Genomic DNA, 57,671 nt, shown 5'->3' on the forward strand with positions numbered 1-57,671 from the left:
ACAGGTACTTCTATTTGTAATAGTTTTAGTTCTTTTTCACAGTTTTTTGCTACTTGTTGAAACATATATCGTAAAACATCCGTTTCTAGTTGCATCACTTCATAAAAATCATGAATAAATCCAAGTTCTACGTCTAACGATATATATTCATTCAAATGACGGGAAGAATTATGATGCTCCGCTCTGTAAACAGGTGCAACTTCAAAAACACGTTCTAACCCTCCAGCTACCATCATTTGTTTATAAAACTGAGGTGATTGTGCTAAATAAGCTTCTTTTTGAAAGTATGGAAGCTTAAAAACATTTGCTCCTCCTTCTGCCCCTTGTGAAACAATTTTCGGAGTAAATACACGTGTGAAATCGTTCTCTATAAGAAATTCACTAAAGCTCTGAACGAGCGTAGATTTTACTTTAAATATCGCGTCGGTTCGCTCATGTCTTAATGATAATACTCTCTCATTTAGAAGTTGATCTAAGCCAACTTGCAATTTCTTTTTATTTATTTCAAATGGAAGTGGTTCTGCGCCGTTTAATATTTTCACTTCATGAGCAAGCACTTCCACCCCTAATTCTGTTTTCGAAGTCTCTACTATTTGACCAACTACTTGCACAACACTTTCCACATCTACTTTAAATCCAGCTAACTCATTTTCTAGTACACATTGCATAACTCCTGATCGATCCCTTATTAATAAAAAACTAATATTACCTAGATGACGAATTTTTTTTACCCATCCTTGAAGTAATACAACCTTGCCGCCTTGCTCCGTACATTCTTTTGTGAGTGAACGCTTCATTACATTTCCCTCCAGTAATTTTATATTTATTTACGTTATTGTTGTTGTCATCGTCATCATCCACGGTCACTCACCTCCTTTCAAAGAATACAAAAATCCGCCCCTATAAATAGGGACGGATTTTTCCGCGGTACCACCCAAATTGTCATAATGACCATCTTAGCCCTGATAACGGTAGGTACCGTTTGCTTTTACTAATTATCACGTTCAAAGCAACACTCACAGGTGTCTTTCCATCATGCGGTATCGCAATCTTCTCAGCAACCGATTGCTCTCTGTAGACCTTTGCATTATGTACTTTTCCTGATCCTCACTTTTTATATTTACAGAGTATTCTATCTCTTTGTTTTATAAAACGCAAGCCTTTTTAAATATATTTTGATCTTTCATATCCAATTTTGTACAATCTCCTCTAAAGCCATTCCACGTGAGCCTTTCAATAATATGATATCCTTATTCGTAATAACTTTTAATACTTCCTCTGCTATCTTGGCTTTACTATTAAATGACTGTACTTTTCCTATATCATATTTCTTTCTCGCTTCTTCCGCTACAATTTCAGCTAACTCTCCAAAAGTGAATACATATTGAATGCTCTCTTGATTTAACATTTTACCAATTTCTCTATGATATGTTTCAGCATTCTTCCCTAACTCCAACATATCCCCAATTACTATCATTTTTTTCTTATAGGCATTTAATGTCTGTAACGTTTCAATTGCGGCCTTCATTGAAGAGGGACTGGCATTCCATGCATCGTTAATAATTGTAAAACCTGTTTTAGCAGTTAAAAATTGAAAGCGCATATGAGTAATATTTACTTGCCGTAGTGCTTCCTGTATTTTTTCTGTAGGGACATTATAATATTGACCTACGGCGATTCCGACAATCGCATTTAAAATATTATGTTTTCCATGCAAGGGAACATCGTACTGTATTTTTGAATCATTTAATTTAAAATGAACACCATATTCATCTAATTGCACGTTTGTTGGAAACAAATCATTTGTATACTTTTCACCAAATGCCTTACAATTTATACTCGATAAATTCTTATTTTTCAAAAGCAACGGTTCATCACCATTATACAAACATAATCCTTCATCTTTTAATCCATCAATAATTTCTAATTTAGCCTTCGCAATTTCTTCTTTTGATCCAAGCGTCTCTAAGTGAGAATGGCCAATCATTGTAATGATCACTACATCTGGCTGTGCTATTATTGATAAGTTTCGAATTTGTCCTTTTTCACTCATCCCCATTTCAAGAATTAAAAACTCTGTATCTCGTTTCATTTCTAAAATAGTTAATGGCAAACCGATTTGACTATTAAAGTTTCCCTTTGTTTTATGCACACGATGAGTTGTACTTAAAATCGTGCTTATTATATCTTTTACCGTTGTCTTGCCATTACTACCTGTAATTCCAATTACTTTTACATTTAGCTCTTTCCGATAAAATTGTGCCAATTGTTGCAAAGCAAACAAAGTGTCATCTACAAATATAATTGGCATCCCTTTTGGCGGAGTGCTGTAAGACTTTTTCCATAAGGAAGCGACAGCTCCATTATCGAATGCCTCTTTCACATAATCATGTCCATCTTTCACCCTAATGATTGGAACAAATACATTTCCTTCTTTAATGCTTTTGGAATCTATGCAGACACCATGTATCTCTATGTGATGAAACGATTCTTGTAACCCTTCACCGCCTACTACCTCTTCAAGTTTTTTCAAATTCATTTGAGTCAAAGTATCACCATTTCCATTTTATTACATAATTTCCGTTTTATTTACGCATATTGATAAAGTGAAACTTTAATCAGTGGGGATTTTGTTCCTCCCCACTGATTATCAGCCCTCACCAATCGGGCTTTTACGGTAAGCCCGCCCCCCACCTAACTTCTTTGCTTTCCCTGAATTTTGAGGTGGAGGGTCTTACTGCCCGGCAAATAGCGGGATAAAAATTTTATAGCGAGGTGTTTATATGAAAAAAGCGATTAGTTTCTTTCTTCTTTTGTTATGCCTAATTGCAGTGAATGAAACATACGCCTATTCACCAAAATCTTTACCAATCTCCCAAAACTCTGATCAATGGAAAGTGAATATTGATGAACCGAAGAACATAGGTAACAATATGCTTCAAGCTAAAGAAGATGAATTTAAAACATATCAATTTTCAGTAAAAAATGTTGGTAACAGTGAAGTATATAACGTACAAGTCGAAGTATTCCGCAACGAGCCAAAAACGAAAACGAAATATGAACTTTTCTCACGAAAGGAAAGTCGCTTAGCAAGTGGAAAAACTGGATTTGAACATGCTAATTTTCCAGTTGCTACAAAAGCAGATGAAGTTGATGTAATCATTACTTGGCAAGAACACCCTTTCCGCTCCATGAGAAACGGTCAAAAAGTTGAGTCTAGAAAATTTAAAGAGCATTTTGTTTTTAAAGACGAAAAAAACAACTAGAATGCGGATGAATTTACATTAGCATTCATATAGCTTACTTTACTAGTACCAGTTCTTAAGCAAATTAAAAAGTCGTGGCTTATAAACGCCACGACTTTTTATATTAATTCGTACTAATTCCTCTTGCTGCCCAAATACGATCGATATCAGCAGCATGTTGTCCGCCATATAAAAGAGCATCCGCTTGCTTAATCGCTTTTGCTCCATCACTGAATTTAGAGTTTGGTGTTAATGACCAGTGTGATTGTAAAATAATTTTCGTTGCTACATCACGTCCAAAAGCTTGTGCCATCTCATATTGACCTTGTGCCCAAATTTCCCCATCATCATGTACCTCATTTGTAACATCTTTCGGATACACTTTATTCGTATCTAATCGGCGCAAGCACGTCGGATCTGAACTAGAATAAGCAGTCGCATCCCATTCTCCAACACATGCTTTTCCGTAGCCTGTTGTCGATACTGCATCTTCATACGTAGCACCTAAGAAGTCACCAAATCCTTCTCCCATCGCTCCGCCTTCTGCAGAACTACCAAAGCCAGGCACTTGGTTATCTTGAATCGAATGCCCGTATTCATGTGCGATAATACCAGCATCTTCTGCATCATCTACTCCGCCAGTACCAAAAGTTAAAGCTTTCGTTGTCGGAGAATAAAATGAGTTATCCGCCGTCGTTCCATTCACATTCACTTTAATAGAGCGATTATTAATATTTTTAAATCCTAACCCTTGAATGTAACGCTGTAATGTATCGATATGATAATACGACATAACATCTTCAAAGCTATCATTTGCACGTGTATAGTTAAATTGTAAATTTGTAGATTTTGTTTTTGCTTTTGAAGAAATCGTTACATACTCTCCAATTAAAAATCCTGTCCCATCTAAACCTTTTAACGTAACAGTCTTCAATTGATCCGTTAACGCTGTTGAATCCGCATCGTTATTATCTTTTAAGCCTACTTTACTACCGCTAGATACGACTGGGTTAGGTAAAAATACTTTTCCTGTCCCTTCAGCTTTTCGGTTTATATCAACCTTTTTAATTAACTTCCCATTTTCCGCATCAATAAATGTTTCCCATGCGCCAAATGGATTATTAGAATGGACTACCACTTTATATACTGGACGAGCAATTCCCTCTTCCACAATATATCCGAATTCTTTCTCTGTAGGAGCCCATAAGTTTTGCTCACTTGCTTCTCCAACATACGCCATTGATTTTTGTATTGCATCTTTTTCACTAATTTTTGTCGTTACTTCCTTCACACCTTTGACGGATTGATAATCAGAAACAGCAAGTACGCCCTTTCCCTCTCCGTTAAGAGTAACTGTAATTTGTTTTGAAAATACAGGTGCACCATTAACAACTTGCTGGAACCTAACATATGAAGCTACTGACGTTTCTGTTGTAGAAATATATTGCAAGTCTGAAAGGTCTGTTTTTAATCCATACTGCGCAGCATTTTCTTTTAAATATTCAGTTGCTTTTTTCTGCGGCGAATAAGCTTCTAGCTTTACTTGCTGCTGTTTTTCCAATGCCGAAACCGTAGAAATCGTCCCCATTACTAACGGCACAGTCATTGCCATTGCCACCATTTTTTTATTAAACATAGAACCACTCCCCCTAATAAAGTAGCTCAACCTTATCCCATTACCACTAGGCAATCATTCCCCACAAAATGGGGGGATAAAAATTGAATCTACGAGTAATTCTCTACGAACAATTCTATTACCTCTCCATTTAGGGGGAGCGAAATTTTCTCAATATTTATGTGTAAAGTGAAAACAATACTTTAGAAATAAATTTTCTAGAGGTCCTATTGAATGGATTATGCGGAAAATAGACGGATAAATGTTCATCATACAAAAAGGAAGTTGGAATCATTCCAACTTCCTTTTTCTTTATTGAGCCGCGCTTAATTTGATTCGAACTTTCGCTTCACCTAAAGATAGTTCATCGTCTTCATTCGTTAAGTGATCAAATGTAAATTGCTTAACGAGTAAATTTTCTTCCAATAAATCTTTATGGTTCGTTAATGTTCGTTGTAGCTCTTCCTCTGTATCAAGAATAACATCTACTCGTAAATTAACCGGTAAATTTAACTGCTTACGATATTCTTGAACCGCTCGAATAAATTCACGCGCCACTCCTTCTTGTAACAACTCTTCTGTTACATTCGTATCTAACATAACTGTATATTGTCCGTTAGTCGTATTAGAGAACCCTGATTTCGCAACTTTCTCTACTACTACATCTTCAGCCGTTACAACTACTTCTTCTCCTGGTGCAGTTTCGTAAACTGCTCTTTCTGTAGATACAAAGTGTTGTACTTCTTCTTTTGATAATTGTTTTAACCATCCATTTATTGCATTCACATTTTTACCAAACTTCGGCCCAGCTGTTTTAAAGTTCAACTTTAATTGATAGGACGTGTATTTCGTTTCATCGAGTTCAACATGAAACGCTTTGACATTTAGCTCATCCATGACGATATCACGATAAGATTCCCAATCCATATCATTTTCATTATGCGCTAGTAATACAAGTTCCGCTAACGGCTGTTTTACTTTTAAAGAATGTTGATTACGGTTACTTCTTCCTAGTTCAACAACTTGTAAAACAGCATCCATTTCCGCTTCTAGTTTCGGCTGAAGTAGTGATTCATTTACAACTGGATAATCCTCTAAATGAACGCTACTTCCACTTAAATTTAAATGAATATCTTCAGCGACAAACGGTGTAAATGGTGCAATTAATTTACTAATTGTCACAAGCACTTCATGAAGTGTCTCATACGCAGCTGCTTTTTCAGCATTCATACCAGATTCCCAGAAACGATTACGTGATCGTCTTACATACCAGTTACTTACTTCATCTACAAGCGCCGCGATTTCACGAGCTGCATTCGTAAATTGATAATCATCAAGTGCTGTTCTCACTTTTTTCGTTGTGCTATGCAATCTTGATAATACCCATTCATCCAATTTCGTCCGCTTTGCGTCATACGTTTCTTTCGGATTATACTCATCTAAATTTGCATATAAAACGTAGAAGCTATACACATTGACTAATGTATCTACAAATTTAGACTTTGCTTCCAGTACTGTTCTTTCCGAGAAACGTTTCGCATTCCACGGAGCACTGTCAACGAGTAGCGCCCATCTTAATGCATCTGCACCAAACTGATTTACTAAATCAACTGGATCTAGTGCATTCCCTTTACTTTTAGACATTTTCTGTCCTTCTTCGTCTAATACATGCCCTAGTGATAACACTCGTTTATAAGGCACTTTTCCTGTATATAGTGCTGATACTGCTAATAAACTATAAAACCATCCACGTGTTTGATCAATGCCTTCTGCAATAACATCCGCTGGAAACTGTTCTTCAAATAACTCTTTATTTTCAAATGGATAATGATATTGCGCAAATGGCATGGAACCACTATCAAACCAAACATCAATTACTTCTGGTGTACGATTCATTGTACTTCCGCATTTTTCACAGCAAACTTGCACTTCATCTACATATGGCTTATGCAATTCCAAATCTTCCGGTGTTTCTTTTGTACTATGCTTTCTTAAATCAGCAATGCTTTTCGGTGCGAATTGATGATCGCAACTTTCACATTCCCATACGTTTAATGGTGTTCCCCAATATCTATTTCGGCTAATATTCCAGTCCACCATATTTTCTAAAAACTTACCAAAGCGTCCATGTTTCATATGATCTGGATACCAAGTAACAGAATCGTTATTTTGCAAAAATGTATCTTTAATTGCAGTTGTTCGGATTAACCAACTCTCTCCTGCATAATAAAGAAGTGGTGAATCACAACGCCAGCAATGTGGGTAGCTATGTTCATACTTTTCTTTATGATATAGTAAGCCTTCCTTCGCTAAATGACGAACAATATCCACGTCACAACCTTTTACAAATTTCCCTTTCAAAAATGGTACTGCTTCTGTATACTCACCTTTCTCATCTACAACATGCAAGAATGACAATCCTTCACTTTGAACGACTCTATAATCGTCCTCCCCATATGCTGGAGCGATATGAACGAGTCCTGTACCACTATCTGCCGTGACAAAATCTGCTGCGATAACGTGATAGCCATTTGTAACTTCTTTCATTGGAAATGGCGGCATATAAGATGTGTTTACTAATTCTTCACCTTTATGAACAGATAATACTTCATAGTCTTCTTTTAATACATCTTGTACACGTTCTTTCGCAACAATGTATACATGACCTTCTTGTTTCGCTTTCACGTATTCCATATTTGGATGTACAGCGAGCGCAACATTTGCTGGAAGTGTCCAAGGTGTTGTTGTCCACCCTAGGAAATATTCATTTTCACTATCTTTCACTTGAAACTTAACTGTTGCACTTAAGTCTTTTACTGTTTTATACCCTTGTGCAACCTCATGTGAACTTAGTGAAGTTTGACAACTTGGGCAGTATGGTGAGACTCTATGCCCTTTGTACAATAATCCTTTTTCATGAATCGTCCCTAAAATATGCCATACACTTTCGATATATGGATTCTCTAGCGTAACGTATGGATCATCCATATCTACCCAATAACCGATGCTTTCAGTGAATTCACGCCACTGCTTCTCATATGTGAATACACTCTCTTTACACTTCTGAATAAATGGCTCAATTCCATACTCTTCAATTTCATGTTTACCAGAAATACCGAGTTGCTTCTCAACACCTAATTCTACAGGTAAACCGTGTGTATCCCATCCCGCTTTTCGTAGCACTTTATAACCAGCCATCGTTTTATATCTCGCTACTACATCTTTAATTGTCCGTCCAAGTGCATGTCCGACGTGTGGTAAACCGTTCGCCGTTGGTGGTCCTTCATAAAATACGAAAGACTGTGCGCCTTCTCGATTCTGAATTGATTGCTCGAAAATACTTTGCTCGTTCCACTGCTTACGAATACGTGTTTCTCTCCCTACAGCTGACTCTTTTACATCTACTTTCTTCATCTACAATCACTCCTTTTGAATATTTTAAAGCACACAAAAAACCCGTCCCCATGAAGTAGGGACGGGTTTAACCGCGTTACCACCCTAATTCTATTAGCTCTTCGCTAATAGCACTTAGCAACGTACTATCATACGTGTTCTTTGTAACGGTAGACATCCGTCCGGGCTTACTTATTTCAGCCTCGGCTCCTCGGAGATGATTTTCAAATAACGTCTGCACACCGGCTTTCAGCTATACACCGGCTCTCTGGGGAACAATTCATTATTTTACTCGTTCTCGTCTTCAGATTTGTATACTTTATTAAAAGCTATTTTATGCCATTGGGCAATAAATTGTCAACTAATTCTAAATATATATTTAATTATACCCTTTTTTCACAATTCCTATACAATTATTTCTTAAATTCTTGTATTCCAGCTAAATCTTCATCTTCTTCAATAAGCTCAGCAAAGAATCCTGATTCATCCTCACGAAGAACAATTTCAAGCTCTTGCTTCGCCTCTTCAATTCTATTTAACTGTGCTAAATAACAAGCGCGATCGTATCTTGCTAACAAATCACTCGCATCTATTGTTAATACATCATTTGTTATTTTTTCTGCCTTTAGTGTTTGTCCGGCACCATGATACGAAGATGCTAAAGAAAGAAGAATTGCTGCTTCATTTGGATGATGTATAGAAGCATTTTCTAATACATGAATTGCCTCTTCAAACCTTTCTTGACTTTGATACATTTCTCCTAAAGCAAGAAACGCTCTACTTACAAACGGTGTTTGCTCCGTTAATTGTAAGGTAATCTTTTCTGCTTTTCTTTCTTCTCCTATTTTAAAGAATACTTGTGCTTGTAAAAGAAGCGTATCATAATCATCTGGTAACTCTCGAACCATTTGCTTCGTTAATTCTGAAGCATCCCGTAACATATCTTCATCCTCACACGCCATGAAAAGATTTACAAGTTGCTTCGCTATATCGTAATCCCATTTATTTTCTAACGATGTTTGCAATACATCTATCGCCTCTTTATACATCTCCACATTCTCGTAAAATAGTGAAAATCGCTGCGCTGCCATACTATTTTTTTGATTTAACTTTAACGAAATTTCATACAAATCAATGATTGTAGTAATAATCGAAATTTCTTTCGCACGGTTTTTCATACGATAAAAAGCTCTCGTAATTATGGATTTTTTCGGCTGTTCATTTTGTTGTCGTTCAATCCATCTTTCCGTCACCGCAGATGCAGCATACATAAATGCCATACTTCTTTCTGCCTTCTTCACCTTTAATGTATGAAGAAAATCTCGTATGTTAGACAATTTCTTATGTTGTTCTATCGCTTTTACATACACATCAAATATTCGTTCATTATTTGCATCTTTTTGTATAACTTTCATTGCAATTTCAATTGCTTTTGCGTTTCTTTTTTTCACTAACACTTTGGCATAATGATATAGAACTTCTATATGCTCACTATCTAATTGAAGTGCCTCTTCAATCTGTGCTTGTTCTTTATCTATTTCATCCATCGCTCCATACACATATGCAATCGCATCTAATCGCCATATTTCAGGTGCTTCGTCCGCTAATTGTTCTAGTTCTGTCAATAACTCTTCCTGAAGACTCATTTCTACTGAAAGCTGTGCCAAATATTCCATATTAATATGCATCGGCTCTTCTTTCATAGCCTGAACCATATGACTTTGTTCTTTAGAACGATTTTCTTCTTTTTCATATATTTCTGCAAGCTGTAAATGCACACCTACGAAATTCTCATCAAGCTCTAAACATGTTTCATATGCTTGTTTTGCTTCCGTCAATTGCCCTAATGCCATAAGTATTTCACCAATTCGGTAATACGGTAATGCCGTTTCCTTTTGTTCTGTCGCCTTATTATACCTTTTCATCGCTTGGCCGTACTGCCCAATAGATTCATATAAAATACCTGTATAACAACCGTATTCGCTTATTTCTTTTCTTTCTTTGTGTAACGTTCTTAAGAATGCTATACCTCTTTGTACAAATACCGTTCCTTTAATTCGATTCACATATTCATCTAACGCACTTGCCACATTATATTCACTCTGCTTTATACCACTCTCTAACTTAGACAAAGCTAATTTAAACCCTTCTTCATTTCCACCAAGTTCAACCTCAGCATCCCATAGAACCATTCCCGCATTCATAAGAAAATCTTGGCTCTTTTCAATTTGTTTTTCAATACCGAGAATATATTGTTTCGCTTCCTTGTATTGTTCTTTCGCCATATAAACTTGCGTAAGTCCAAAGTGAGAATAAACATCATCATGATTTTCTTCTAAAGCACGATTATACAATGTTTCTGCTTCTTCCAGACTATCATTTTGAAAATGATAGTCACCGAGTTTTACGTATAGAGGTGCCTTATCGTCACAATTCTCAATACCTTTTAATAAAATTTCTTTCGTACTTTCCTCATCCTTCAAATCAGACTCGTATATTTCCGAAAGTTTCGTATAGATGTAGGGTGCATTACTATCCAAATAAATCGCTACTTTAAGCCCTTTTATCGCTAAATGTAATTTCCCTAAATGATGCGCACATCTCGCGCGCTCATACCATACATGTGCCTCATTTTTATTCTCTCTTAATAGGTCATTAAAAATTTCATACGCTTCTTCATATCTTTCCAAATCTATTAATATTAATCCGTGATTCGTTAAAGTGAATCTTTCTGGACTACGTTCTAAAGCAACTTGAGAAAACTGCAACGCCTTTTCAGATTGATCGATATACATGTATGATAGAGCGAGAAAACTCCAAGCAATCGGCTGATCTGCGTCTAATTGTAATGATGAACGAAAACTTGAAATCGCTTCTATATAACTTTCCTGTTCAAAAGCATATCTTCCGTTTATTAAATGATATAAAGCACGATTATTTTTCTTCTCAACACTTGTCAGCATTTGCCCGGCTTTTTCTAATTCTTGAAGGCGAATAAAGCACTGCGCACCATGCAATTTAACAAAATCTGAGTTCGGAAACTTCTCCATTAACTTTTCAATACAACATATAATAAACTCATTATCTACTTCAACATCTAAATGCTTAACTGTATATAACCACGTATTCGGATTATCACTCGTCTCTTTTAAAAATTGTACTAAGTTATGAATCCCCTCTTTATCATGTTCATCTAGATGATCCGTAAGAGAAAAAATAGATTTAAAATAATGATTTTCTTCTTCATTTAAAAATGCTAATTGCTCCTTCTTTTCTTTCGGAACAAACGTAATCGCTAAACAACCTGTGTAACGATATTTTTCTTGTAACTTACTATATTCCACAATAACTGGTTCTATAAAGTTCGGATCTTGAACATAAAAAGCTTGTAACATATCATCATATCCAGATAGCACTTGTACATGTGAAGCATGCTCAATATCTATACTTAATAAAACCGGAATCCCTTCATCCAGCAGTCTCTTATAATTTTCCTCATTCCCTTTAAAATAACGATATTCATAACCTAATTCTTCTAAATAAGAAACAGTATCTGAAAACTTTGAGCCTGTCATATCAAAAATAAACTCTGCTATTTCATCTTGTGTACGTTTTTCTCCCCATAACTGCAACATCATTTCTAAACTTGTCGGAACACAATAATTATCCTTTTGTACAATAGGAACTATCGGTAAATGCACCTTTTTTCCATCTGGATTTTTTTCTAAATTATGATATAAAGACTCTTTTAAACTTTTTTCTTCTTTTAATAACTGTTGTAAATCTACAAGTTTATTCATTTTGTAAAGCGCTTCTGCACGTAAATGTACAAAGTAAGCTTTATACGCATGATAAGGAAGCTGATTATTTATGTTATCTATTACCGCTAACATTTCTTCATACTTCCTTAAATCTAATAAATATTTTACCTTTTCAAAATGAAAATATGGTACTTGCGGGAACTTTACAATCGCATCATCAATTAGCTGTAATGCACGTTTTTGTTCTCCTTGATTCGCATATAATTGTGATAATAAATAGGTAGATAGCTCTTCACAATCTTTATGCTGCATGCCGGCTATAAATTGTTCTTCTGCTTTCTCCCATTCACCTGTATGCATATAGACGTAGCCCCATTTATCAAATACGGCACGTGAACTGTACTCCTCTGCCTTTTGCATATAGATTAGGGCTTCTTCATTTCGTTTCATTTCCAACAAACATCGTACTAACGTAAAATATGTTTTCGCTAAAAGATCAGCTTCTATTTCTTCTTTGCTTACCTCTTCTAATGAGTCTTTTAACAACTGTTCTACTTCAAGTATTTTCCGCTCATCAATTAACTCATCACAATATAAAGAGAGCGTTCTCATATTTGGGAATTTTTTGTAGGCGTAGCGAATGAGGAATGAACTGTATTGGTGCATAAGCCCTTCATCAGTAAGACGTATTAATATGTCAAACTCCTTATGTGAAGGAACACTAGCAAGCCAACTCTTCAAATAAGATAAAGTATTCTTTTCTTTTATATATGAAATTTCATTATTTATTTCCTGTAATCCATCTATAAATCTCTTGTCTTTCAAACAAGCATCTAACTGCTTAAAATCTAGCATGTATTCACCTCGAATATTTATTTGTACTGCTACTTGCTTAGATTTTACACATCATATTGTAGGTATTCAACTAAAATCTCTTATAATGGATGGTATTAATTAATATTATTCAAATTTATAACAAAATATAGTAAAAATGATTGTTTTTCTCCATATTTTGTTTAATTAAATGGAATAACGTAACATGAGGATTTTATCTTTTGGAAGCTGAAATCCGTACATGAAATTATATCGGCGATAATTTAAATATATCGACGATTTTCAAAATATATCAGCGATTATACGGTGGATATCGACTTACCGACAAAAAATGACAATCCTCAATAAATCGCTATCTTTCAACATACTATTTCACCAAATGTAATTTTCATATTCGGAGCATATACTAAAGAAGAATGTAGATGAAATGCCTTAAAGAATCGGAGTTCAGCTTCATATTGAGCTAGCGCATCATCATATGTTAATCCTCTAGCCATTAAACGTTCTATAAAATGCTGTTTATCACCCGGATCCCCTGCAATCCCCTCTTCTTTTAATGAATGATACAACCTTTGTTTATCATTATAGTGCATATTAGAATCTAAAAAGTTCACTTTATCACTTACTCTACATTCAATATTTTTTACGCCTAGTTCACTTAAACACATCGGTATTTTCATACCAATATTTCCATCTTTTCCGCTTCTCTGCATGTCATTTTCAAATAACTTCTGCAAAGCACCTAGCCTAATAAATTCCGATTGATTCTCTCCATCTAAAGAGTATGAAGACATATTTGATATCCAATGTGGTTCAAAACAGATTATTTTTCCGCCCTTTTTAATTGAATGTATCATTTTTTTAGCATCATTTTTGGCGAACTCATATGTAATAAGAAAGCATGACAAATTGCTATATCGTATGTATCTTTCAATTCAATTTCTGTAGCATCTCCCTCAAGAAATTCTGTCTCATACGGAAGTAAACGAAACAACTCTCTCGCTTCAGATAATAATGTTTCTCTACTATCAATGCCTGTATACTTTGATCCTTCTGGAAGTAAAGGCATTAATACTAAGCCTAAATAACCATATCCACAACCATAATCAACAATATGTACTGGCTTAGTAATCTTCCAAACCATATTTACTAAAAAGCTTACATAATCGTCGTTGTAATATAAATCTCTTGTGTTTTTTAAATATGCTAGTTTACTGTTCCAATCGTATGTTTCCAAGTTTAACGCCTCCTTTTTATATATGACATTACAATTCTCCATTTAATAAGGACATTCCTACACTTGAAACAATTCTAGAAAAATTTAGATTTAATAAAATAAAACTTCTGCTTTCACATTTTCTATAAAAATAAATAGGCATACATATCTACTATGATACGTATACCTATTTGTTTCACATCTCCTCAGGTGCCTCCACCCCAAGTAAACGTAATCCCTCTTTTAATACAACCGTCACAGCATACACTAATGCGAGTCTGCTGTCTTTCTCTTCGCTCTCTTCTAATATACGAACATTACCGTAATATTTATTAAACGATTGTGCTACATCCAATACATATTTTGAAATGATTGATGGCTCATTTTTGTTGAAAGCTGCTTCAATTATTTGAGGGAATTTATTCAGTAATTTTACAACGCTCCAGCTATGATCATCTTTTAATGCAAACGTACACGTTTCAAATTCTACACTTTCTTTTCTTAAAATAGAGCACGCACGTGCATGTGTGTACTGTACGTACGGTCCTGTTTCACCTTCAAATTTCAGCATGTTTTCTAATGAGAATTCGATATTATGCATACGCTCGTTTTTTAAATCGTGAAAGATAACTGCGCCAACACCGACTTGCTTCGCTACTTCTTCTTTCTGTTTTAAGTTTGGATTTTTCTCTTCAATATTTTGTTTTGCAAGGTCAATTGCTTCTTCAAGTACTTCTTCAAGTAAAATAACTCTTCCTTTACGTGTCGACATTTTCTTACCATCTTTTAAAATGAACCCAAACGGTACATGTTCCATGCCGTCAACCCAATTGTAACCAAGCTTTTTTAATACAGTGAAAAATTGATTAAAATGTAAACTTTGTTCTGGGCCAACTACATATAACGCTTTATCAAATGCATATGTGTTTTGACGGTATAACGCTGCTGTTAAGTCACGTGTTGCGTAAATCGTTGCACCATCGGATTTTCTAATTAAGCAAGGCGGCATTCCCTCTTCTTCTAAATTAACGACTAACGCACCTTCTGACTCTTCAAGCAAATCATGTTCTTCTAAAATCCCAATAAAATCTTCCATTAAGTTATTATAAAAGGCTTCTCCTTGAAAATTAGTAAACTCAACACCGAGAAGTTCATAAATACGAGAAAATTCTTTTAAGGATTCGTGACGGAACCAATTCCAAAGCTCAACAGCTTCTTCATCACCTTCTTCTAATTTCTTAAACCAAGCGCGTCCATCTTCTTCTAATTCTTCATCGTCTTTTACCTCTTCATGAAATTGAACATATAACTTAAATAGTTCACGTATTGGATCCTCTTTAACTACTGCTTCATTTCCCCATTTTTTATAAGCGGTAATTAACTTTCCAAACTGTGTGCCCCAGTCTCCAATATAATTAATTCCTACAACTTCATAACCACATTTTTCAGCAATATGTTTCAGTGAATTTCCAATCATTGTAGAACGTAAATGCCCCATTGAAAAAGGTTTCGCGATATTAGGAGAGGAATAATCGATAACTACCGTTTTTTCACAACCAAAGTGATTTTGACCGTACTCTTCTTTCTCCGCTAAAACCGTTTTTAATACATCATCACTTACCGTCTCACGATTAAAAAAGACATTTACATAAGGACCAACAGCCTCTACTTTCGTAAAAAATGGATCACTTAATTTTCCTGCAACTTCCTTTGCGATAATAGCTGGTGATTTTTTATATTGCTTCGCAAGTGAAAAACATGGAAATGCCGCATCTCCGAATTCATCTTGTTTCGGCGTTTCGATTAAATCTAAAATTTGATTTTGCGTTAATTCATTCGTAAAAATATCGGATAAACTTTCCGCAAACTGCGTTTTATAATCCATACTATATAACCTCCTTATTTTTTTAAACACAAAAAACTCGTCTCTAAAAAGAGACGAGTTTAAACCCGTGGTACCACCCTTGTTGTTCATTACGAACCACTTTCCCGTTTATAACGAGGACAGGGGGCCTCGGCTTACTCTACTATTCGTTCAAGAAGCATCTCCGAAGTGCGCTTCATCTTTTCCTTCCGCACTAGGCTCACACCATCCCTAGCTCGCTTTCCTTCTAAAAAAGACTACTCTCTTCATCACCGACAGTATATTTAATTAATTATTGCTTATTATACATCTTTTCAAACAATTAGCAAGGGTCAATTACACCAAAGTGAAACTTAGCACTTCTTCTTTTGTATACATGAAAATTATGTTTTTCAAATCTAGAACTACGGAAATGATCTTTCAGAACGACACGCTTTCTCGCCACACGCTTCGCTTCTGCAATTGTTTCGTTAGTAATATCATGATACAAAGCGAAGTGTTTTAATCCTTTTATTCCATCTGATTCTATAACAGTTTCTTCAAACATCGGATCAAGGTACACAACATCATAACTATTGTCTTCACATTGTGTTAAAAATGCGTAATGCTCCGTTTGCTTCACATCGATTCGTTGCATTGCCTCATCAATTTCAGAAACAGTTGAAGACCATGTTTTTAAACCATTTTCCATAATATAAGCCATATACTCATTGCCTTCAAGTCCCGTTACTTTTCCGCTTTCACCAACAATATAACTAGCTACAATACTATCTGATGCCATACCGAGCGTACAATCTAATACTGTCATTCCGCTCTCTAATTGCGCGGCTTGTACAAACGGATCGTGTTCTCCGCGCATTAACCTTTTCACACGAAACATCGCTGAGTTTGGATGAAAGAAAAATGACTCTTCCGTTCCTCTCGGATAAATAGCTAATCGGTTTTTCCCTACAACAAGTACATCTTGTTCATACTGCTCATGCAGTCTATGTACTGGTACGTCATTACGTTTAACGAAAGAACGATTTAATTCTGCCGCTACCTTGTTTGCATAATCTGTCATTTCTTTGTTTGTTCTTCCTGCTGTTGTTACGATCATTGTTTCACCTCTATATAAAGAAAAGAGGGAGATTTACTCTCCCCCTTCTTTAGCAATTCTTTTCGAAAGCTTGTTCTAAGTTCGTAATAATTTCGTCCATAGTTGCACCTTCAATTTCATGACGGTGAATGAAGTGAACAACTTCTTTTCCTTTTAATAATGCCATAGATGGTGAAGATGGAGGAATTTCTCCGAAGTATTCACGCATTTTTGCAGTAGCATCTTTATCTTGACCTGCGAATACAGTTACAAGATGATCTGGTTGTTTTTCAGCACGAACAACTGCTTGACCTGCTGATGGACGTGCTAAACCAGCTGCACAACCACAAACTGAGTTTACAACTACTAAAGTTGTACCTGCCGTGTTTTCCATAAATTCTGTTACAGCTTCTTCTGTAGTTAACTCTTCAAACCCAGAACGCACTAATTCTTGACGCATTGGGATTACCATTTGGCGCATGTATTCTTCATAAGCATTTGACATCGTGTAATCTCTCCTTCAACTTTCATTCCAAATTCATCATATCACGCTCTATTACTAGGTGCAAAAGAAAGATAACGATGATTTCATTTTTTTGTAGGGATTTCACAAACCCCTTCACGGCAATGTCCAACTGGGACAAGTTTTCTATTGTTAGCGATATAATCGTATACTTTACTTCCAAATCCGAGTACGATAGATAGTTTTATAAAAGGAACGGCAAACCAATAAGATGGAACGGCCTTTGCTAATACATGTATGCTATGAATTCCGGCATACCACTTATTATTTTTTAAAATATACAATCTTTGTTCCATCTTACTTTGTAGTTCTTGAGAAAGTTCATACTTCTCAACTACATCTTCATCTCGAAATGAAACAAATTGCATCTTACCCTTTTTATCTAGTTTTTTCGTACGTTCTGCAACCGCCGTACACATCGGACACCAACTATCATAGAAAACAATCATACATTACTCCCCTTTACGAGACTCCGTCATTTGTTTCCATACAGAACCTTTTGCTTCTTCTCCACCTTCAATACGCTCTAATGCTAGACGCGCTTGCATCGCTACTTCAAACTCCGGATCATCTTGCGCTGCTTTTAATGCAGGAATCGCACTTTCATCTCCAAGTTCAAATAAGAACATAGCTGCACGCCAGCGTACTAATTTACTTGAATCTTTCAGAGATTTAATCATAACGAACATCGCTGCTGGATCACCTACGTCTGATAAGCAATCGCCCGCTGTACGGCGAACACTTACTGAACGATCTAATAACGCTTTATATAATAACGGCAATACCCCATCACCTTTTACCATACCTAAATACGCTGTTGCTAAACGGCGGATTGAAACTTTTTCATCATCTAACGCCATCTTCAACACTGGCATATCCTCTTCAGTAGGATCCATTTGCTCTAATGCTGCAAAACGATTTTTCCAGTCAGCATCTTTCATCATCTCTACTGTTACTTTATATGGCTCACGCTTTTGAATCGTTACTTCAACAGCACCTGCCTGGTTTAATAATTCTTTAACTGTTTCATTTACACGTTCTTCTGAATAAGCAGCAACAATCTCTTCTACTACTTCTTTCCCGATTTCTTCAAAATTACCGTAACGTGTACCTTGTTCTACCCATTTGCGCTCTTTCACAACGTTTGGTGCAGACATTTGAACTTTCATAATTGATTCTTTAAAACGATCTGGTAAACCAACACGTTCTTCCGATGTTCCATCTGTTAACTTTACTTGCATTGGAATTGTAAAGAACATTTGAACAAACACTTTCACTTCCCCAAAATGAGCAAGTTGTTGTTCTTCACTTTCTTCTACTACCTGTTCGCCGAAAACAGCACGAACTTGTTGTAATAAAACTTTCCAGTCAAACTTCGCATTTCGCTCCACTGCTAAAAAGTCGGCTACATGATATACACCTTTAATGCCTTCAATTTTCAAAATTTCTTGCACTTGCATTGGTGCTTGTTCTTTATTTTCATTTGTATAATTATTTCGCGCTCCTGATGGTAATACTTCATTCAAAATAACTTTCATTGTATTTGGACTTGGCGTCGGTTCAATTGCTTTAATCTTCACGTAAAAAACTCTCCTTTATTGCGTGTTCTTAGCTGTATTGTAACATGTTATCACTCTATACTCCTACTCGGATGCTTAATTTTGCTAATTCCTTTTCTACATTTCTTAGAAGTTTCATTCATTCTATTTTCACCTAATCGTTCGAAAACTAAAGTTAAAAGTATAATTGACAATACCAGAAAAAGGGATTAACCTTAACTCATAAAATGACTACGGTCATTTTATGGTCAAAGTCACTCTAAGTTGGAGGGATATCAAATGAATAATGTCATAATTATTGGTGGCGGTATTGCTGGACTTTGCGCAGCAATTTCCTTACAAAAAATAGGATTAGATGTAAAAGTATATGACCAAAATACTGAATCTACTGTTGCTGGTGCAGGTATTATCATCGCCCCAAATGCGATGCAAGCACTTGAACCATACGGAATTTCTGAGAGAATAAAAAAAAATTGGCAACGAAAGTGACGGCTTTAACCTTGTATCCGAAAAAGGAACTATTTTTAATAAATTGACCATTCCAGCATGTTATCCAAAAATGTACTCCATTCATAGAAAAAATTTACATCAATTACTACTTTCTGAACTAAAAGAAGATACTGTCGAATGGGGAAAAGAATGCGCAAAAATAGAACAAAATGAAGAAAACGCCTTAAAAATATTATTCCAAGATGGTAGTGAAGCACTTGGTAATATACTCATTGCTGCTGATGGTATTCATTCTGTCGTTCGAAAACAAGTAACACAAAGCGATAATTATCGTTATGCAGGATATACGTGTTGGCGCGGCGTAACTCCTACTAATAACCTTTCTTTAACAAACGATTTTATTGAAACTTGGGGAACTAACGGTAGATTTGGTATCATCCCTCTTCCCAATAACGAAGTATACTGGTATGCGCTCATAAACGCTAAAGCTAGAGATCCAAAATACAAAGCTTACACAACAGCAGATTTATATAATCATTTCAAAACTTACCACAATCCCATCCCATCTATTTTAAATAATGCATCGGACGTTACTATGATTCATCGTGACATTGTAGACATTACACCAATGAAACAGTTTTTTGAAAAGCGCATCGTATTTATTGGGGATGCAGCTCATGCACTTACTCCTAATTTAGGTCAAGGAGCTTGTCAGGCGATTGAAGATGCGATTATTTTGGCTGAATGTATTAAGAATAATGCCCATTATCGTCAAGCATTCATAGAATACGAACAAAAAAGACGAGATAAAATTGAAAAAATCTCAAATACTGCTTGGAAAGTTGGAAAAATGGCGCAAATAAAAAGTACACCTTTAACTATAGTGAGAAACGAAGTAATGAAACGTATTCCGAAATGGATTTCTGAAAGACAAGCACATGAACTATACAACTTTCATTTATAACAAAAATGAGAAACAGCATTCTCTACCCTTCTTTCAATTACATTAAACTTAATCATGAAGTAAGATTTTATTTAAGATTATCTATTAAACAGATATAATTGTTTGTGTTAGGAGTAGATAAAATGCTTAGAGAAACGAGAAAGAAAGAATTAAAAGAACTTATATTCCTAAAAGCAGTACAACTCTTCCAAGAACGCGGGTACGAAAATGTAACGGTTCAAGATATTACTACTGCATGCGGGATTGCAAAAGGAACTTTCTTCAACTACTTTCCGAAAAAAGAAAACATATTATTATTTTTAGGTGATTCTCAAATTGAGCTATGGAATGAAAGTTTAAAAGCATATGAAAATGTGGAACATCCAAAAGAAAGAATCCAACTTGTTCTAGGAGACTTACTAGACCGTTTTACTGGACATGGTGATTTAATGCAGCATGCCGTCTTTGAGATTATTAAGTCTAACTACTTAGTAGAAGATGAAGTAAAAAGCATACAACAACTACAAGAAGGTTTGTCTTCAATTATTGCAGAAGCAAAAGCGACAGGAAAATTAAACAGTAAATGGGATATACATATTATCACCTCTACAATTATGAGTACTTATTTTTATACATTAATGTCCCATTCACTATTACATGCTAATGAAATAAACGCGAAAAATATACTCAATCAACAATTAGATGTTGTTTGGGAGGGTATCAATCAAAAGTGATAGAGGGCTATACTACTAAGCCCTCTTATTGTGATGCCCCCTCCCGCCTTTTCTCCAAAAATGTAATGCTCTCAATCAGAACTTCCGTTATATATATTCTCTTTCCTTGATCATCTTCGTAATTCCTCGTATGAATACGTCCGGTAATTCCAACAAGTGACCCCTTCTTACAATATTCAGTTACATTCTCAGCCGATTTTCTCCAAACGACACAATTAATAAAATCTACTTGTTGCTCACCTAAACTATTTCGAAAACCTCTATTCACCGCAACACATACTCGTGCATAAGCGACACCTTGCTTTGTGTAGTATAATTCTGGCTCCTTTGTCAATCTACCGATTAATACAACTCGATTCATCATATGTTATACCACCTCACATATTTTTCTTCATTGTAAAGAAAAATGTATGAAGGGTAAAAAGCGTAAAATAATATATTTTAAAGTAAAAAATATTATTTTATATGCTGTAAAAGAAAAAAAGAAACCTTACATATATTAAACATGTAAGGTTTCAAAATTTATACTTCACTACAGGAAATGTAATATCCACCGCGAGCCATCTTTATCTCAACACGATACATTACATTTTCTAAGTAAAAAGTAATCGGTTTAACTTTACTCTCAAAATTCAATTGTTCCTGACATTCAACCGCATACCTTTCAATAGCGGAAATAATAACTTCTGATGATGGATACGTTAAAGCATCTTCTAGTTCTATGAAAAAACTTTTAGAAAATAGTTTTTTCATAATCCCTTTCTTCTCTTTCATCATATTCCATCCCCCTTCAATTTGAATTACCAACAACCATATTATACCATTACCGAAATTACCCTGCATTAACAGGCAGTATAAGCCTCACTGATTAAAATTTCACTCTATCTTTGAAAATAAAAAAATCCTGCATTTTTCATGCAGGATTTTTTATTAGTCATTTTTCGTAAAGTAAGAAACGAAACGAAGAATTTCTAAATATAACCAAACTAATGTAAGCATTAGTCCCATCGCAGTGTACCACTCCATATATTTCGGAGCTTGACTACGTACACCATTTTCGATTAAATCGAAATCTAGTAATAAGTTTAATGCAGCAACTACGATAACAACTGCACTAATAATAATACCAATCGTACCGCCTTGGTGAATGTACGGAACAGTTACACCAAACATGTTTAGTAGAAATACGACTAAATACATAACCATAATTCCAAGTGTTGCTGCCATCACGCCTGTACGGAATTTATCCGTTACCTTTACTACACGCGTTGCATATAACACTAACATTGCAAATAGAATTGAGATTGTTAGTAATACAGCATTTAAAACGATAGAATCGCCAAATTTCATTGTATAAACCGCTGAAATACTACCTAATACAACCCCTTCTACCGCCGCATAGATTGGTGCACCAAAAGGTGAAATACGCGGAAAGAACATAGACGCAAATGCGATGATTGCCGCAACGATTAAAGCACCAATTAATACCGGCATCTTCATCGTCCCCTGCATCATCTGTATGTATGAATAGACAGACGTTGCAAGTAGCAAGATAAGCATAATAAACGTTTTGCCTACTGTTCCGCCAATCGTCATCGCAGAAGCGCTTGCTCCCTCTTTACGGAATGCCTCTTTTTTCAACATTGGATTAGATGTTCTCATTTTTTCCCTCCTAAAATAGGTTCTACCAATAGTGTAAAGTTTTTCTCTTTACTTTTCAATATATGCAGCTTGTTTTTATTTTAATCCTTCAACGATGTCTGATAGTTCACTCCATCTTTCCATCGTTTTTTCTAGCTCTTCTTCTGTTTTCTGCTGTGCTTCAGATAATTCTTGTGCCTTTGTGAAGTCAGATCCAACTTTCGCAAGTTCTTCTCCAATTGACTCAATTTTCTCTTCTAGTTCGGCAATTGTATCTTCAATTGTTTCCCATTCACGCTGCTCTTTGTATGAAAGTTTACGTTTACGTTGTTGTTTCGGAGCTTCTTCTACTACTTTTTTCTCTTTTTGAACTTCCGCCTTCTCAATAAGTTCTTTCGTCTTTTCCATTTCTAAAAAGTCCGTATAACTACCTAGGAATTCACGCACTTCGCCTCCGCCACTAAAGATGAACAATTCATCTACTACTTTATCTAAGAAGTAACGGTCATGCGATACAGTTAAAACGACACCTGGGAAATCTTCTAAATAATCTTCCAGTACTGTTAATGTTTGTGTATCTAGATCATTCGTAGGTTCATCAAGTAATAGTACGTTTGGTTCTCCCATTAAAATACGTAATAAATATAAACGTCTTCTTTCACCACCAGATAGTTTACCAAGCGGTGTACCATGTGAGTGCGTCGGGAATAAGAAACGTTCTAGCATTTGAGATGCACCAATTACTTTTCCGTCTGTCGTATGAATAACTTCTGCAATCTCTTTAATGTATTCAATCATACGCTGATTTAAATTCATCTCTTCATTTTCTTGCGTATAATAAGCAACTTTTACAGTTTGTCCTACTTCAACTTCACCACTATCAGGAGCTAACTTGCCTGCAAGCATATTTAATAGAGAAGATTTTCCGCTTCCATTCGCTCCAATGATTCCGATACGATCTCCTGGTTTCACAATATGATTAAAGTTGTGTAATACCGTTTTATCACCGAATTTTTTCGTTACCTCTTTTAACTCAAGTACTTTTTTGCCAAGGCGACTCCCGCTAAGCGCAATATCAACTGACTGTTTTGCAGCTGGTCCTTCTTGACCTTTTAACTCATCAAATCGTTGAATACGTGCTTTTTGCTTTGTCGAACGAGCTTTTGCACCGCGGCGGATCCATGCTAGTTCGCGGCGATATAAGTTTTGACGTTTTGATTCTTGCGCAATTTCTTGTTCTTCACGAAGTGCTTTCGCTTCTAAAAATGTACTATAGTTTCCTTCGTAACTATATAGTTTACCATTGTCTAATTCAAAAATGCGGTTTGTCACACGATCTAAGAAATAACGATCATGGGTTACAAGTAATACCGCACCAGTATATCTTGCTAAATATTCTTCCAACCATTCAACTGTCTCATGGTCAAGATGGTTCGTAGGCTCATCCAAAATTAATAAATCAGGTGTTTCAATAAAACATTGCGCCATTGCAATACGCTTTTTTTGTCCACCAGATAGGTTTCCAACAGTTGCTGTAAAATCAGTAATTCCTAATTTCGTTAATAACGATTTTGCATTCGCATTTGCTTCCCATGCACTCATCGCATCCATACGTTGCTGCACTGCAAATAATTGTTCCTGTACTTTTTCATTACTTGGATCTTTTTCGATATTTAATAACGATTGTTCATAATCACGAAGAAGACGAATTAAAGGTGTATCACCATGGAACACTTGTTCTAATACTGTTAGTTTTTCATCAAACTCTGGTTGCTGTGATAAATAACTAATTGTATAACCACGTGAATGCGTCATATCACCTGTATCAGGAGTTTCTAACCCTGCAATAATTTTTAATAATGTCGATTTACCAGTACCGTTTACACCAATGATTCCGACACGTTGTCCTTCTGTAATACTACATGATAATCCATCAAATAACGGTTTTTCTCCGTATGATTTCGATAAGTTTTCCACAGTTAACATTTTCATATTTGTGCATTCCACTCTTTCATAAATTGTTCAATAAACTGTTCCATATAACGATGACGAACTTCAGCCTCTTGTTTTGCTGCGTTCGTGTTCATTAAGTCTTTTAGTTTTAAAAGTTTTTCATAGAAATGATTTAAAGATGGATCGTTATTTTTTCTATATTCATCTTTCGTCATCACTTCACGCGGAGGAATAGTTGGATCATACATTAATCTCCCTTTCGCTCCACCATACGCAAATGTGCGAGCTATTCCAATTGCTCCAAGAGCGTCTAAGCGATCCGCATCTTGAACAAGCTTCCCTTCAAGTGAATCCACTTTACCGCCATGACCACCTTTATAAGACATATTGGCGATGATATGAAGAACATGTTTACTTTCCTCTTCTTCAACATGTAACTCTTCTAACCAATCAGAAACTTTTTTCATTCCTGCTTCTTCACTTTCATTTAACTTCTCATCTGCCACATCGTGAAGTAATGCTGCCATTTCAATTATAAAACGATTTCCCCCTTCTTGCTCGGATAAAGAAATCGCCAGTTTATGTACGCGTTCAATATGATACCAATCATGCCCACTCGCATCTTTTTCTAAAATATGTTTTACAAAAGTAATTGTTTTTTGAATCTTTTCTTGTTTTGTCATTTTATCTTCACCCAGTTACTTATTGTAACACGCCCGCATTTTTTCATCACATATTTTCTTGTCCGCCCATACACTGAGTGGTAAGCATCATCATGGAGGAGGAATAAATATGTTCTATAATAATCAACCGCCTTATCCACAACAACCATTTTACCCTCAGCAACAGGACCAAAGATACACAGAACAATATGAAGAACAAGAGCAACAATATGAACAAAATCCATACGAAACACCGCAAAACCAAGAAGCTAATTATCAACAAAGCTCATACGACACACGTCCTAATTATGAATATCCTCAAAACCCATATGCAGCACCGCAAAATCAAGAACAACAATATCAGCAAAATCCATATGCAACAACGCAAAATCAAGAAACTGAATATCAACAAAATCCATACGACTCACGTCCAAATTATGAATACCCTCAAAATCCATATGTAGCACCACAAAATCAAGAGCAACAATTTCAACCAAATCCATACGAAACTCAGCCGCAACAACCACAATACCAACAACAAATGTACCAACCAAACTACAACGCGCGTGTCTCACCGCCTAAACCACCAACAATTGATCCAACACAACCACAAATTTTACCCCCAGGACCAACACTCGATATTACACAACCGCAAATCTTACCGCCTGGACCAATTACAGAACCAACACAACAACAAATTCAACAAGTTGTCGGTACACAGTTTTTACCTTTAAAGAAACCTGTACTAGATTTCGTAAAACCTTGGGTAGATTACGGTTTAAATGAAGCTAAACATACATCACATAAACACGCTTTAACAGAAGTTGCGGCGATTATGTTTTTAGTTGGAAAAGGATTCAACCCGACGATTGCACATTATATTGTGGAATCTTGGGAGAAGAATGAGCAGTTTTAGAGGTTTTTATTCTCACCAAACTATAAAAGTGTCACAAATGCCTATTTCATAAGCATTTGTGACACTTTTTGTTTGTTATGTTAAATGTCATTTCAATACTGAATTACTGCAGTTACCTTTTCCTTCTAGGACCTACAATTAATTTAATCGCCGTTCTTTCTTGATCATTAATAGTAACCTCTTGAAATGCTGGAACAAAGGCCAAATCAATACCACTTGGAGCAACAAATCCTCTTGCGATTGCAATTGCTTTAATCGCTTGATTTATAGAACCCGCCCCAATCGCTTGAATTTCCACATTGCCACTTGTTCTTAGTACACCAGCTATTGCACCTGCTACTGAATTTGGTTTTGATTTTGAAGATACCTTTAATATATTTTCCATGTAAGTTGCTCCCTCTATTATTTAATCGCTCTTTTGTTACGGTTTAAAATATTTCAACGTATCTTTTATTACTATTCACACCAAAAGCAAACAATGCTACATATGTACATTCATTCGATACTTTTCGTCTTCTTCCTGCCCCACTACGTAAATAAAAGACAATAACCATAAACCCTAATATACAAACACTTCAAAATAGACATTCACTTAAACTATCACATCATTGCAACTGAGGATAATGGTTTTACTTTCACATGTAAAATATGCGTGCCCGCTTTACTTCAATCTTTCAAGATATTCCACTGATATTTCCACCAAAACATCAACCTTTTCTTCTTCAAAATCGTTACAGCTACTATTCTATTACTATATTTCATCGTATTAGCGCTTTATACTCCAAATCTATCACCTTTTATATAAGACAAGCATAAAATACTATGAGTATACACTTCATTCATAATAGGAGGTAATATATTGGGTTCATACTATCATTCTTCAAATTCAAATAAAAAATGTTCATGTAACTCTTCTTCCAGTTCATATAAAAAATGTTCATGCAACTCCTCTTCTAGTTCCTATAAAAAATGTTCATACGACCATTCACATAAAAAAAGCTGTCCAGCATACGGCACTTTTTGGCAAACTGAGTTTATAACTGTTCCTTTTGGAGATCCTTTTCCATTTAATCACGTTGGCCCTATAGCAGGAGGAGTTTCCTTACTAAATCCTACTACTATACAATTTAGTCAAGCTGGTGATTATAGAGTTTCTTTCATTTCAACGATTAACACTACTTCAAACCCTGTCTTTCCACATATTCCAGTCATGACTATATTTTTAAATAATAATCCACTTGCTAATAGTCAAGGTGATTTCGCTTTCCAAATGAATACTTCATCAAATAACGAATGTCTTCAACTAGCTGGCGAAACGATTGTTACAGTGACAGCTAATTCCACTCTTCAACTGAAAAATAATAGTGGTTTTAATCGTCAAAGTATTGCAACTTGTGATAATGGTATTAATTCAGTTGAATTAACAGTTATAAAACTAAGTTAATAATCCTCTTCACATTCAGATGCTATTTCAGCATCTTTTTTTATTGAATAATGCTCTTTTGATTCCTATAATCAAACATAAATTCCATTGTACGTTTCTGTTAATCTAATAAACATGAAAAAAGTACCGAACTCTTCTACTACAAAAGTTCGGTACTTTTTATATTAAAAACTTCTCATTCTTTCTTACTTCTCCACATAAACCGACTTAACAATTGTACGATTATACGGTTGTCCTTCTTTATTCGTCCCTTTTATATCCATCGTAACGTTATATACTCCTGGTTGCTTTATGTCCTTCAAAGCACCAGTAAACGTATTGTTATTACCCTTTTGTAATTCATTGTATTCAGAGACTAGTTTCCCTTCTTTATTAACTACTCTTACTGTTATAGAAAGATCCCCTTTCATTTCCGGTGCCACAGGTGATTTTTTCAGTTTATACTCAGATTTATTCACTTTAACTTTTGTAGGCATTTGGAGAACAAATGGTGCACCACTCTTGTGATCGCTTACAATTAAAAATGCATCTTTCGACTGCTTCGCCATCATTTTAACTTTCCATTCTCCTACATCCATTTTATCAAATTTAAATGTTCTAATAGTCGCACCACCAAAGAAAGATTCACCTTCACCAGTAGTTATAACGCTATCTTTATTTGTATACATTTTTCCTTTTGGAGATATCATTTGTACTTCTACATCAGAAGACGCTGTTAAGATAGAAACTATTCCTTCAGCTTTTTTATCAACCGTAACGGTTTGCTCTATCCACTGATTTTGTGGCAATTCTCCTCCTAAAATGTTTTGATTTGAAGTTGTATTTAGTTGTTCTATATTTTCATCTGAACTAGTGCTGGATGCTACTAAAGCTGGTACAGCTACATTTGATGTACGTAAATATGGTTCAATTCGTGAGAAAACAGCAGATCCTTTTCTTATATTATCATGATCAAATCTGGAATCTGTAAATAAATGCGTTCCATACGGTAACTTAGCACTCCACTCATTTACTAGTCCATCATTTGAACCGTATGATGACAAATAGAACCCGCCCATAGATAACGCAGAAAATACTGGTCCCCAGCTAGTACCAGTAACCGTATAGTAACGATTTAATTTAGCTGATGGATTATTATCAATCGTTGAACGAAATTTCGCCATTTCCCCCATTTGCAATGAATACGTACCATCATCTTTTTGACCTAATATAGAAGCAAGCCATCCTGCCCACCAACTATATGATAAATCCGCCAAGTTTGATCCATGATGTGGCGTCGCAAGCGTAATAACATTTCCAACAAATCGATTTGCACCATATCCTACTAATGCAGCCTGTGTATCGATACCGCCTTTACTATGTGCTACAATATTAACTTTTTTACCGAAGTGATTATATATTTCTTCTAACTTTTGTGCTAACAATTTTCCGTTGTCCCACTGACTAGCTGACCCTTTCCCAGCAGCATCATATAATTGTATAAATACTGTTTGATAGCCTGCTTTCAAAGCATAGTCATACATATCATTTATATCGTGATACACTGTCTTTCCATACCAACTATCAGCATTCCCATTCCTTCCTTGTACAAAAAGAATTGGAGGCTTATTCTCATCATAATTAGCAGGTTTTTGACCTAAAAACCATTCTCCAGGTGTAAATACTTCTGTATCAGGAAATCCCTTTCCAAGCTCTTTTACAACTTCTGCCCGTACATTCGTGCTAATCATTGGAGCCATAATTAAAAATACAATCAGTAAGGCAACACATCTTCTCATCAATCGCATGTTACTCCCCCCACTTTTTTTGAAAGAAGGTGCTCTTTGTAATATTTTTTTATCTTCTCTCTTAATACTAGATAATCTTTTTACTTAAACAAAATCTTGTCCCTATTTGCAAGAGATTACTAGTACACCTTCTTTCTTAACTCACGTTATTCTCTTTGTTTCTATCTCTTCCTTTTGAGAGAACACTATAAAAAAGTTTCTCAATAATTGTTAACCGTACTAAATCCAAATATCTCTAAATCATTATTGTCTATATAAAGTATACAAATCTTGAAAAAACTTTAGGAAAAAAACACTTTATTACCACCTAGTTATAAAAAAGATTAATGAAGATATGTACTTTTATTTAATTTTATACAAAACAAACGAATAGAGGCTTATACTGTAAGACTTTCCTACCATTAAATTTTAAACTGAAATTTCCGAATAGAAAATAATATTTCGAGAAACATATATTATGATAATTTTCGCAGACTTGAATTAAACTTTTATAAGTACTAACCTATCGGTGAGCAGAAGAAAATTCTGTAAAAAGAAAGGAGAATGCTTTATGATGACCAATTTACAAAAGGAGTTTTTTAAACGACTAAAAATTCCTGCAAAAGAAATAACATTTAATGATTTAGATGAAATTCTCTTGAAAATGGGCTTGATTCTCCCCTATGAAAATCTCGATATTATGGCTGGTACTATTAAAAACATCTCAAAAAATAACTTAGTAGAAAAGTTACTAATTCAAAAACGAGGCGGTCTTTGTTATGAATTAAACTCCTTATTGTATTACTTTTTAATGGATTGTGGGTTTCAAGTATATAAAGTAGCTGGTACTGTTTATGATCTTTACGATAATAAATGGAAACCCGATGATGGTCATGTCATTATCATATTAAATCATAATTATAAAGATTATGTTATAGACGCAGGTTTTGCATCTCATCTACCTCTACATCCCGTCCCTTTTAACGGAGAAGTGATTTCTTCTCAAACGGGAGAATATCGAATTCGCAAACAAACTACCCGAAAAGGTACACACATTTTAGAAATGAGAAAAGGAGCTAACGGGGAATCTACAAATTTCTTGCAATCTGAACCTTCACACGAATGGAAAATAGGCTATGCTTTCACTTTACATCCAATAAATGAGAAAAAAGTGAATAACATTCAAAAAGTGATTGTAGAGCATAAAGAATCGCCTTTTAATAAAGGGGCTATTACTTGTAAATTAACTGATTATGGTCACGTATCATTAACAAATAAAAATTATACAGAAACCTTTAAAGGCACAAAAAATAAACGACCAATAGAATCAAAAGATTATGCTCGCATTCTTCGTGAATCTTTTGGAATAACACAAGAAAAATATGTAGGAAAAACACTAGAAAGAGGATAGTTGACTAGAAGTATTTCATAATAAAGCAGATTCCATATTTAGAATCTGCTTTATTTTATATTTTGTTATAAAGAATTTTTTTGCTGGTATCCTTTAATTTTCAAAGATATACTCATCATCATATTTATCATATTGGAGGCCTGATCCTATTTTTGATTCCGTAACTTGATCTCTTAAAAACGGTGCAGCTTCCATTTTGCTAGTTGCAATTTCAATTCCATATTTTTTCGTTAAATGGGCTAATTCTATTAAAAACCACTCTCTTCGCAATGTAACTGGAATATCCAATGTTCTTCTTTTCATATATAATAGCACCTCTTTAATTTCATAACTTAATGAACATCACTACATGCACGTGTGAAAACTACCTTTCATCACTAACATCCAATGAAACATTATAGTATATGCATGTCCATTTTAAACGTGCTATTACAAAACAATATTTTAGTTTACATAATCATATTATGTAAGAGTAGAAGAGAAAGGTATATCCCTTCCCTTCTACTCTAGAAACTTAAATTAAGAACATCTTGGTACACCTAAAGCTAAGAATAAACCTGCTACTCCCGCAGTAATCGGTACTTTTAACGTAATAACATCGTCTACTTTCGTTACTAAAAAGAAAGCATTACCTTCTTGTAATATACAAGTTACCAATAATTGAAATTCCATTTAAACCCCCTCCTTTCAATCGTTATATTATACTTTATGAATTCTCTTTGAAAATGTAATAGGGAATATATCCATTTTTCCTTATATATGAAATAAATGTTTATAAGTCTATTAAAAATACTAATTTTCTAAATCTATATAAATCGTGTAATATCCAATAAGTTCCTATATAATCAATAGTGAAAATCTTACAAATGGAGGTATAAAATGACGATTTTGAGTAATATTGGTGCAGCTTTATTTTTTATTGCTTTTATTCTTTTAATACTATGTATCATTTCATTCTTTAAGAAAAATGGAAAAGCAAAACAATATGGTCGTCCTACTGTTATTCTTTTTATGATTTCAATTCTCTTAATAGGAATGGGCACTACAAAATCTGAACACCCAGTCATCGATTTTTTTGCTACTTTAAGTTTAATTTTATTTATTTTTTTCCTTGTTCTAGCAATCTTATCCGTAATTAAAAAGACAGGTGTAGCAAAAAAACAATTTATTATCACTGCTATTTTATTTGTCATTTTTGGTGCGTTATCAAGTATTTCAAACCCTTCTTCTGAAAAGACGTCAGCTACTAGTAAAAAAGTTGCATCTAACAATGCAGAACAAAAAGATAGCGACAAAAAAGATGAAGCAGCAAAGAAAGAAGCAGATGAAAAAACTCAAAAGCAAGAAGATAAGAAGCGTCAAGCGGAAGAACAAGCTCGTAAGCAAGAGGATGAAAAACGCCAAGCCGAAGAGCAAGCTCGCAAACAACAAGAAGAGCAAAAACGTCTAGCTGATGAACAAGCTCGTAAACAACAAGAAGAGCAAAAACGCCAGGCTGATGAGCAAGCCCGTAAACAACAAGAGGAACAAAAACGCCAGGCTGATGAGCAAGCTCGTAAACAACAAGAGGAACAGAAAAAAGCACAGCAAGCTCAAACACAACCTGCTGTAAGTAACAATAGTAATGTAACTTACGCAAATTGTGCCGCAGTTAAAAGTGCTGGGAAAGCTCCTTTATATAGAGACCAACCAGGTTATAGTTCTAAACTTGATCGTGATGGTGATGGAGTCGCATGTGAAAAATAGTAATAAAAAAAGAAGCTTCTAGTAAGCTTCTTTTTTATTACATAGTATTGCAACTATTTACCTCCCCTCCCTCTTCCTTTTATAAAACTCATTTTATTATTCTCAAATCAGACACATAATAAGTGATTTCAATCACCACATTGTTTTTCATTTATCGCTATTCTTAATTTAGATATTACATTTAAACTTTATGGAGGCATTCATATGGAACATACATTTACTGAAACTTCAATTGTTGGTGAGATTGTTACACAATTTCCGAAAGCTAGTGATCTTTTTAAATCATATAGAATAGATTTTTGTTGTGGTGGTAATAAGCCGCTTATTGATGCAATTCATGAAAGAAATTTATCGGCTTCTGAAGTAATTACAAAGTTAAATACACTTTATCATAATACGAAACGATTAAATGAATCTGAAATTGATTGGAAAAATGCTTCTTATCGTGAATTGATTGATTATGTAATTCATAAGCATCATCGTTATTTAAATGAAGAGTTACCGCAGTTAAGTCCATATGTGACGAAAGTATTACGCGTTCATGGAGCAAATCAACCTCATTTAGCTCAAATTCATAAGCTGTTTCATGAACTTAAAATGGAATTAGAACAGCATTTAATTAAAGAAGAAACGGAAGATTTCCCATTAATTTTAGAATTTGAACAAAATCCAACTGATGAAAACTATGAAAAGTTAAGCAAGGTAGTAGATGAGTTGGAAAATGAACATAGCCACGCCGGAAATATTATAAAAGAACTTCGTAAAGTGACAAATGACTTTACGCCGCCAGAAGGAGCTTGCGGCACTTATCGACTTGTTTATCAACGTCTTGAAGCGCTAGAGTCTGATTTATTTGAGCATATTCATTTAGAAAATAATATTTTATTTCCACGTGCCATTACGAGAGCATAAATCAAGTGCAGGACATGAGTGTAAATACTTATGTCCTGCTTTTTTATTTTGCGAAAAATATCCACGCCCCCCTCACACAAATCCGAATTTTAACAATTTGTGAATCATTATATAAGTGTGATAAATATCACATCTCCCCCTTTTTTGATTTTCTATAATAAAAATATAATCATTTGTTCAACATTTCACATAAAAAGGGGAAACAAAAATGAAAAAACGTTTAGTTATGATCGGAAATGGTATGGCTGGCATACACTGTATGGAAGAAATATTAAAACATGATAGTGATTCCTATGAGATTACTATTTTTGGAGATGAACCGCATCCAAACTACAACCGTATTATGCTCTCTCATGTTTTACAAGGCAAAACAAATATGCAAGATATCATTATGAATGAATATAGTTGGTACGATGAAAACGAAATAACTTTGTATACAAACGAAAGAGTTCAAAGTATTAACCGAGAAGAAAAAATTATTATTACAGAAAAGAATCGTACTCTTACATATGACAAGCTCATTATTGCAACAGGTTCTAGTGCTTTTATTTTACCTGTTGAAGGTTCCACACTTCCCGGTGTAACAGGATTTCGAACTATTGAAGATACACAATTTATGATAGATACCGCTAAAGAAAAGAAAAAGGCCGTTGTCATTGGTGGCGGGTTACTCGGTTTAGAAGCCGCAAGAGGTCTAATTGACTTAGGAATGGACGTACATGTTGTTCATTTAATGCCTAGCTTAATGGAGCAACAACTAGATACGAAAGCAGCTTCTCTATTGCGTGAAGATTTAGAAGCACAAGGCATGAAGTTTTTAATGGAAAAGAAAACTGTAAAAATTCTTGGTACAGACTATGTTGAGGGCATTCAATTTGAAGATGGTGAAGTTGTAGATTGTGATTTAATCGTAATGGCTGTCGGAATACGACCAAATACGAAAATAGCAAGAGATGCTGGTCTCATTGTCAATCGAGGCATTGTAGTCAATGACTATATGCTTACAAATGATGAATCCATTTATGCAGTTGGCGAATGTGCAGAACATGATGGTATCGCATATGGACTTGTTGCCCCTCTTTATGAACAAGGCGCAATATTAGCGAAACATATAACGAATTTACAAACTGATGGATATACGGGCAGTATCGTCGGTACGCAATTAAAAGTTGCTGGTTGTGATTTATTCTCTGCTGGCCAAATTTATGAAGATGATCAGACGAAAGCAATTTCAATATTTGATGAATGTAAACGTTCCTATAAAAAAGTATTAATTCGTGATAATAAAGTCGTCGGTATCGTTTTATATGGTGACACAGCTGATGGCACACGCCTCTTTAGCATGTTAAAGAAAGAAGAGGATATACAAGAATATACAGCCGCTTCCCTTCTTCACAAAGCTGGTGAAGAAAGTGAACTTGACGTTGCTACAATGAGTGCAGATGACACGATTTGTGGATGTAATGGTGTTACGAAAGGTACAATCGTTCATGCCATTTTAGAGCAAGAGTTAACTACTTTTGAAGAAGTAAAAGGCTGCACGAAAGCCGCAGGATCTTGTGGTAAATGTCGTCCGCTTGTGGAACAAGTTTTATCTCATACACTCGGAGATGCTTTTGATGCTTCTGCGCAGTCTGCTGGTATGTGCGGATGTACAACTTTATCACGTGATGAAGTCGTAGCCGCCATTCACGAGAAAGGTTTAAAATCTCCAAAAGAAGTACGCAATGTTCTTGGTTTTGCACATGAAGACGGCTGTTCAAAATGTCGCCCTGCTTTAAATTACTACTTACGGATGGCGATTCCTGAAGAATATGAAGATGATAAATCATCTCGTTTCGTTAATGAAAGAATGAATGGTAACATTCAGCACGATGGTACATTTTCTGTTATTCCACGTATGTACGGAGGCGTTACAACAGCTGATGATTTAATGAAAATTGCTGAAGTTGCGAAAAAATATGACGTCCCTCTTGTGAAAATTACAGGTGCGAGTCGAATCGGCTTATATGGTGTAAAAAAACAAGATTTACCTAACGTATGGTCTGACTTACATATGACTTCGGGGTATGCGTATTCAAAATCGCTTCGTAATGTAAAATCATGTGTTGGTTCTCTCTTCTGCCGTTTCGGTACGAAAGATTCATTAGGACTTGGTATGCTCCTTGAACAATCATTAGAAATGGTAGATACACCCCATAAAATGAAGATGGGTGTAACGGGTTGTCCGCGTAACTGTGCGGAAGTACTGACGAAAGATTTTGGCGTTGTTTGTGTCGAAAATGGATACCAACTTTATATTGGTGGAAATGGTGGTACAGAAGTACGCGAAGCTGATTTTGTAATGATTGTCCCTACTGAAGATGATGTCCTTCGCATCGCTACAGCTTACATGCAATATTATCGTGAAACTGGTATTTACGGAGAGCGTACTGCCTACTGGACAGAACGTTTAGGTTTCGATCACATAAAAGAAATACTACAAGATGCAAGTATGGTGACTACGCTAAATGAACGCTTCCAAACAGCTCGTAGCACATATACGGAAGCGTGGGGACAAGCACTAGAAACGAAGTCATTAAAAGCGATGTATGAAGTAGAAACTGTGAAATAAGGAGCTGTGATCTATATGATACAAACGAAAGAAAAAATAAAAGTTATGCGTGCGGAAGACCTTCCTATTCAAATCGGTAAAGAAGTGCAAATGAAAGGTATGTCTATCGCCCTATTCCGCCTTTCAAATGGCGATATTCGAGCTGTAGAAAATCGTTGTCCTCATAAAAACGGACCATTAGCCGAAGGAATTGTATCTGGTGAATTCGTTTTTTGTCCACTGCATGATTGGAAAATTTCATTACTAACAGGTGAAGTTCAAAAACCTGATGACGGCTGTATTCAAACATACGAAGTAGAAGTTATTGATGGTGACATTTATTTATACATGTAATTTTCGAAAGGAAGCCTCCTCTGGCTTCCTTTTAAATAAAAATAGAAGAGGTGCGATGATGAACGGATATGTATATTTAGTTGGTGCAGGACCAGGTGATGAAGGGCTTATTACAAAGAAAGCGATAGATTGTTTAAAGCGTGCAGATATCGTTTTATATGACCGTTTATTAAACCCTTTCTTTCTTAGTTATACAAAAGAAACATGTGAACTTATTTATTGCGGCAAAATGCCAAAGAATCATATTATGCGACAAGAAATGATTAACGCCCACCTCCTTCAATTCGCACAAGAAGGAAAAATCGTTGTCCGATTAAAGGGCGGAGATCCATCTATTTTCGGCCGTGTTGGTGAAGAAGCAGAAACTTTAGCAGCAGCGAACGTTCCATATGAAATCATACCAGGTATTACATCTAGCATCGCCGCTAGTAGCTATGCAGGTATCCCCCTCACCCACCGTAACTACAGTAATAGCGTCACTTTATTAACTGGGCATGCAAAAGGGCCTTTAACCGATCATGGAAAATATAATTCATCCCACAATAGTGACACAATTGCCTACTACATGGGTATAAAAAACTTACCTACAATTTGTGAAAACTTACTACAAGCAGGAAAGAAAAAAGATACGCCAGTAGCCGTCATTGAATGGGGTACAACCGGAAAGCAACGCGTTGTCACAGGAACACTTTCAACCATTGTTCCTATCGTCAAAAGCGAGAATATTTCAAATCCATCCATGACAATTGTTGGTGATGTCGTTTCCTTACGTAATCAAATCGCTTGGAAAGAACGTAAACCATTACATGGTAAAAAAGTTTTATTTGCATCCGCAACGAATAAAACAAGTTCAATGAAGCAAAAGTTACAAGAAGCCGGTGCAGAAATATATCAAATTCCTACTTTCAAAAAAGCAGAATACATATTAACACTTGAACAAATCAATGAAATTTTTAACGTTGATCGCCTTGTTTTTTGTTCAGCTGAAATTGTAGAAATATTGATGCGATCATGTAGTAAACATCAGAAAGATATTCGTTCCTTACAGGCGAAACTGCAATATTTGAACGTTGCCACTCAAGAAAAACTGATGCAATATGGGCTACTAAGTAAACAAGCAGAGTACTCTTCCGATACTACTGTTTATTTAGGCAGAAATATTAATCGAATTGCTTTTATTCAAGAGAAAATTGGTGCCGGGTCATATATGATGACTCATGCGTATACAATTGATCATCGTTTCGATGAAGTCCATTCTCGTATGCTTTCTGAATTCTCATGGGATAGTATTGTATTTGAAGGACGTGCCTCAATTGATACATTTCTATCAGAAATAAAACGCCTTAGCTTTATTGATATTCTTACTCTTCCCTTCTCATATACCGACATTCCAACTTTACACTATGCGAAGAAAGTCGGGTTTCATAACGTAGATCAACAATTACAAGACATGATTATGAAGAAAGACACGGTGGGACAATGAAAGGAATTGTATATGTTGGACACGGTAGTCGCCTGCAAGAAGGTAATGAACAATTCATTCACTTTATTCAATCTGTTATGAAAGAACGTAACGAAAGAATTCAAAAAATAGCTTTCCTAGAACTAACGACACCTACCATTTCGGATGCAGTTACAGAAACGATACTAGAGGGAGCAACTGAAATAATGATTGTACCTGTTTTATTATTTGCAGCAGCTCACTATAAACGTGATATTCCTTTTGAAATAGAGCAACTACAAAAGAAATATCCACAAATAACATTTTCAGTTGTACCACCCTTCAGTACGCATCCACATATGGTGGAACTTGTAGTGAAAAGAATACGTGAAACTATGCCAATGCAAGATAGTAGTATTTTACTCGTAGGAAGAGGTAGCAGTGATCCACAGCCGATACATGAGTTACAACAAATCGGAGCAGCTATCGAACGAAAACTCGGCATGCCAGTATCGTGCTCCTTTTTAACGAAAGGAGCACCCTCTTTTACTGCTGAGCTCAAGGCTATAACATCGACTGCGTCCCATGTATATGTCATGCCGTACCTTCTCTTTACCGGATTGTTGCTTCAAAAAATTAAGTTGCATACAAAAAAACATGCTCACATCACGACTTGTAACTGTCTTCAGTTTGATACATATATGAAATTGACATTATTAGAACGAATGGAGGAATGTGTGTATGTATAACATGTACCCTCTTATGCTTAATCTAAATAAAAAAGTAGTTGTTATAGTTGGTGGAGGTAAAATTGCATATCGAAAAGCGTCTGGATTAAAAGATACAGGCGCTTTTGTCACCATTATCAGCCCAGAAATTTGCGAGGAAATGAAGGAACTACCTTATATTACTTGGAAGCAAAAAACTTTTAGTAATGATGATATTAAAGATGCTCATCTTATTTATGCAGCTACAAATCAACATGATGTGAATATGATGGTCAAACAGGCCGCCCATGATTTCCAGTGGGTTAATGTTGTAAGTGATGGTACAGACTCATCGTTTCACACACCTGGTGTCATACGAAATGGTGAATATGTTGTCACGATTTCAACTTCAGGTAAGAATCCATCATTTACGAAGCGTTTGAAGCAGGAACTAACATCTATATTTCCTAAACTTATAAAAAAGCTTTCTCGTACTCACAAATTATAATCTATTTCTTAGCTAAAATAGTAATTACCTTTGGACAAACGTTTTTTAGAAGCGTTTGTTCTTTTTGTTTTGGTTCCTTTTTTGAATTAAGCCGCTTGATTATTAGGCATGGTACAATTGTAAACGACACCTAATATATCAAAGACTGTTTCCCTCTCATATCGATGGGATTTCTGTCCATCATTTACCGCCTCAAATCTAATCGTTTTTGCATGTATATTCAAAACAAAATATATGACAAATAAATAACGACAGTTACTGTAATAATGCTGAAAAGTGTTGAAAACAAAACGATTTGTGCATGTAATTCAGGCTCTATTTGATATTCCATAGCAATCGTTGATGTATTTCTTGAAGTAGGAAAAGAACTTGCAATAAATAATGATTGTGCAACAATACCATCAATGTTTAGTAGGTAGATCATGGCAAGTGCTAATAATGGTCCCATCAGTAACCTTCCAATTAAAGCCCATGTTATGACTCGATGGAAAAAATTAAGCTTAATATTGGATAATTGTGCTCCTAGCAATATGAGTGCTATGGCAACAAAACTATTCGCAAGCTGATTAAGAGGTAGAAAGATAGAATTGGGTATTTGAATTGTAAACGATTGAAAGAGAATCCCTAATACGAGCGCATGAAATACAGGCAGTCTTAGAAATGATTGAATAATACCCCCGATTGTTTTTGTTGCTGATAGTAAGTTATATATCCCATATGAATAAGTTAAAAGATTCTGAAAAATTACAATAAAAATCTGAATGGAAACCCCTACTGGATTGTGACTAAAAATCAATTGACTTACTGGTAATCCATAATTACCAGAATTCATTAACGAAATGCTATTTTTTAGAGCTGCACTTTCTCCTTTTTCTAACTTTAATGTCTTTGAAATGAAATGACTTACTATCATCACACTCAGACTGTAAAGTATTAAATAGTATATTATCTGGAGCAACAAACCTGTTTCTATACTAATATCATATATATTCACAAATACAGCCGCTGGCATCAAGCAATAATTAATAAGTGTTGATAGCTGCTTTAAGTTAAATTGGAACTTCCTTTGTAAGATTGCACCAATTAGCATCAATATTAATATTGGTAATATTACGTCTAATATAATAAAAACAAACATTTAAAACCTCATTCTACATATATTTTAGTTTGATTAAACACTTTACTAAATTTGGAAACATTTAATTCAAATGTAGACCATGACGCTACCCAAAATACCATTTAAAAGCATTCGTATACAGGATGTTATCGGTAGCTTGTTCATCAAATAGCTGTTGAATCAATTTGATATCTCCATACTCAAAAGGTCTTTTTGCTCTTGTAGATGGTAAATCTGTTCCAAACATAAGTGCATATGGGTTAACTTCATAAATCGACTTTAAGGCATTCTCAACATCTAATTCGACACGACCAAAACCAGTAGCTTTCACATGTACCCCTTTATCAACTAGTTTTAATAAATGTGGTAAACCTTCTTCTGATAACCCTAAATGGTCAATTGATATAGCTGGTAATTTTTCTATAGTGGATGCAATTTCGGGCAACTCTTTTGCATCCATATAAAGCTCACTATGCCATCCTACTAAATCATGAACTCTTCTAGCAAAGTAATCCAGCTTCGATAAATCTTCTGAACCACCTCTTTTAATATTAAAGCGTAATGCTTTTACCCCATTTTCATTTAAATTTAGTATTTCTTCATCCGTCACTGTAAAAGGTAATTGTGTTACGCCACAAAATGTTGAACCCAACTGTTTTAGTGCCTTTAATAAATATTCTTGATCAAACCCTTGGAAAGAACCAGATACGATCGCTCCACCAATTACATTCAAATTAGGAGATTCATTCTGATAATCTTCTACAACAAAGTTGGGTGGAAAATACCCTTGGTTCTCAATAATCGGAAAATTAAAATCAATAATATGAAAATGTGCATCAAAAATTCTCATTTCATTTCCCTCCCCTCTCTTTTCTTTAACATATCAAATATGACTCATAAAGAAAATTATGGATTATTTATACAAATTCATAATTTTATCTTATCGACCTAAACTTTATTTTAAGTGTACTTTTTCATAATATCCATTAGCCTTACCAAAAAATCTGGCCCTAAAAAACATGAAGTTTTTTCTTGTTATAAATACCGTCATATATTTTTAAATTTTCGGGATATTCCTATATATTTATATTAATATATAGTTTTTAGAAAAGAGCGACTATTTATCGATTCGTTAGCGATCAATAGTCGTCGTTTCATTCAAAAGTTATTATTTTCGTTCTCGATATATTCCGAATGTTTTATGAGGATTTTTCGTTTGTTCATTTCAGTCTTATAACAATCGTACTGTAGCTTTTACTTTGGAAACTTTCAATAGACAAAAAACAGCGTTCTCGATTGTAGAATTAGATTTAAGTTCATACATTTATCTCTTAATATCTTTATCTGTAGGCAAAACAATTGCAGCTATTATATAAAGTAACACTGTAAATCCGCTAGAAAAAAAAGTGGATAATGCAGTTACTATGCGAAGGATACTTACATCAATTCCATACTTATCACTTAAGCCACCTAGTACACCTGAAACTTGTTTATCTTGAGTAGACTTATATAATTTTTTCATCTAAACACCCCGATCCGATTAAATATTTGTATTCTAAAAATTAGCTCAATCTTTGGAATAGATTTAATATCCCTTTAACTAACTTGCCCTTTAATTGAATAACATCTGATATCTATATTTTAACATAAAATTCCATAAAACTTCTGTTTTTCATTTTTAAACCACATTATTTTAGAATACAAGTGTTTGTTAAGCTAGCAATAAAAAACATATCGAAGCCTATTACTAAAAGAACCATCCTAGATTACTTTAGGATGGTTCTTTTTCTTTATTAATGATTTTTTAACATCACTAACAGCTTTTCCTGACTATACATCCACACTGTAATGATTAAACAAGCAAGTGCGACTTCTGATAATGCCATAAATCCAATTGCATAATGGCCTGTTAGTTGGAATAGTAAAGTTAAAATTAGGGGCGGGAAGAACCCTCCTAGTCCGCCTAAAGCTGAAACGAGTCCATTTACAATACCAGCTTGTTCTGAGAAGTACATGGGAACAAGCTTGAAGATTGTACCATTACCAATCCCTGCACAAAATGCGACTAGTAGGCAACCAAATGTATACACGTTCATACTAGGCATAAATGATAAAATAATACCTGAAAGTGTTAAACCGATAAATACGAAAATTAATATTTTAAACGGGTTAAACTTATCACCAAGCCAACCACCAATCGGACGCATAATTGTTGCTAATACGATGAATCCAGCTGTCCGCATACCTGCATCCACTTTCTCTAATCCGAAGTGAGATACTAAGAAGTTTGGTAAGTATACGGTAAATGCAACAAACGATCCGAATGTTAAAAAATAAAAGATACATAGAAACCAAAGTTTTTCATTTTTATATACACCTTTTATTTGTTCCATTAGTGGCGTATTCACCTTTTTCTCCTTACGATCGCCTAATAAAAAGTTCATAAGTGCAAACGCTGCAAGTAAAACTAAATAACACTGTACTGTCGTTCTCCAGCCAACTGAAGTTGCAATGACAGGTGCTAAAAACGAAGTAATTGCTGTTCCGGCGTTACCGACACCGTAAATACCATTTACAAAACCGTGACTCTCTTTCGGAAAGTATTTCGGTAAAGAAGTTACGCCTACGGAGAATACAGCTCCACCGATCCCTACAAATAATCCACCAATAATTAAATCCATCATTGAATTGGCAACACTAATATAAAAGACAGGAAATAATAATAGAATAAAACTAATAAAGAATAATTTTCTTGCGCCGAAACGATTTGTCCAATAACCAATCGGAATGCGAAGAACAGAACCTAAAATAACCGGTACTGCCGTTACCATAGAAATTTGTCCCGCAGTTAATGGAATATCCGCTTTAATATAAGGCATTAATGATGATAAAATGACCCATACCATAAAACCGATAACTAGATTAGAAGTTTGTAAACTTAATTGAAAATTAGGACTTTTCATCCTGTTCCCTCCTATGTATGCATAGTTATATTCATTCCCTCCAGCCTAATCACGTCCTTACATGATTAGGCTGAAAAGAATCAACCACCACTTACTGGCGGAATTATCGCTATGACATCGCCAGTTTGAATGATGTCATCCTCATTTGCATACTCTTCATTTATAGCGACCATTATCTCATTTGAAATTGCTACGTTGTATTTCGTGATAAGGACTTCCTTTAGTTCAGCAACTGTAATATTTTCATAATCTATGTGTAATGCTGGCTTGCTTACTTCTTCTTGTAAATGTGCAAATAATAGTACTTCAATCATATTCTCATCCCCTTTCCAGGCTCATCATTCTCATATGCTACCTTTTCTAACTGATCACCTATCCATGATTCACCATCTTCCCAAAATTCTTTCTTCCAAATTGGAACGATTTGTTTTATACGCTCCATAATATATTCGTTCGCCTCATAGGCTGCTTTCCGGTGTGGTGTAGAAACAGAGACGACAACAGCAAAATCAGAAATTTGTAATGTACCAATGCGATGTGTAATGGCGACATTTGTCCCAGGCCACTTCTCTCCTACTTCGGTGCCAATTTTCTTAAGCTGTTTCTCCGCCATTGACTTATATGCTACATACTCTAAATATAGCGTACGACGGCCTTTCGTAAATTCTCTAACAGTACCAATGAAAGTTGCAACTGCGCCACATTCACGAAGAATTACTTTGTTTGTAACTTCTTCAATTGAAATAGGTGTATCAATTACTTCATAATACGTATGTGTCATCTCGCACCTCTTATCTTTGTATAAGTTAGCAATCTATTTTTCTATTATTTGTATGATCGAAGTGGTTCTTCCCACGGCCACTCACTTCCGGTGCTTGATTCTAATAACAGTACCGAAACAGTTATTCCTGCTTCAAATCCTCTCGTTCCTCCCGGCAGGACGATACATGCATTCGTCTCTGCAAGTGAAGAAATTGCACTAGATTTGTCTAAACCAACTGGTGTAGCTTGCAATGTTCCATCTACAATTTCCACTTTCCCTCGTACAAAACGAGTAAATGGGTTTGCTTTCAGAAAGTCTTTCTGTAATATTGCCTCTGCACGATATATGTGCGAATCTTTTCTATGCAAATATGTTCCAATGACTGGCCGAACATATAATTCACAACCGACATAACAAGCAGAAGGATTACCAGATAGACCAAATAATATTTTCCCCTCTAGCTCAGCTACAGTTGTCACACTTCCTGGTCGCATCGCCATTTTGTTAAAAAGTACATTAGCTCGTAATCTCTCATAAATAGCAGGTAAATAGTCATAGTCTCCTACCGAAACGCCACCAGTTGTAATTAAAATATCGACTTCTTTTATCGCTTTTTTCACAGTGTTATAACATGTCTCAAAATCGTCAGCGAATTGTCCATAATACTGTACAACTCCGCCCGCTCGTTCAACTTGAGCAGCTATCATATAGGAGTTACTATTTCGAATCTTCCCTGTCTTTAATTGTTCATGTACTTCAAGCAGTTCACTTCCTGTCGTTACAATTCCAATAACCGGCTGTTTTACAACGTGAACGGTACTATAACCAAACGTTGAAAGATGCGCCACTACTCCAGGGTTAATAACAGTCCCTTTTTTCACAAGGATGGTATTTTGTTTTACATCTTCACCTTTAAAAGAAATGTTATCACCAGCGGCGAAGGAGCGTTTTAATTTCATATACGTCTTTTCTTTTTCTTCAAATCCTTCCGTTAGCTCTAACATAACAACCGCATTACACCCTTTCGGAATTGCGGCTCCTGTCATAATACGGACAGCTTGAAATGCTTTCACTTCTTCTGTAAAAACAAAACCGGCTCCAATTTCACCAATCACTTCAAACAGAATGGGATTACTGCTACTTGCTTCTTTTGTATCTTCTGCTCGAATCGCAAACCCGTCGTATGGAGAGCGATCAAAATGAGGGACATCATGATCTGCAATAACATCTTCTCCAAGAATTCTTCCGTAACTTTCTATAAGAGAAACCTCTTCTATTTCACCTTGATGAGCGTATTTCATTACACGTGCCACTGCTTCTGCCACCGGAATTGGTATACGTTTTTCTAACATTCTTTTTCACCTCGTTTTAATAAGGGGCAACGCTCTTTCTGTTCATCCTATAGATTTTGCGTATAATCGTTTTGCTATTTTCACATCATTTGTCCCATGAATAAATGCTCTACCGTCTGTAAATAAAACGAAACGATATTCATCAATTAGAAATGATAGTAAGTATGGCGTTTTTTTGACATGTACACTCTTTTGTAATCGTTTTTGAATTTCGTTTAAATTAAGATTTTTCTTTATTCCTGAACGGATTTGAACTGTATTCCGTCCGCATAACACTTCCGTTTTCATTTGCGTTTCAAATGTTAAACTTGGATACGTTCGTGATTTTCCGCAAGATGGACATGTACTTTTTTTCTGTCTATTTACTTTTAATGAGAGATATTGATTGTTCCAAATATCAAATGATAACATCGTCCCTCTTAACGACTCATAATCATCCACCAATATTTTCATCGCCTCTGTTACTTGGTGAGCAACAACCATTTGTACAGCTGGCTGAATGATTCCGGCTGTATCGCATGTTGCACCGCTCATAGGATGGTCCATTAGACAGCGAAAACATGGTGTTTTCCCAGGAAGAATTGTATACGTTACACCGTAACTCCCGATGCATCCGCCGTATATCCAAGGTATATTCTCTTTTTGTGAAATGTCATTTATAAGTAAACGCGTATCGAAATTGTCAGTCGCATCTATGATAAGGTCCACATCTTTTGTTAACTCTTCTATTTCTTGCATTGTGACATCTGTTACAACTGGTACAATTTCCACTTCAGAATTAATCTTTCTTAAATGTTCTGCCGCTGCAATTGCTTTCGGTTTACAATGCTTTGCATCTTCTTCTGTATATAACTGTTGCCGCTGTAAATTACTCCATTCGACGTAGTCACGATCGGCAATTGTCAATTTCCCAATTCCCATCCTAACGAGCGCTTCCGCATTTGCAGCTCCTAGTGCACCCACACCGATTAGGAGCACTTGCTTTTCTCTTATTTTGCTTTGTCCCATTTCACCAATTCCAGAAAACAATACTTGCCTTGAATATCGCTCTTGCATAGAGAATCCTCCTTTCGCTATCCGCCAATGTATGACATTTCAACTTTTGGACGTTTATTTGTACTTTCCACCGTTCTTTCATCTGAATATCGATTTGTTCTATATCGCCATGTATGTTGTAAAATTTTTAATAGTGAGGCATCCGAAATATTTTCTCGAAGAAGCGTTCGCAAATCCGTTCCTTTTTCTCCAAATAAGCACGTATAAAACTTGCCGTCTGCCGAAATACGAGCTCTCGTACAAGAAGAACAAAATGACTCAGATACTGAAGTAATAAATCCAACTTCGGCATCGCTCCCTACATATCGATACAATTTCGCAACTTCTCCAAAATAACGAGGTTGAACAGGCTCAATCGGATATACGCGATTAATCTTCTCTATTAATTGTTCCTTCGTAATAACTTGTTCAAAGTTCCATCCGTTCGTACTGCCCACATCCATAAACTCAATAAAACGAAGCTGAATTTCTTGTTCTTTAAAATAACGAGCCATATGTAGGATTTGGCTATCATTCATTCCTTTTTTTACGACCATATTTACCTTTACTTCTAATCCTGCAGCCTTTGCTGCTTCAATTCCTTTTAATACAGGTTTTGTGCTTACATTTCGGCCATTTATATTTTTGAAGACGTGATCCTCTATCGCATCTAAACTAATATTTACACGTTTTAATCCCGCGTCTTTTAACGCCTTAGCTTGTTTTGCTAAATGAATACCGTTTGTTGTGAGCCCAATATCCTTTAAGCCTTCTAACTTTGCAAGCCTTGCGATTAACTTCGGTAAGTCTTTACGCAATAACGGTTCACCGCCAGTAAGTCTAATTTTTTCAACTCCCATACTTATAAATAACCTAGCTAGTCTCTCTATTTCATCAAAAGATAATAAAAACTCTTCCTGTAAAAAAGCGTAATGAGGTCCGAACACTTCAGCAGGCATACAATATGTGCACCTAAAATTACAACGATCAATAACTGAAATACGTAAATCTTGAAGTGGACGTTCTAAAGAATCTTTCATTTTCTCGTACATCTATATCCCTTCTTTTCTGCTGCAATCCTTAGTAAGTTTTCAATTTTTCATTTGCCTTTATTATAAAAAAGAAGCTACATATTCAATGTGACTTTTCTCACATCACTTTCCCCATTCGAAAATTCTTCACAAATCCGTTCGAATTTTGTTCACATCTTCAGTGCCTACTCCTTACGGTCATTGAAATTTCACTTATATTTTTAAAATAGCTCTTGCATTTCCAGCATACTTACACTCAAAATAGGAAATGGATTGCTTATAAGAAGAAAGGTGATTGCTGTGACAAACAGTATGAAATTATCTCAAGATTTAAAGGAATTACTTGCATCTGTTGAATATAAAATGCAGATAAAAAAAGGTAGTTTTATTTTTCAAGAAGGTATGGAGGCAACCGAACTCTATATTATCCACTCAGGAAAAGTACAAATTAGTAAACTTAGTGCTGACGGACAAGAATTAACACTTCGAATTTGTTCGGCATATGACATTATTGGAGAATTAACATTGTTCACGGACGATGCGAAGTATTTATTAAATTCAAAATGCCTTGAAGATGTTGAAGTAGGCGTTATAAAGCGTGAAGCGTTAGAAAGAGAATTACTCCAAAAGCCCGCACTTGTATTTGAATTTATGAAATGGATTAGTGAACATTTAAGAAGAATGCAAACGAAGTTCCGAGATTTAGTATTACACGGCAAAAAAGGTGCCCTTTATTCTACTCTCATTCGAATGACAAATAGTTACGGTGTATTAAAAGAAAATGGTATTCTCATCGATTTACCGTTAACGAATCAAGAACTCGCTAATTTCTGTGCAACTTCACGCGAAAGTGTAAATCGAATGTTAAATGAATTAAAAAAGCAAGGTACAATTTCTATTCATAAAGGAAAGATTACAATCCACGATTTACAATTTTTAAAACGTGAAATTGCTTGTGAAGATTGCTCTGCTTCTGTTTGTAGTATTGATTAGCGTCTTATTTAGATACTTATACCTATAAAGAAAGCCGAGGTCTCCAATTAGATCTCGGCTTTCTTTATAAGTTACTAAACATATAAAACAACATTATTTTTTCAATTCATTTGGAATACGTCTTCTGTAAATTACATAACTACGGCTTATATATTTAATTGGGGCACTAAATACATGTACTAGTCTTGTAAATGGCCATACTGCGAAAAGCCCCATTCCTGCAAGAATATGAATTTTAAACCATACAGGTACTTCCATCATATATTCAACTTTCGGTTGGAAAATGAAAAGGCTTCGGAACCACGGACCGATCGTTGTACGATAATCAAACCCTTTTGAGTCGATGTTTAAAAATGTTGAGGAAAGCCCTGCTAGCATTACGATAAGTAATAAAATAAGCGCAATATAATCTCCCTTTGTGCTCGTTGCAATGATACGTTTTACTGTTACGCGGCGGTACGTTAATATAATTAAACCGATGATAGAAGCAACACCTGCCGGAAGTCCGAAACTAATTGCTACTACATGATACATATGCTCCGAAATACCTATTGAACGGTATACAGCCTCTGGAATTAAAATCCCCATAACATGACCGCCAATTACGAACATGATCCCAAAGTGGAATAATAGACTTCCGATTCGGAGCATTTTCTTTTCTAATAGTTCACTAGATTTTGATGTCCATCCAAATTGATCATAGTTGTATCTGAAAATATGCCCACCGATAAAGATTGCAAAAATGATATAGGGAAACAATACCCATAGAAATTGATCCATCATTTTGACAACTCTCCTTTCTAATTTGTCTGTACACCCCATGTATCGATAGCGAGTAGAACAGCCGCAAGAATTGGTTCATACATACTATCTGCTTCTTTTAACTGAACGTGTAATGCTTGTATGTTTTCCTTGTATTTACTCATAATTTCTTCACTGTCTTGCTCATTTGCATTGGCAAAAAACTCGAGTAATAACGGTAAATAATCAGGTAGTTCTTTATCTGTTACTTCAAAACCAGATTTTTTATAATGCTGCTTTAACTCTAGTAATTCAATACCTCTTTCTCTTTGTTCGCCTGTGTTCATATAAGTTAAATACATATTTGTCTTTTTACCAAAATCAAATGTATATACGTAACAGTCAATTAATTGATCATCCATTTTATCCAGCGCTTGCTTTATAAATGCTGTAAGTGCTGCTTTAACGTCTTCCTGTTCAATCGCTTCAATCTCTTCTTGCAATTCAGTTAAAGCTTCTCTCCACCCGAGTTCCGGATAGGAAAGAAGGAATGAAGAACATGAAAAAGCAGTTTGTAAACTTTGTTTCATATTTTTCCGCCCCCATTATTTAAGAAATTGTCGTGCAAGAGCCTGGGCCACCTGCGAAAGATAAACCACAGCTCCCTTGTTCGTTATATAAATCTGCAACTTGCTCGCGGTGAGTGGCCGGAACGACGAAGCGATCTTTATATTTCGCGATAGCAAGAAGACGATACATATCTTCTACATCCAGTTTCGTTAAGCCGAGTTCTTTTAATACCGATTCATTTGGTTCTTTATTAATTTGCAATGCTCTCATATGCGTTCGCATAACAGCCATTTTTTTCAACGTAAGACGAATATGTGATTCATCTCCTGCAGTGAGTAAATTCGCTAAATATTGAATTGGAATACGCATATTATCAATAGCAGGGAAAATCTCTTCTGCTTGCCAGTTACTACCTTTCCCCTCCACCATGTTCATAATTGGGCTAAGCGGTGGGATATACCAAACCATTGGCATTGTACGATACTCTGGATGAAGAGGTAGAGCGATTTTCCAATCGATAATCATTTTATAGATTGGCGACTGTTGTGCCGCTTTAATCCATTCTTCAGGAATCCCTTGTTTTTTCGCTTCAGCTGCTACTTCTGGATCATTTGGATCTAGGAAAACAGTAAGCTGAGATTCATATAAATCTTTTTCATCTTCAACAGACGCCGCTTCTTTTACTTTGTCAGCGTTATATAGCATTACCCCAATATATCGAATACGTCCTACACATGTTTCCGAACAAATCGTTGGCATACCCGCTTCAATACGCGGGAAGCACATTGTGCATTTTTCAGCTTTATTCGTTTGCCAGTTAAAATACACTTTTTTATACGGACAAGAAGATACGCAGAATCTCCAAGCACGACATGCATTTTGATCTACAAGGACAATCCCATCTTCTTCACGTTTATACATCGCACCCGATGGACACGAAGATACACAAGATGGATTCATACAGTGTTCGCATATGCGCGGTAAATACATCATAAAGACATTTTCAAAATCCGTTTTAATTTCTTCTTCCATTTTCTTTACGTTCGGGTCTTGCAATCCTGTTATATGTCCGCCTGCTAAATCATCTTCCCAGTTTGGACCCCATTCAATTTTGTCAATAAATTCACCCGTAATTGCTGATTTCGGACGAGCAACTGGTTGATGCTTACGCTGCGGACTATTTGTTAACGTTTCATAATCATAGTTCCAAGGTTCAAAGTAATCATCAATTGTTGGTTGATCTGGATTGTGGAAAATATTCATAAGGCGCTTCATTTTCGAACCGGATTTCAGCTGAATTTCACCATTTTTCAATTCCCAGCCACCTTTATATTTATCCTGATCTTCCCATTGCTTTGGATAACCAATACCAGGTTTCGTTTCTACGTTATTGAAATACATATATTCAGCACCTGGACGATTTGTCCAGGTGTTTTTGCACGTTACACTACAAGTATGGCAGCCGATGCATTTATCTAGATTCATTACCATTCCGACTTGTGCTTTAATCTTCAAGCCAATCTACCTCCTTCAGTTTACGAATTACTACGTTTAAGTCACGCTGGTTACCAGTCGGACCATAGTAGTTAAATCCATAGCTTAATTGACCATATCCGCCAATCATATGTGTTGGTTTGACATGAATACGGGTTGGACTATTATGCGTTCCCCCGCGGGTGCTTGTTAATTTCGTACCAGGCACGTTAATGTGACGATCTTGCGCATGATGCATAAATGCCATTCCTCTCGGTATACGGTGCGTTACAACAGCACGCGCTACAACAACTCCGTTACGGTTAAAGCACTCAATCCAATCATTATCTGCAACGCCAGCTTCTGCAGCGTCCTCTTTATTCATCCAAACAGTTGGACCACCTCTAAATAGCGTTAACATCGGTAATGAATCGAAATACATACTATGAATTGACCACTTATTATGTGGTGTTAAATAGTTTAAAGTAATTTCTTTCCCTTCTACTTCAGGCCGTGATTTACGGAACGGCTTATGTTGCAGAATTGGTTTAAATGTTGCCATCGTTTCACCAAATTCTTTCATCATGTCATGATCTAAATAGAAAGATTGTCGACCAGTGATTGTTCTCCAAGGAATGAGACGTTCTACATTTGTAGTAAATGGTGAATAACGGCGTCCACCTTTTTCTGAACCTGTAAATGCTGGAGAAGTAATTACTGTTTTCGGCTGCGCTGTAATTTGTTCGAATGTGAAGCATTCTTCTTCACGTTCTTCTGCTAAATCACGTAGTTTTAAATCCGTTTGTTTTTCAAGTGCTTCCCATGCTTTTACAGCCATATGACCGTTTGTTGTAGAAGAAAGTGTTAATACCGCTTCAGCAGCATTAATTGCTTCTTTTATGTCTGGGCAACCTTTCGCAATAGAATCCGTTCGAACGACTCCTAATCGGCTCTTTAATTGCTCATATTCTTTTTCCGCAGACCAAGAAATCCCTTTCGTACCAATTGGCTGTTTTCCGGTATTTGGTCCTAGCGCAGTCATTTTGTCATAAATCGTTTTATAATCCCTTTCGACAACATGAATTTGTGGCATCGTTTTACCTGGGATCGGTTCACACTCACCTTTGCTCCAATCTCTAATCTTGCCAAGTGGTTGCGCTAATTCTTGTGGTGTATCGTGAAGAAGTGGTGTTGCAACAACTTCTTTCATTGGTTCAAGATCGATTTTCTTCGCTAAATCAGACACAGCTTTAGAAAGAGAAGTGAAAATGTCCCAGTCAGAGCGCGCTTCCCACGGCGAACCGATTGCTGGATTAAATGGATGTACAAATGGATGCATATCTGTACTACTTAAATCATGCTTTTCATACCAAGTTGAAGCAGGTAAGACGATATCAGAATAAAGTGCTGTTCCAGCCATACGGAAATCTAAATTAATGAGTAAATCTAACTTCCCTTCTGGTGCTTCTTCATGCCACTTAATTTCTTCTGGTCGTAACGAATCACTATCGTCATTCATTAATCCGTTTGTCGTACCTAACAAATGTTTTAAGAAATATTCATGTCCTTTACCAGAACTTGAAATTAAGTTTGCACGCCATACGAATAAGTTGCGCGGGTAGTTATTTTTATTATCTGGATCTTCAATCGCAAATTTCAGTTCTTTTTCTTTTAATTTTTGTGCAACGTATTTCCCGATTTCTTCTTGCGTTGTTGCACCAGCAGCAACAGCTTCTTTATATAATTCAATCCCATTTTTCTCGAATGTCGGATACGAAGGCAACCAGCCAAGTCGTGCCGCTAATACATTGTAATCACCGTGATGTTGATAACGAGAGTTGCCTTCCACTGGTGATGCTAAATGTCCCACTGGTGTATCTTCATAGCGCCATTGATCTGTTACGAAATAGAAGAAAGATGTACCGTTTTGTAATTTTGGTGGCCCTTGCCAATCTTTTGCCATCGCGATTGTTTGCCATCCTTCCGCTGGTCGTAATTTTTCTTGACCAACGTAATGCGCCCAACCACCGCCGTTTACACCTTGCGCTCCGACGAGAAGTACAAGATTTAAAACTGCGCGATAAATCGTATCAGAGTTAAACCAATGGTTAATACCAGCTCCGACAATAATCATTGAGCGACCGTTCGTATCAACAGCATTTTGTGCGAACTCACGAGCGATTTGAATAATAAGCTCACGTTGTACTCCTGTCATTTTCTCTTGCCATGCAGGTGTAAACGGTACGTCATCATTGAAGTCTTTCGGCTCTTGTCCGCCAAGCCCTCGGTTCACACCGTAATTTGCTAACGTTAAGTCGTATACAGTTGTAACGAACACTTCACCTTCTTCTGTCATAACCTTTTTCACTGGAATTGTTCGTTCTAATACTTTGTTTCCATCATCAGAGAAGTACGGAATTTGTACAGTTTGAACACTATCCTCCATTCCAAGTAAAGAAAGACGTGGATCAATCTTTTCACCTGTTTCTTCATCTTCTAAACGTAAGTTCCATTTCTTTTCATTATCCCAACGTGACCCCATTGTGCCGTGCGGTGTTGCAAAATCATTCGTATTCTCGTTCCAAAGTACAGGTTTCCATTCCCCTAACTTCGTTTCGCGTCCAATATCAGAAGCATTTAAGAAACGATCAGCAACGAATTGATCCCCTTTTTGTTTCAATGTGACGAAGAAAGGAAAATCAGTATATTGTTTCGCATACTTTGTGAAGTATTCCACTTGATTATCTACGTAAAATTCTTGTAAGATTACGTGCCCCATTGCCATCGCAAGCGCACCATCTGTACCTTGTTTCACACTAATCCAATCATCCGCAAACTTTGTAGATTCAGCGAAGTCAGGACTGACAGAAACGACTTTCGTTCCTTTATATCGAACCTCTGCTAAAAAGTGTGCATCTGGTGTTCTCGTCATCGGTACATTTGAACCCCATGTCATAATGTAACCAGAGTTATACCAGTCACTACTTTCTGGTACATCTGTTTGATCGCCCCAAATTTGAGGAGAAGCTGGTGGTAAATCTGCATACCAATCATAGAAACTAAGCATCGGTCCACCCATAAGTTGCATAAAGCGACTACCAGCTGCATGACTTAACATCGACATAGCTGGAATTGGTGAAAAACCAACATTTCGGTCTGGACCGTATTTCATTACTGTGTATAGTAATGAAGCAGAAACGAGTTGTAACACTTCATCCCAATTCGCACGAATGAATCCCCCTTTACCACGCGCCTGCTTATACGTACGTGCCTTCTCAGGGTTTTCCACAATGCTTTTCCAAGCGTCTAGTGGTGACTCGTTATTTTGTAATTCTTCTTGCCACATATTCCAAAGAACACCACGTACATACGGATATTTCACACGAAGTGGACTGTAAATATACCAAGAAAAACTTGCTCCACGCGGACATCCTCGCGGTTCAAAATCAGGCATATCAGGACCTGTAGTCGGATAGTTAAGCTCCTGCCCTTCCCAAGTTACAATTCCATCTTTCACATAAATATTCCAACTACATGAGCCAGTACAGTTCACGCCGTGTGTAGAACGAATTACTTTATCATGCTGCCAACGCTTTCTGTACACATTCTCCCATTCACGATCTTCATATGTTTCTTGTGTATGATTATCGTTATAACGATCTATTGGTGAAAAATATTTTAAACGTCTCATTAGTGCTGAAGGTTTCTTCTTCATACTGTTCACTCCTTTAATACGTCTCTCTTCCATACCCTTACTATAAGAGGGGTTGTAAAATACAGATGTGACATTTCGCACAGTTCAAGAGATTGTCAAAAATTCCGGAACAAATATAAAAAAGTGAAAATCTAATCGTTGTGGAGGGTTCACATCCTTCACTGACTGTTAAATTACTTCCTTGCTTCTAGCAAAGTTTAAGATGTAGTACAGATTAAAATGAGCGTGCAAAAAATTTCTTATATAATAGCGGAAGTAATTTGGGAATAGTTAAATTTGATTTGCCTAAATCGTAAGATAAGTTTATAAATGAAAATACAATACTTTCAATCCACCATAATAAGGGTAAATATCCTGAAAATAGTTGAACCAAAAACGCCAGGAAATCCATATAATTTGCCAGCAACTTGGATTGAATGAAGAGAAGAATACACCAGAATGGCAGGATATTAAGATAATAATAAAAGGAGTAGATTATGATATTAGAACCGCTTTATGCAGAAAACATTATAGTAGCCGTCATATATAAAAATGAGTTTAGGTGGTATGTAACAGATAAAGAACTATGGTTTTTAGATTATAATAAATTAGATAATGCATATAAAAATTTAGGTATAAGCATTGAAGATAATGATGAAACGGGAGAAAGAAATGGAATAAAAGTATTAGATCATGAAAATGTAGAAGTATTTTTAGTAAGGATTAATCAATATAAAACAACTAAAGAAGAATTAAATTATTTACTACTTGAAAATATTAAAAGGAAGAATGCAGGAGAAGATCTATTAGATTATAGTCCAGTCTTATTAATTAACTTTGATAATAAAATACTATATTCAATGTTTCCAGAACCGGCATCATACGAAAACTATGTACCAAAAGATTGGATAGGTACATATGAAGATTTCACTGAACTCATACCTACATCAGAGAGATATTGGATAAATAAGTTTAATAACAATCTACTTTTACTATAAATGTAAGTAAGACAAGAGTAATGATAGTATAAGAATTTATTACCTTAATAGAGAAGTAAATAGAGTAAATAGAGTCACTAAAGCCAGAAATAAAAGAGTAAAATAGTCATGAAATATCCATATAGTTTTGAAGTACTTAACAGTAGTGATTTAGTTATGAGACTTCCTCAAGAAATAAAACTTGTTGAAACTTTTTTAGGAATTGAAGTTTCAGCTTTTCGAGATTGGATTTTAGAAGAAATACATAGTGTTTTAAACAGAGAAAAAATTATGTAGTAGTAAATGGCAACATTTGCGGTTTAGAAATCCGGAACGACACAACTACTGTGTTAGACAATTTAGCCGAAGATGGTAAAGGAGAATATTGTGAGATTGAAACAATGGAATTGGTAGAATTGATTCATATTTGGTTAAATAAACGAAAAGAATATAAAAAAGATAAAAAATAAAGGAGTGTAATAATTTAAATAGATGGCCTCTTCATGTGAAGCCGACTTTATTTTATTCATATACATTTTAATCACAAGGCGTATTAATATATGTTCCAAACTTTACGCGTAGGGTTTCCTACGCTATTTATTTTGCTCATTGAGGTCAATCTTTCCTTTCCTTCCCCTCTTCTACTTTTACCGACGATACTATTCTATATCAAAACGTATTTCACATAAAACGAGAAATCATTATTTACCATATTGCCCTAAGTTACGGAAACAATTATACTAGATGTAATCGTGATAAATAATCTGAATATTCTCAGAATTAAAGATAGAATCTTTACTGCCCGCAATTAGACGGATACATTCTATTTTTCACTAAATAGATTAGAAAACGATAATAAAATTAGGAGGATTACGATGCACCAGCTTGACTCATTACATCCCATTATAGAAAAAATAATTAACAATATTGAAAAGTTAATGGTCGGAAAGCGAAAAGAAACGATCTTAGCTTTGACAGCTCTCTTAGCAGAAGGTCATGTACTATTAGAAGATGTGCCTGGCGTTGGGAAAACAATGTTAGTACGTGCACTTTCTAAATCAATTGATGCTGATTACAAGCGCATTCAATTCACACCTGATTTACTGCCGTCAGATGTTACAGGTGTTTCTATTTATAATCCGAAAGAGCTCCAATTTGAGTTCAAGCCTGGACCAATCATGGGGAATTTTATACTTGCTGATGAAATTAATCGTACATCTCCAAAAACACAATCTGCCTTACTTGAAAGTATGGAAGAAGGCAATATTACAATAGATGGCATGACAAGACCGTTACCAAAACCGTTCTTTGTAATGGCTACCCAAAATCCGGTCGAATATGAGGGAACATATCCTTTACCAGAAGCACAGCTCGATCGTTTCTTATTGAAACTAAAAATGGGATATCCTACACAAGAAGAAGAATTTGAAATTTTAAACAGGATGGAAAAAACAAATCCCCTCTCCCATTTACAAGCTATTACAAAAATAGAAGAATTACTTTATTTACAACAGAGCGTACGGGAAATAAGCATGGACAAAGCAATCAAGCATTACATTGTAAAGCTTGTTAGTCAGACTCGTTCTTATAGTTCTATTCAACTAGGTGCAAGTCCACGTGGCTCGATTGCTTTAATGAAAGCTTCACAAGCTTATGCATTCATCCATGGCAGAAATTATGTTATTCCAGACGA

General features: G+C 35.6%; 47 protein-coding genes, 3 pseudogenes and 3 other annotated features (2 of these 53 cut by a window edge). Of the genes and pseudogenes, 17 read left to right on the forward strand and 33 right to left on the reverse strand.

Annotation, left to right across the window (positions count from 1 at the left end; all coding sequences use genetic code 11):
• Nucleotides 1-797 carry the 5' portion of an aspartate--tRNA(Asn) ligase gene (gene aspS / locus DM800_RS01140; protein WP_147786238.1) on the reverse strand. 490 nt of this gene lie to the left of the window's left edge, so the window shows 797 of its 1,287 coding nt (coding positions 1-797); its start codon is at nucleotides 795-797; its stop codon lies off the left edge, out of view.
• A gap of 108 nt (nucleotides 798-905) precedes the next feature.
• Nucleotides 906-1,117: a binding site (T-box leader), on the reverse strand.
• 66 nt (nucleotides 1,118-1,183) lie between these two features.
• Nucleotides 1,184-2,539 (reverse strand): UDP-N-acetylmuramoyl-tripeptide--D-alanyl-D-alanine ligase, encoded by a 1,356-nt coding sequence (locus tag DM800_RS01145; protein WP_147786239.1) that lies wholly within the window; start codon nucleotides 2,537-2,539, stop codon nucleotides 1,184-1,186.
• A 244-nt stretch (nucleotides 2,540-2,783) separates the two neighbouring features.
• Between DM800_RS01145 and DM800_RS01150 the strand changes: the two genes are divergently transcribed.
• Entirely contained in the window at nucleotides 2,784-3,266 is a 483-nt protein-coding gene (locus tag DM800_RS01150; RefSeq protein WP_087982595.1) for a hypothetical protein, read from the forward strand.
• A gap of 103 nt (nucleotides 3,267-3,369) precedes the next feature.
• Here DM800_RS01150 and DM800_RS01155 read toward each other — a convergent pair whose 3' ends face one another.
• From DM800_RS01155 to DM800_RS01195, 9 genes and pseudogenes are all read right to left on the reverse strand, one after another.
• Nucleotides 3,370-4,881: a M36 family metallopeptidase gene (locus tag DM800_RS01155; protein ID WP_147786240.1), complete on the reverse strand. Its 1,512-nt coding sequence runs from the start codon at nucleotides 4,879-4,881 to the stop codon at nucleotides 3,370-3,372.
• A gap of 291 nt (nucleotides 4,882-5,172) precedes the next feature.
• Nucleotides 5,173-8,274 (reverse strand): isoleucine--tRNA ligase, encoded by a 3,102-nt coding sequence (gene ileS, locus DM800_RS01160; protein ID WP_147786241.1) that lies wholly within the window; start codon nucleotides 8,272-8,274, stop codon nucleotides 5,173-5,175.
• A gap of 54 nt (nucleotides 8,275-8,328) precedes the next feature.
• Nucleotides 8,329-8,567: a binding site (T-box leader), on the reverse strand.
• A gap of 99 nt (nucleotides 8,568-8,666) precedes the next feature.
• Complete coding sequence (locus DM800_RS01165) at nucleotides 8,667-12,869, reverse strand: bacteriocin-processing peptidase family protein (protein WP_147786242.1); 4,203 nt, start codon at nucleotides 12,867-12,869, stop codon at nucleotides 8,667-8,669.
• Nucleotides 12,870-13,207: 338 nt separating this feature from the next.
• A pseudogene (locus DM800_RS01170) lies at nucleotides 13,208-14,085 on the reverse strand (class I SAM-dependent methyltransferase).
• Between the two features lie 175 nt (nucleotides 14,086-14,260).
• Nucleotides 14,261-15,949 (reverse strand): arginine--tRNA ligase, encoded by a 1,689-nt coding sequence (gene argS / locus DM800_RS01175; RefSeq protein WP_088063225.1) that lies wholly within the window; start codon nucleotides 15,947-15,949, stop codon nucleotides 14,261-14,263.
• 46 nt (nucleotides 15,950-15,995) lie between these two features.
• Nucleotides 15,996-16,210: a binding site (T-box leader), on the reverse strand.
• 40 nt (nucleotides 16,211-16,250) lie between these two features.
• On the reverse strand, nucleotides 16,251-17,027 hold the full coding sequence (locus DM800_RS01180) for a class I SAM-dependent methyltransferase (RefSeq protein WP_147786243.1): 777 nt from the start codon (nucleotides 17,025-17,027) through the stop codon (nucleotides 16,251-16,253).
• A 49-nt stretch (nucleotides 17,028-17,076) separates the two neighbouring features.
• The gene (locus tag DM800_RS01185) at nucleotides 17,077-17,511 is read right to left on the reverse strand and encodes a BrxA/BrxB family bacilliredoxin (protein ID WP_000063705.1); all 435 of its coding nucleotides are present in this window, start codon (nucleotides 17,509-17,511) and stop codon (nucleotides 17,077-17,079) included.
• An 83-nt stretch (nucleotides 17,512-17,594) separates the two neighbouring features.
• The gene (locus DM800_RS01190; RefSeq protein WP_098137211.1) at nucleotides 17,595-17,978 is read right to left on the reverse strand and encodes a thiol-disulfide oxidoreductase DCC family protein; all 384 of its coding nucleotides are present in this window, start codon (nucleotides 17,976-17,978) and stop codon (nucleotides 17,595-17,597) included.
• Between the two features lie 3 nt (nucleotides 17,979-17,981).
• The gene (locus tag DM800_RS01195; protein ID WP_087982610.1) at nucleotides 17,982-19,109 is read right to left on the reverse strand and encodes a conserved virulence factor C family protein; all 1,128 of its coding nucleotides are present in this window, start codon (nucleotides 19,107-19,109) and stop codon (nucleotides 17,982-17,984) included.
• A gap of 258 nt (nucleotides 19,110-19,367) precedes the next feature.
• Here DM800_RS01195 and DM800_RS01200 point away from each other — a divergent pair.
• Both DM800_RS01200 and DM800_RS01205 read left to right on the forward strand, forming a co-directional pair.
• A pseudogene (locus DM800_RS01200) lies at nucleotides 19,368-20,502 on the forward strand (FAD-dependent oxidoreductase).
• Between the two features lie 122 nt (nucleotides 20,503-20,624).
• On the forward strand, nucleotides 20,625-21,215 hold the full coding sequence (locus tag DM800_RS01205; protein WP_147786244.1) for a TetR/AcrR family transcriptional regulator: 591 nt from the start codon (nucleotides 20,625-20,627) through the stop codon (nucleotides 21,213-21,215).
• Between the two features lie 25 nt (nucleotides 21,216-21,240).
• On the opposite strand, the gene DM800_RS01210 is transcribed toward DM800_RS01205, so the two are convergent.
• From DM800_RS01210 to DM800_RS01230, 5 genes are all read right to left on the reverse strand, one after another.
• Nucleotides 21,241-21,579, reverse strand: a complete 339-nt coding sequence (locus DM800_RS01210; protein WP_048540931.1) for a single-stranded DNA-binding protein — start codon at nucleotides 21,577-21,579, stop codon at nucleotides 21,241-21,243.
• 158 nt (nucleotides 21,580-21,737) lie between these two features.
• Entirely contained in the window at nucleotides 21,738-21,992 is a 255-nt protein-coding gene (locus DM800_RS01215; RefSeq protein ID WP_000975142.1) for a DUF4318 domain-containing protein, read from the reverse strand.
• Nucleotides 21,993-22,145: 153 nt separating this feature from the next.
• Nucleotides 22,146-22,877, reverse strand: coding sequence for a Bax inhibitor-1/YccA family protein (locus DM800_RS01220; RefSeq protein WP_001260655.1), 732 nt, complete (start codon nucleotides 22,875-22,877; stop codon nucleotides 22,146-22,148).
• Nucleotides 22,878-22,952: 75 nt separating this feature from the next.
• Nucleotides 22,953-24,848, reverse strand: a complete 1,896-nt coding sequence (locus DM800_RS01225; protein WP_147786245.1) for an ABC-F family ATP-binding cassette domain-containing protein — start codon at nucleotides 24,846-24,848, stop codon at nucleotides 22,953-22,955.
• Nucleotides 24,845-25,492: an HD domain-containing protein gene (locus DM800_RS01230; protein WP_087982623.1), complete on the reverse strand. Its 648-nt coding sequence runs from the start codon at nucleotides 25,490-25,492 to the stop codon at nucleotides 24,845-24,847. Before DM800_RS01230 ends, DM800_RS01225 begins: the two co-directional genes overlap by 4 nt.
• Before the next feature lie 109 nt (nucleotides 25,493-25,601).
• On the opposite strand from DM800_RS01230, the gene DM800_RS01235 reads away from it, so the two are divergent.
• On the forward strand, nucleotides 25,602-26,387 hold the full coding sequence (locus DM800_RS01235; protein WP_088063219.1) for a hypothetical protein: 786 nt from the start codon (nucleotides 25,602-25,604) through the stop codon (nucleotides 26,385-26,387).
• Between the two features lie 112 nt (nucleotides 26,388-26,499).
• Here DM800_RS01235 and spoVS read toward each other — a convergent pair whose 3' ends face one another.
• Nucleotides 26,500-26,772, reverse strand: a complete 273-nt coding sequence (gene spoVS, locus DM800_RS01240) for a stage V sporulation protein SpoVS (RefSeq protein WP_000427790.1) — start codon at nucleotides 26,770-26,772, stop codon at nucleotides 26,500-26,502.
• A 474-nt stretch (nucleotides 26,773-27,246) separates the two neighbouring features.
• On the opposite strand from spoVS, the gene DM800_RS01245 reads away from it, so the two are divergent.
• Nucleotides 27,247-27,831 (forward strand): preprotein translocase, encoded by a 585-nt coding sequence (locus tag DM800_RS01245; protein WP_098088269.1) that lies wholly within the window; start codon nucleotides 27,247-27,249, stop codon nucleotides 27,829-27,831.
• A 185-nt stretch (nucleotides 27,832-28,016) separates the two neighbouring features.
• Here DM800_RS01245 and DM800_RS01250 read toward each other — a convergent pair whose 3' ends face one another.
• On the reverse strand, nucleotides 28,017-29,618 hold the full coding sequence (locus DM800_RS01250) for an esterase/lipase family protein (protein ID WP_098088271.1): 1,602 nt from the start codon (nucleotides 29,616-29,618) through the stop codon (nucleotides 28,017-28,019).
• A gap of 550 nt (nucleotides 29,619-30,168) precedes the next feature.
• Between DM800_RS01250 and DM800_RS01255 the strand changes: the two genes are divergently transcribed.
• Nucleotides 30,169-31,008 carry an arylamine N-acetyltransferase family protein gene (locus DM800_RS01255; protein WP_097907125.1) on the forward strand — a complete coding sequence of 280 codons (840 nt, stop codon included), beginning with the start codon at nucleotides 30,169-30,171 and terminating at the stop codon, nucleotides 31,006-31,008.
• 93 nt (nucleotides 31,009-31,101) lie between these two features.
• Here the strand turns inward: DM800_RS01255 and DM800_RS01260 are convergent, their stop codons facing one another.
• Nucleotides 31,102-31,311, reverse strand: a complete 210-nt coding sequence (locus tag DM800_RS01260) for a hypothetical protein (protein ID WP_147786246.1) — start codon at nucleotides 31,309-31,311, stop codon at nucleotides 31,102-31,104.
• Nucleotides 31,312-31,527: 216 nt separating this feature from the next.
• A complete protein-coding gene (exsG, locus tag DM800_RS01265) occupies nucleotides 31,528-31,680 on the reverse strand; it encodes an exosporium protein ExsG (protein ID WP_000395678.1) in 153 nt (50 codons plus the stop codon).
• 207 nt (nucleotides 31,681-31,887) lie between these two features.
• Between exsG and DM800_RS01270 the strand changes: the two genes are divergently transcribed.
• From DM800_RS01270 to DM800_RS01300, 7 genes are all read left to right on the forward strand, one after another.
• Entirely contained in the window at nucleotides 31,888-32,754 is an 867-nt protein-coding gene (locus DM800_RS01270) for an excalibur calcium-binding domain-containing protein (RefSeq protein ID WP_147786247.1), read from the forward strand.
• Nucleotides 32,755-32,958: 204 nt separating this feature from the next.
• The gene (gene ric, locus DM800_RS01275; RefSeq protein ID WP_060488596.1) at nucleotides 32,959-33,666 is read left to right on the forward strand and encodes an iron-sulfur cluster repair di-iron protein; all 708 of its coding nucleotides are present in this window, start codon (nucleotides 32,959-32,961) and stop codon (nucleotides 33,664-33,666) included.
• A gap of 208 nt (nucleotides 33,667-33,874) precedes the next feature.
• Nucleotides 33,875-36,280: an NADPH-nitrite reductase large subunit gene (gene nirB / locus DM800_RS01280; RefSeq protein ID WP_147786248.1), complete on the forward strand. Its 2,406-nt coding sequence runs from the start codon at nucleotides 33,875-33,877 to the stop codon at nucleotides 36,278-36,280.
• Nucleotides 36,281-36,295: 15 nt separating this feature from the next.
• On the forward strand, nucleotides 36,296-36,613 hold the full coding sequence (gene nirD / locus DM800_RS01285; RefSeq protein ID WP_000616693.1) for a nitrite reductase small subunit NirD: 318 nt from the start codon (nucleotides 36,296-36,298) through the stop codon (nucleotides 36,611-36,613).
• Nucleotides 36,614-36,671: 58 nt separating this feature from the next.
• Nucleotides 36,672-38,096 (forward strand): uroporphyrin-III C-methyltransferase, encoded by a 1,425-nt coding sequence (locus DM800_RS01290; RefSeq protein WP_147786249.1) that lies wholly within the window; start codon nucleotides 36,672-36,674, stop codon nucleotides 38,094-38,096.
• Complete coding sequence (locus DM800_RS01295; protein ID WP_147786250.1) at nucleotides 38,093-38,803, forward strand: sirohydrochlorin chelatase; 711 nt, start codon at nucleotides 38,093-38,095, stop codon at nucleotides 38,801-38,803. Before DM800_RS01290 ends, DM800_RS01295 begins: the two co-directional genes overlap by 4 nt.
• A complete protein-coding gene (locus DM800_RS01300) occupies nucleotides 38,796-39,269 on the forward strand; it encodes a precorrin-2 dehydrogenase (RefSeq protein ID WP_147786251.1) in 474 nt (157 codons plus the stop codon). Before DM800_RS01295 ends, DM800_RS01300 begins: the two co-directional genes overlap by 8 nt.
• Nucleotides 39,270-39,489: 220 nt before the next feature.
• Here the strand turns inward: DM800_RS01300 and DM800_RS01305 are convergent, their stop codons facing one another.
• The 9 genes from DM800_RS01305 to moaA all read right to left on the reverse strand — a co-directional run bounded on the left by DM800_RS01305 (nucleotide 39,490) and on the right by moaA (nucleotide 47,551).
• On the reverse strand, nucleotides 39,490-40,407 hold the full coding sequence (locus DM800_RS01305; protein WP_147786252.1) for an AEC family transporter: 918 nt from the start codon (nucleotides 40,405-40,407) through the stop codon (nucleotides 39,490-39,492).
• Between the two features lie 85 nt (nucleotides 40,408-40,492).
• On the reverse strand, nucleotides 40,493-41,236 hold the full coding sequence (locus DM800_RS01310) for an amidohydrolase family protein (RefSeq protein ID WP_088063162.1): 744 nt from the start codon (nucleotides 41,234-41,236) through the stop codon (nucleotides 40,493-40,495).
• A 474-nt stretch (nucleotides 41,237-41,710) separates the two neighbouring features.
• Nucleotides 41,711-41,908 carry a PspC domain-containing protein gene (locus tag DM800_RS01315; RefSeq protein ID WP_147786253.1) on the reverse strand — a complete coding sequence of 66 codons (198 nt, stop codon included), beginning with the start codon at nucleotides 41,906-41,908 and terminating at the stop codon, nucleotides 41,711-41,713.
• A 271-nt stretch (nucleotides 41,909-42,179) separates the two neighbouring features.
• Nucleotides 42,180-43,349: a nitrate transporter NarK gene (narK, locus tag DM800_RS01320; RefSeq protein WP_000841864.1), complete on the reverse strand. Its 1,170-nt coding sequence runs from the start codon at nucleotides 43,347-43,349 to the stop codon at nucleotides 42,180-42,182.
• A gap of 80 nt (nucleotides 43,350-43,429) precedes the next feature.
• Nucleotides 43,430-43,663 (reverse strand): molybdopterin converting factor subunit 1, encoded by a 234-nt coding sequence (gene moaD, locus DM800_RS01325; RefSeq protein WP_046953625.1) that lies wholly within the window; start codon nucleotides 43,661-43,663, stop codon nucleotides 43,430-43,432.
• Entirely contained in the window at nucleotides 43,660-44,130 is a 471-nt protein-coding gene (locus tag DM800_RS01330) for a molybdenum cofactor biosynthesis protein MoaE (protein WP_147786254.1), read from the reverse strand. The genes moaD and DM800_RS01330 overlap by 4 nt, the downstream gene beginning before the upstream one ends.
• A 44-nt stretch (nucleotides 44,131-44,174) precedes the next feature.
• Entirely contained in the window at nucleotides 44,175-45,464 is a 1,290-nt protein-coding gene (locus DM800_RS01335; RefSeq protein WP_147786255.1) for a molybdopterin molybdotransferase MoeA, read from the reverse strand.
• Nucleotides 45,465-45,506: 42 nt separating this feature from the next.
• Nucleotides 45,507-46,520 (reverse strand): molybdopterin-synthase adenylyltransferase MoeB, encoded by a 1,014-nt coding sequence (locus DM800_RS01340; protein WP_098088291.1) that lies wholly within the window; start codon nucleotides 46,518-46,520, stop codon nucleotides 45,507-45,509.
• Between the two features lie 17 nt (nucleotides 46,521-46,537).
• Nucleotides 46,538-47,551, reverse strand: coding sequence for a GTP 3',8-cyclase MoaA (gene moaA / locus DM800_RS01345; RefSeq protein ID WP_098088294.1), 1,014 nt, complete (start codon nucleotides 47,549-47,551; stop codon nucleotides 46,538-46,540).
• Nucleotides 47,552-47,830: 279 nt separating this feature from the next.
• Here moaA and DM800_RS01350 point away from each other — a divergent pair, with 279 nt between their 5' ends.
• Nucleotides 47,831-48,523: a Crp/Fnr family transcriptional regulator gene (locus tag DM800_RS01350; RefSeq protein ID WP_000185186.1), complete on the forward strand. Its 693-nt coding sequence runs from the start codon at nucleotides 47,831-47,833 to the stop codon at nucleotides 48,521-48,523.
• A 93-nt stretch (nucleotides 48,524-48,616) separates the two neighbouring features.
• Here DM800_RS01350 and narI read toward each other — a convergent pair whose 3' ends face one another.
• Genes narI through DM800_RS01370 form a run of 4 tightly spaced genes read right to left on the reverse strand, consistent with a single transcriptional unit; the run spans nucleotide 48,617 to nucleotide 55,022 of the window.
• Nucleotides 48,617-49,306 carry a respiratory nitrate reductase subunit gamma gene (gene narI, locus DM800_RS01355; RefSeq protein ID WP_000969212.1) on the reverse strand — a complete coding sequence of 230 codons (690 nt, stop codon included), beginning with the start codon at nucleotides 49,304-49,306 and terminating at the stop codon, nucleotides 48,617-48,619.
• 17 nt (nucleotides 49,307-49,323) lie between these two features.
• Nucleotides 49,324-49,854, reverse strand: a complete 531-nt coding sequence (gene narJ / locus DM800_RS01360; RefSeq protein ID WP_098088295.1) for a nitrate reductase molybdenum cofactor assembly chaperone — start codon at nucleotides 49,852-49,854, stop codon at nucleotides 49,324-49,326.
• A 19-nt stretch (nucleotides 49,855-49,873) separates the two neighbouring features.
• Nucleotides 49,874-51,349, reverse strand: coding sequence for a nitrate reductase subunit beta (gene narH / locus DM800_RS01365; RefSeq protein ID WP_098088297.1), 1,476 nt, complete (start codon nucleotides 51,347-51,349; stop codon nucleotides 49,874-49,876).
• Entirely contained in the window at nucleotides 51,339-55,022 is a 3,684-nt protein-coding gene (locus DM800_RS01370; protein ID WP_147786256.1) for a nitrate reductase subunit alpha, read from the reverse strand. Before DM800_RS01370 ends, narH begins: the two co-directional genes overlap by 11 nt.
• Nucleotides 55,023-55,498: 476 nt before the next feature.
• On the opposite strand from DM800_RS01370, the gene DM800_RS01375 reads away from it, so the two are divergent.
• The 3 genes and pseudogenes from DM800_RS01375 to DM800_RS01385 all read left to right on the forward strand — a co-directional run.
• Nucleotides 55,499-55,999: a hypothetical protein gene (locus tag DM800_RS01375; protein ID WP_088609031.1), complete on the forward strand. Its 501-nt coding sequence runs from the start codon at nucleotides 55,499-55,501 to the stop codon at nucleotides 55,997-55,999.
• Between the two features lie 108 nt (nucleotides 56,000-56,107).
• Nucleotides 56,108-56,448 (forward strand): annotated as a pseudogene (locus tag DM800_RS01380) (hypothetical protein).
• A 405-nt stretch (nucleotides 56,449-56,853) separates the two neighbouring features.
• Nucleotides 56,854-57,671 carry the 5' portion of an AAA family ATPase gene (locus DM800_RS01385; RefSeq protein WP_147786257.1) on the forward strand. The gene runs 145 nt beyond the window's last position, so only the first 818 of its 963 coding nucleotides appear in the window; it begins with the start codon at nucleotides 56,854-56,856; the stop codon falls past the right edge of the window.

The sequence above is a fragment of the Bacillus sp. AY18-3 genome, from assembly GCF_008042305.1.
GTDB classification, from domain to species: domain Bacteria; phylum Bacillota; class Bacilli; order Bacillales; family Bacillaceae_G; genus Bacillus_A; species Bacillus_A wiedmannii.

Excerpts from the sequence above, each read along its gene's own strand:
- DM800_RS01145 (WP_147786239.1), bottom strand. The coding sequence starts at position 2,539 with ATGAATTTGAAAAAACTTGAAGAGGTAGTAGGCGGTGAAGGGTTACAA.
- DM800_RS01150 (WP_087982595.1), top strand. The coding sequence starts at position 2,784 with ATGAAAAAAGCGATTAGTTTCTTTCTTCTTTTGTTATGCCTAATTGCA.
- DM800_RS01155 (WP_147786240.1), bottom strand. The coding sequence starts at position 4,881 with ATGTTTAATAAAAAAATGGTGGCAATGGCAATGACTGTGCCGTTAGTA.
- ileS (WP_147786241.1), bottom strand. The coding sequence starts at position 8,274 with ATGAAGAAAGTAGATGTAAAAGAGTCAGCTGTAGGGAGAGAAACACGT.
- DM800_RS01165 (WP_147786242.1), bottom strand. The coding sequence starts at position 12,869 with ATGCTAGATTTTAAGCAGTTAGATGCTTGTTTGAAAGACAAGAGATTT.
- argS (WP_088063225.1), bottom strand. The coding sequence starts at position 15,949 with ATGGATTATAAAACGCAGTTTGCGGAAAGTTTATCCGATATTTTTACG.
- DM800_RS01180 (WP_147786243.1), bottom strand. The coding sequence starts at position 17,027 with ATGATCGTAACAACAGCAGGAAGAACAAACAAAGAAATGACAGATTAT.
- DM800_RS01185 (WP_000063705.1), bottom strand. The coding sequence starts at position 17,511 with ATGTCAAATGCTTATGAAGAATACATGCGCCAAATGGTAATCCCAATG.
- DM800_RS01190 (WP_098137211.1), bottom strand. The coding sequence starts at position 17,978 with ATGATTGTTTTCTATGATAGTTGGTGTCCGATGTGTACGGCGGTTGCA.
- DM800_RS01205 (WP_147786244.1), top strand. The coding sequence starts at position 20,625 with ATGCTTAGAGAAACGAGAAAGAAAGAATTAAAAGAACTTATATTCCTA.
- DM800_RS01210 (WP_048540931.1), bottom strand. The coding sequence starts at position 21,579 with ATGATGAATCGAGTTGTATTAATCGGTAGATTGACAAAGGAGCCAGAA.
- DM800_RS01215 (WP_000975142.1), bottom strand. The coding sequence starts at position 21,992 with ATGATGAAAGAGAAGAAAGGGATTATGAAAAAACTATTTTCTAAAAGT.
- DM800_RS01220 (WP_001260655.1), bottom strand. The coding sequence starts at position 22,877 with ATGAGAACATCTAATCCAATGTTGAAAAAAGAGGCATTCCGTAAAGAG.
- DM800_RS01225 (WP_147786245.1), bottom strand. The coding sequence starts at position 24,848 with ATGAAAATGTTAACTGTGGAAAACTTATCGAAATCATACGGAGAAAAA.
- DM800_RS01230 (WP_087982623.1), bottom strand. The coding sequence starts at position 25,492 with ATGACAAAACAAGAAAAGATTCAAAAAACAATTACTTTTGTAAAACAT.
- DM800_RS01235 (WP_088063219.1), top strand. The coding sequence starts at position 25,602 with ATGTTCTATAATAATCAACCGCCTTATCCACAACAACCATTTTACCCT.
- spoVS (WP_000427790.1), bottom strand. The coding sequence starts at position 26,772 with ATGGAAAATATATTAAAGGTATCTTCAAAATCAAAACCAAATTCAGTA.
- DM800_RS01250 (WP_098088271.1), bottom strand. The coding sequence starts at position 29,618 with ATGCGATTGATGAGAAGATGTGTTGCCTTACTGATTGTATTTTTAATT.
- DM800_RS01255 (WP_097907125.1), top strand. The coding sequence starts at position 30,169 with ATGATGACCAATTTACAAAAGGAGTTTTTTAAACGACTAAAAATTCCT.
- DM800_RS01260 (WP_147786246.1), bottom strand. The coding sequence starts at position 31,311 with ATGAAAAGAAGAACATTGGATATTCCAGTTACATTGCGAAGAGAGTGG.
- exsG (WP_000395678.1), bottom strand. The coding sequence starts at position 31,680 with ATGGAATTTCAATTATTGGTAACTTGTATATTACAAGAAGGTAATGCT.
- DM800_RS01270 (WP_147786247.1), top strand. The coding sequence starts at position 31,888 with ATGACGATTTTGAGTAATATTGGTGCAGCTTTATTTTTTATTGCTTTT.
- ric (WP_060488596.1), top strand. The coding sequence starts at position 32,959 with ATGGAACATACATTTACTGAAACTTCAATTGTTGGTGAGATTGTTACA.
- nirB (WP_147786248.1), top strand. The coding sequence starts at position 33,875 with ATGAAAAAACGTTTAGTTATGATCGGAAATGGTATGGCTGGCATACAC.
- nirD (WP_000616693.1), top strand. The coding sequence starts at position 36,296 with ATGATACAAACGAAAGAAAAAATAAAAGTTATGCGTGCGGAAGACCTT.
- DM800_RS01290 (WP_147786249.1), top strand. The coding sequence starts at position 36,672 with ATGAACGGATATGTATATTTAGTTGGTGCAGGACCAGGTGATGAAGGG.
- DM800_RS01295 (WP_147786250.1), top strand. The coding sequence starts at position 38,093 with ATGAAAGGAATTGTATATGTTGGACACGGTAGTCGCCTGCAAGAAGGT.
- DM800_RS01300 (WP_147786251.1), top strand. The coding sequence starts at position 38,796 with ATGTATAACATGTACCCTCTTATGCTTAATCTAAATAAAAAAGTAGTT.
- DM800_RS01305 (WP_147786252.1), bottom strand. The coding sequence starts at position 40,407 with ATGTTTGTTTTTATTATATTAGACGTAATATTACCAATATTAATATTG.
- DM800_RS01310 (WP_088063162.1), bottom strand. The coding sequence starts at position 41,236 with ATGAGAATTTTTGATGCACATTTTCATATTATTGATTTTAATTTTCCG.
- DM800_RS01315 (WP_147786253.1), bottom strand. The coding sequence starts at position 41,908 with ATGAAAAAATTATATAAGTCTACTCAAGATAAACAAGTTTCAGGTGTA.
- narK (WP_000841864.1), bottom strand. The coding sequence starts at position 43,349 with ATGAAAAGTCCTAATTTTCAATTAAGTTTACAAACTTCTAATCTAGTT.
- moaD (WP_046953625.1), bottom strand. The coding sequence starts at position 43,663 with ATGATTGAAGTACTATTATTTGCACATTTACAAGAAGAAGTAAGCAAG.
- DM800_RS01330 (WP_147786254.1), bottom strand. The coding sequence starts at position 44,130 with ATGACACATACGTATTATGAAGTAATTGATACACCTATTTCAATTGAA.
- DM800_RS01335 (WP_147786255.1), bottom strand. The coding sequence starts at position 45,464 with ATGTTAGAAAAACGTATACCAATTCCGGTGGCAGAAGCAGTGGCACGT.
- DM800_RS01340 (WP_098088291.1), bottom strand. The coding sequence starts at position 46,520 with ATGCAAGAGCGATATTCAAGGCAAGTATTGTTTTCTGGAATTGGTGAA.
- moaA (WP_098088294.1), bottom strand. The coding sequence starts at position 47,551 with ATGTACGAGAAAATGAAAGATTCTTTAGAACGTCCACTTCAAGATTTA.
- narI (WP_000969212.1), bottom strand. The coding sequence starts at position 49,306 with ATGATGGATCAATTTCTATGGGTATTGTTTCCCTATATCATTTTTGCA.
- narJ (WP_098088295.1), bottom strand. The coding sequence starts at position 49,854 with ATGAAACAAAGTTTACAAACTGCTTTTTCATGTTCTTCATTCCTTCTT.
- DM800_RS01370 (WP_147786256.1), bottom strand. The coding sequence starts at position 55,022 with ATGAAGAAGAAACCTTCAGCACTAATGAGACGTTTAAAATATTTTTCA.
- DM800_RS01375 (WP_088609031.1), top strand. The coding sequence starts at position 55,499 with ATGATATTAGAACCGCTTTATGCAGAAAACATTATAGTAGCCGTCATA.